This window comes from Robiginitalea aurantiaca, from assembly GCF_030380815.1.
Taxonomy (GTDB): domain Bacteria; phylum Bacteroidota; class Bacteroidia; order Flavobacteriales; family Flavobacteriaceae; genus Robiginitalea; species Robiginitalea aurantiaca.
The window spans coordinates 519,045-576,715 of the sequence record NZ_JAUDUY010000001.1 but is presented as its reverse complement, the minus strand read 5'-3'; the positions used below and the strand labels follow the sequence as shown (position 1 = coordinate 576,715).

Genomic DNA, 57,671 nt, shown 5'->3' with positions numbered 1-57,671 from the left:
GATCGAAAACGGGGCGACCCTTCAGATGGGGATTGGGAGCATCCCGAATGCCGTGCTGAAAAACCTCAGCGGGCACAAAAACCTGGGCGTACATACCGAAATGTTTTCCGATGGTTTGCTTCCGCTGATTAAACAAGGGGTTATTACAGGTTCCGAAAAGGAGATTAAAACCAATAAAATTGTAACCTGTTTTGCCGCTGGTTCTCAAGAGCTCTACGACTTTATCGATGACAATCCCCTGGTGCATTTTAAAGAAGCGGGGTATACGAATGATACTACCATCATCCGGCGTAATCCAAAGGTAACGGCTATTAACAGTGCCATTGAAATCGACCTTACCGGGCAGGTATGTGCAGACACTATAGGGACCTATCAATATTCAGGAGTCGGCGGACAGATGGATTTTATAAGGGGGGCCTCCCTTTCCCCGGGCGGAAAACCGATCATAGCCCTCACCTCCGTTACCAACAAGGGCATTTCCAAGATCACCCCATTGCTTAAGCCGGGCGCAGGGGTTACCACAACACGGGCACACGTACACTATGTAGCTACAGAATTCGGGGTGGTAAACCTCTTCGGGAAGAACCTTCAGGAACGCGCCCGGAAACTGATTTCAATCGCACACCCGGACCACAGGGAAGCCCTTGAAGCTGAGGCTCACAAGCGATTTGGATAACCCAAAATCGAAAAAAAAGGGGCTGCACCTGCAGCCCCTTTGTTACTCATTCGATGAATTTTCTACAATTTAAAGGTGATCACTGGAATCGGTGAGTGGTTGGCAATATCTTCTCCGATACTTCCCATAAAGAAATGGGAGATCCCTTTGCGCCCATGGGTTGGGATACCCACCAGATCGGCATGGTTACTTTCACAGTAATTCAACACGCCGCGTTCTACGCTATAATCGCAGTACTTGTCTACCTGAAGTCCCGTATTGGCAAGATCCTGGAACTTTGAAATCTGCTGATTCATATCCCCATCACTGAGGAAATTGTCCCCGGGAGTATTGATGTAGACCACTTTGAATTCGGCGCCTAATTTATCGGCAAACTCCTTTGCTTTTTTAAAGGCGGGCAGTGTTTCTTCTTTAAAATCGCAGGCAAAGACGAAAGTGTCGATCTTAAATCCAGGTCTTGGTTTTTTGACAACGATCACAGGAACATCTGAATTCCGAACCACGCGTTCGGCGTTGGAACCGATAAAGATTTCCTGAAGTCCGTCTGTTCCATGTGACCCCATAACGATCAGGTCTGCCTTATTGCTTTCAGCTACATCGTTAACTTCTGAAAAGACTTTGTAGTGCTTGATTACCGGGGTCACCTTGATGTCCTTCAAATAGTCTTTTTGCAAAAACTCCCCCAGTCGCTTTTCAGCTACTTTAAGTAAAAAAACCGTTTGTTCCGGATGATAGGCCTCGGAGGAGGAAATCATCGCGTAATTCAGTTCGAGCATATGCAGGACGATTATCTCCGAATCGTGTTTTTTAGCCAGCGAAGATGCTACTTCGAGGGCATACTCGGATTGTTGGGAGAAATCGACGGGTACGATAATTGTTTTCATGGTGTAGTGATTAGGGTTAAACGGTCATTGAAAATAACCTTGTTTCGGGTACTTTATTGTGCAAATGCAGGTCAAAGGCCATACAGATGTTGCGGATAAAGACCCTGCCGGGCTCCGTTACCTCAACGGTATCCGGCTTTAAGATGAGGAGCCCATCTGCTTCGGGCTCCGAAAGTCGCTCCCGGATTTCGGCAATGCGCTCCGCTGAAAGGCCTTTATCCCATCGGGTCTTAAAACGGCACATCAGATCCAGGATATGCCTGCGGACCAGCTGGTCTTCTTCAGAAAGCAGGTGTCCGCGAAACACCGGAATTATCCCTGAGGATACCAGATGTTCGTATTCTTCGATACTCTTTACATTCTGTGCAAATCCGTACCAGCTGTCACTGATACTCGAAACCCCAAGTCCAACCATCATCTGCGTTCGTGAAACCGTATATCCCATAAAATTACGATGCAACCCCCCATTGATCATAGACTGGTAAAGGCTATCCGTCTCCAGGGCATAGTGATCCATCCCAATTTCCTGATAGCCAGCAGCTCCCAAGATTTCCTTACCGAGTTCGTATTGCCGGCGCTTTTCATCGGGGGAGGGCAGGTCGGAATCCTGAAACCCGCGCTGTCCATTTCCCTTGAGCCAGGGAACATGTGCATAACTGTAAAAAGCCAGGCGATCGGGCCGTATCTCTGCGGTTTTTTGAAGGGTTTCTTCTACGTGTGAAGCCTTCTGAAAAGGGAGGCCATAGATAATATCATGGCCGACTGAAGTAAAACCTTCCTCCCTGGAAATTTTTGTGATTTCAGCCACCTGCTCATAGGTCTGAATCCTGTGAATCGCGCGCTGAACGGTCTCATTATAGTCCTGCACCCCATAGGACACCCTTCTGAAGCCCGCCTGATACAGTACCTTTAGGTGCTCCCGGGTTGTGTTTGCAGGATGGCCTTCAAAACTGTATTCCCATTCTTCGGGTCGCTCTGCGTACCTGAAGATACCTTCAAGAAGCATTTTGAGGTTTTCCGGGGAGAAAAAGGTAGGTGTGCCCCCGCCAAGGTGTAATTCCCGGATTACCGGCCTTTTGCCAAAGAGCTTCCGATAGAGTTCCCATTCTTTTAAAAGGGAACTGATATAGGGTACCTCCACGGAATGCCTGCGGGTAATCCGCTTATGACATCCGCAAAACGTACACATACTCTCACAAAAAGGCAGGTGAATATACAGGCTGATCCCCGTTTTCTCATTGCTTTCCGAAAAAGCCCGGACGACACTTTCCTTCCAGGCCTTTCCGGTGAAAGAGTCCACATCCCAGTACGGGACGGTAGGATAACTCGTATACCTCGGACCAGGCACGTTGTATTTGGCAACTAAATCACACATTCTAAAGCTGTTTCATACAAATCTAAAGCTAGGGCACCGGGCAGCACATGATAAAAATCAGTTTTGCCTCGCTACCACTTGTCCGTAATCCACTCATGTGGGGTGCGATTCATCCAACGTCCCCGGGTAAAATCGGGAAAGGCCTGAGAGGATCCGTTTTCCGCAATAGACAATTCTGAGAGGGGTGTTACGGCACTCCAGGCTGCTGCGTCATAGACATCTATTGGAGGGGCAACCTTTCTTTTTGCCGATTCCACAAAGGCGTGCAGTACAAAGAAATCCATTCCTCCATGGCCGGAACCCGAAGCGAACTCCCCGTACTTCTGCCAAAGCGGATGATCGTATTTATCCAGCCAGGGGCCGGCCTCGTCCCAGCGATGGGGCTCAGAGATCCCCTCGATGTACATGCGGCTTCCATCCACTTCCCAGAGACCCTTGGCCCCCTGTACCCGAAACCCCAGGGAATAGGGTCTGGGAAGGTTGCAGTCATGGGTGATGATGATGGTCTCTCCCCGGGCGGTCTCCAGGGTAGAAGTGATGACATCTCCCTGTTTGAATTTAAGGGCTGCGTTGGGGTGGTCCGCCCCTCCTTCTTTTACAATGTGATTGTGCAGTCCAACGGCCTTGGTGGCATTTGAGGTAAGGCTGACCAGGCGATTCCCCCGGTTGATATCTGCCATCACGGCCACGGGGCCAAGGCCATGGGTCGGATAGACATCGGCATTGCGATGCAGTGAATAGGCCGTCCTCCATTTGGCTTCTGAAGTGGCCTTATCACCGAACTCCACGCCTCCGCCATAGGGTTGCTTACCATTGTTGAATTTCACTTCCCGCAAATCGTGCTGATACCCGCATCTAAAATGGATGAGTTCCCCGAAAACCCCTTCCCGTACCATACGTAGTACGGCAAGAATATCCCGTCTATAGTTTACATTTTCGAGCAGCATCAGGTGTGTTCCGGTGGCTTCGTGCGTATTGACCAAATCCCAGCACTCCTCCATGGTGGTAGCCGCTGAGACCTCCAGACCCGCATACTTTCCGGCCTTCATGGCATCGACTGCCATGGGGGTATGCCAGTCCCAGGGGGTGGAGATGATCACCGCATCCACATTGCTTAACGCCAGCAGGTCCCTGTAGGAATACGGATGGTCACCAAAGGTCAATGCCTTCTCCTTTCCCGACTTTTCTAAAAGCCCGGTGCAAAGACGGATTCGTTCCGGGTCGGTATCGCAAAGGGCCGTAATTTCAACGTCCTCCCGCAGCAGTAAATTATTGAGATGGTTGGTTCCTCTAAGGCCTACACCAATAAGACCTACCCGCAATGGGGTTTCGGCCAATTCGCCGGAAAAGGCGTGATTCGTGAGGGGTAGCAGGCCCAGGGCAGAAGTCGTAAGGGCCATTTTCCCAAGGAAGGAGCGTCTGGATTGCATCAGCGTTAATTTTAGGGTTCATTCCGGATACGGAAGGTAGGAAATCCCATGCGGATCTCCGGTTTTCAATCTCAAAATAGTACTTTTATGGGCGCTAAAAAAACAGATATATGACTTTACTTCTGATGGCCGCTGGCCGGGGAAGCCGATATGGCAAACTCAAACAATTTGATGACATGGGGCCCAATGGTGAATTTCTAATGGAATTCAGTATTCACGATGCCATTACAAACGGCTTTGAGCACATTGTTGTCATCACCCAGAAAGACAATGTGGACTACCTCCGCGAGTACCTCAGTGAGCGACTGCCATCCGGGGTAAGCCTTGACGTACTGGCCCAGGAACTTACAGACCTGCCTGCCGGCAGCCAGTTTGCCGGGGAGCGACCTAAACCCTGGGGGACAGCCCATGCGGTATGGACCGCCAGAAATGTGATTTCCAACCCCTTTGCAGTGATCAATGCGGATGACTACTATGGGCAGGCCGCCTATTCACATGCAGCCGACTTCATAAAGAAAACAGATAGCGATGAAGCTTTTGGTATTGTAGCCTATACCCTGAAAGACACCCTCTCTCCTTACGGATCGGTCTCCAGAGGAGTGTGCAGTCAGGAAGGAAAATCACTTCTATCCGTGGACGAACGCCTTGAGATAGCCGAAAGTGATGGACAAATCAAGGATTCAGACAGTGGCCTGAATTTTAGCGGAGAGGAGTTGGTGAGTATGAATTTCTGGGTTTGCCAGCCTTCCATTTTCCCAAAAATAGAAGCGGATTTCAAAGCATTCCTCAATACACTTGAAGATCCCGCCAAAGGGGAAATCTACCTCCCGTTTGTCATACAGGACATGCTGAGGACCGGCTCTGCCCAGGTTGAGGTCATCCCTTCAGAAAGTAAATGGTTCGGGATAACCTATGCGGCTGACAAGGAGAAAGCGATGGCCGAACTGGCCCGTCTTTCGAGTGCTGGAAAATATCCTGCACCCCTCTGGAAAAACACCTAAGCCCTCCAAGATAATGGATGAATTTCAGCCCCTTCAAATACTACATCAATTTGGAGTTTCCGGGCCTGGGATTCGTCTGGAACGCCTCACACAGGGCCTGATCAACGATACTTTCCGGGTGCATAATCCAGAAGGGGACGCCCTTGTACTGCAACGGATAAACCGATCGGTCTTTCCGGATCCTGAAAGCCTGATGGACAACCTGGAACGGGTGCTACCGGCTCTTAAAGGTGCTGGTTATCGATCTCTTGAGCTCCTAAAATACTCAGAAGAAAGGCGCTTTTTAATTGATTCCGAAGGATCCCTTTGGCGTATTTTTTTATACATACCTCATTCAAAAAGTTATGAAAATCCCGCCAATCCAGAAATGGCGCGGGAAGCGGGCAGGATCGTAGCGACATTTCACAGGTTGGTATCGGAAATATCCCCGGATGACCTGCACACCACCCTCCCCGGATTTCACGATATCGAGAAGCGGTATGCACAGTTGCAAACTTCCCTTCAGGAAGCCGACGCTGATCGGCTCACAGAGGCCGATTCCCTGTTAAAACAGGCGGAATCCTTATATGCGTTTTGCAGACAGATTCCATTTGCAAACCTGCCTTTGCGGGTGTGTCACAACGATACGAAATTGAGCAATATCCTATTTGATACGCGCACCGGAAAGGCACTCTGCCTGATTGATCTCGATACCCTGATGCCCGGCAACCTGCTCTTCGACTTCGGGGATACTGCCAGGGGAATGTTGTTTCCGGAAACCAATAGCGGGATAATCCCTGCAAAAGGCAAGGCTGATCTTCAGCTATTTGAAAACTATTTGAAAGGATGGAAAGAAGGTGGGCTGGAAATGCAGCCCTTCGAGCTTCAATGGCTTTGCCATGGCGTGGTGCTTATGCCCGCCCTTCATGGAATTCGCGCACTTTCCGATTATTTGTCCGGAGATCGGTATTACAAGGTTGCCTACCCGAAACAAAACAGGGACAGGGCCGAACGGCTGCTCGGTACTGCCGATTCCGCACGCAGGACCCTGGACCAGATGCAGCAACGGGTACAAAACCTGCTGACCTGACTATTTAAATGCGCTGATACCGGTGATGTCCCAGCCTGTAATCAGAAGGTGAATGTCATGGGTTCCCTCATAGGTAATGACGGATTCCAGGTTCATCATGTGCCTCATTATCGGATATTCTCCGGTAATACCCATTCCGCCGAGGATCTGCCGGGCTTCCCGGGCAATTGAGATGGCCATATCCACATTATTGCGCTTCGCCATGGAAATCTGTGCGGTAGTTGCCCTGCCTTCATTCTTCAATTGTCCCAGACGGAAGGCGAGCAATTGCGCTTTGGTGATTTCCGTAACCATCTCCGCAAGCTTTTTCTGCTGCAGCTGTGTTCCTGCAATCGGTTTATCGAACTGAACGCGTTGTCCGGCGTACCGCAGGGCAGTATCGTAACAGTCCATGGCAGCACCAATTGCACCCCAGGCAATACCATACCGGGCTGAATCCAGGCATCCCAGCGGAGCACCCAGACCGCTCTTGCCCGGAAGCAGGTTCTCTTTGGGAACTTTGACGTTATCGAAAATCAATTCCCCCGTAGCCGAAGCTCTCAGGGACCATTTGTTATGGGTTTCCGGGGTTGAAAACCCTTCCATCCCACGCTCCACGATCAGGCCGTGGATTCGTCCTTCTTCATTCTTGGCCCAAACCACAGCAATGTCTGCAAAGGGGGCATTTGATATCCACAGTTTTGCCCCATTGAGCAGATAATGATCTCCTTTATCACTGAAATTGGTGGTCATTCCCCCGGGGTTGGACCCATGATCCGGCTCGGTAAGGCCAAAACATCCCATCATTTCACCACTTGCCAGGGATGGAAGGTATTTTTTTCGCTGTTCCTCGGTTCCGTATGCATAGATAGGGTACATGACCAATGAGGACTGTACGGAAGCTGTAGAGCGAACCCCACTGTCTCCCCGTTCGATTTCCTGCATGATGAGTCCATAGCTGATCTGATCCAACCCCGCTCCGCCGTACTCCGGTGGAATATAAGGTCCAAAAGCGCCGATTTCGGCAAGCCCACCGATTATTTGAGAAGGGAATTCCGCCTTCTGGGCATATTCCTCAATAATCGGAGAGACATCCCGCTTGACCCAGCTTCGGGCAGCGTCCCTTACAAGTTTGTGCTCCTCTGATAATAGGTCGTCGAGTAGATAATAATCCGGGGCTTCAAAAAGATCTGGTTTCATCCTGCATTGTTTGTGTCAAAGGTAGCTAAAGCCGCCAAAGAAACCAATACAGAAAGGTGGAATCCGATCTTGGAAAGGGAGGTTCCGCAATATGAAAATCCGGTTGTAATTCCAGGGAGAAAGACGCCTTCTAGACGGATTTACCTGCGGCAATCTCAGCGCACTTCGGCGCGCTCTCCGTTCCCCCGGAATTCTCAAAAGGGAAAATGCCTCCCTCATTTTCAGACGGATATGACTGATGTCTGCTATGCCTTACTGAGAAATTCGGCCAGAAGTGAATGAAAGTGATGAACGCCCTGTTCCCGGCTGGGTGAAAAACGCCCGGCCTGGTAATAATGTGAACGAATGCCCTTGTGGACTCCCTCCACTACCTCTTCATCTTCCATCTCTACCTTATCCAGACCAGAACCCGCCCCGAGATCCAATTTGGAAACATCGTACACATAGCTCTTAAAGGATACCTTGGTGCGGTTGGGACCCAGGGGTTGCACCAGGTTCATAGAAAGCCCCCAGGGGTAGAAATTGAACATGGTATTCGGGAAGACCCAGTAGTAGTAGGCCGCAACCTTTTTACCTGAATCCGGATGCCCCGGAGGGAGGTCGAAAACCATATCTGAATCTCCGGCATATCCGATTTGCAGGTTCATATGCTTATAAAGGACCGTTTCGTAGTCTCCATAGTCCAGGACGGCATTGAGATCGTCGTGTACAAAGGGAATGTGAAATCCTTCGAGGTAGTTGTCACAGTAAAGTGCCCAATGGGCATTGATATAATACTCCTTGTGGCGCGAAGGGTCTTCTATAAATTGCTCCATGGGCAAAAATCCAACCCGCTCCTTCATGGCATCGATGACTTCCTGAAAATCAAACTCCGGATTCATCCCTGCAAAGAGCAGGGGCCCCCATTTACGAAGGGGAAAGGCCGGCAAATTGTCGCAGGCTGTCGGGAAATTCTCCGTTTGGGAAAATTCGGGCATGTGTTCAAAAGCACCACTTAAATCGAAGCGGCGACCGTGATATCCGCAAATCAATTTCCGTGAGTTTCCGGCCGCTCCCACCACAAGGTTACCCCTGTGGGTACACACATTGCTCAAACAATGTAAATCCCCTGAGGCATCCCGGGTAAGGACCATGGGCTCATCGAGAAAACCCTCCAATAACACAAAAGGAACAACAGCACCCGCTGATTCCAGTCCTCTGTCATCCCCTATCCATTGCCAGGTCCTGTAAAAAACCCACTCCCGAAGGGCTTCGAAAACCTCCGGGTCCCTGTAAAAAGTTGCCGGCAGGGTGGCTGCCTTTCGGATATCCGGATTGATTGTAAAATTCATGGCCATGGCGTAGATTTATTTGTACATTTAAAAATATGCAATTCTTTTTGGTAAACCTGCTTTTTGATGGCCTCTGATTCCGGGAAGCAGACCCTGGGCATTTGGATGACCACTGCCCTGGTTATTGGAAACATGATTGGCGCAGGTATTTTTATGATGCCTGCAGCCCTTGCTGGTTTTGGGGGAATCAGTATTCTCGGATGGTTGGTTTCATCCGTCGGCGCGATCTTACTGGCCCGGGTTTTCAGTGCCCTGACTAAAATGATCCCAAAAAGCCATGGAGGGCCCTACGCTTTTGCAAGGGCCGGGTTCGGGGACTACATCGGTTTTCTGGTTGCCTGGGGATACTGGATTTCGATCTGGATCGCCAATGCTGCAATTACCATTGCGTTTGTCAGTGCGATGAGCGTTTTTTTTCCGATTTTCAAAACCGACCCACTTGTAGGGGTAGCCGTTTCCCTGGCGACAATCTGGGGCCTGACCTGGGTGAATTCCCGGGGGGTCAGGTCGAGCGGAAAACTTCAGGTCGTGACAACGATCCTCAAACTGGCACCCATTGTTATTATTATTATAGGGGGTTTCTTTTACTTTGACCCTTCCAATTTTGTCCCCTTTAATACCAGTGAGGGATCTTCTCTTGAAGCCATTGCCGCGACGGGGGCACTTACTTTCTTTTCTTTTCTAGGGGTTGAAAGCGCTACCGTACCCTCAGATAAAGTCCGCAATCCCAGGAAAACCATTCCAAGGGCCACCATGCTCGGCACCCTGATCACCACGGCGGTCTACGTATTGAGTACGGTTGTGATCATGGGGATGATCCCCTCCGCAGATCTCGCAGTTTCTGCTGCACCTTTTGCCGACGCCATGCGTATTATGAGTGGAGGTTTGGGAGAAGGTATTCTGGCTGCCGGTGTTGCCATTGCCTCCTTTGGCGCCCTGAACGGATGGATCTTTATTCAGAGTCAGATCGCGGAAGCCACAGCCGCAGACGGACTTTTTCCGGAGATATTCCGAAAAGAAAATCGTCATGGAGTCCCTTTTTGGGGTATGGCCATCGGAAGTTCCCTCAGTTGTGGCGTCGTTCTGATGAACTATACGGATGGCCTGGTGGAACAGTTTAGCTTTATGATCCTGCTCTCCACCTTCTGTACCCTGATTCCTTACCTGTTCGCATCGGCCTCATTTGTCGTCCTGTCCCTGCAAAATTCGAAGCGGAACCAATCCCTTGCCGGAATCTTTACACTGGGGAGCCTCACCTTTGCCTTTTCACTTTGGGCGATTTACGGAGCCGGGGAAGCCTCGGTTTTATGGGGATTTATACTTTTGATGCTCGGAACTCCCGTCTATGTCTATATGAAATGGAAAAACAACCCTGACGAATGAAACCAAAACTATTAACCGCGCAGTCCGAATACCTGCCTCTGGCTTCTGTTTTTATCAGACCCGTGGAACACGCCTTCCAAGATACCGCTACCCTGGATTCCTCCTGGGAAACCCTGAACTACCTCTCCAGGCCAGATTATGAAGTAGCATTGGCCCAGTACAGCCTATTTAAAAAAATCCTCGGGGCATCGGCTTCGGAAGTCCTGGATATGCCAAAAGGGGATGGCCTTTCTTTGGACTGTCTCTACTGCCGGGATGCCTCTATTGCGACGGATCACGGGATGATTCTATGTCGGATGGGGAAGCCAGCCCGAAGTATGGAACCTGCGGACCATAAAGCCTTTTTTCAAGCCCGTGGAATCCCTATTCTTGGAGCGATTGAAGCCCCGGGAACACTGGAAGGTGGAGATGTTGCCTGGCTGGACGAAGGCACCCTGGCCGTTGGCCACACCTATCGGACCAATATTTCGGGTATCGAGCAATTAAAGGCCCTCTTAAACCCCCTTGGGATAACTGTAATCACGGCTGAACTCCCGCATTTCAGAGGTCCCTCGGACGTGTTTCACCTGATGTCAATCCTCAGCCCGGTAGATCGCGACCTGGCGGTGGTCTACTCCCCGCTTATGCCCATTGCCTTTCGAAACATTTTACTCGAGCGCGGGTTTAAACTGGTCGAGGTTCCCGAAAATGAATACGACACCATGGGCTGCAACGTCCTTGCCCTTGGCCCGCGGAAATGTCTTATGGTTGAAGGAAATCCCCAGACCGAAGCAGCCCTGAGGGCGGCAGGGGCAGAAGTCATCACCTATGCCGGTAGTGAGATAAGCGTCAAAGGAGGTGGGGGGCCGACCTGTCTGACACGACCGTATTACCGAAGAGCCTGAATTACATCTTTAAATAAAATTCCCGGGTAAGTTCGGTGTATTCGGGCGTATACTGATGCCGCTCCAATTCAATGGTAAGTGTGTTTTCAATGCAGGGTTCCTCCTGACGGGAGAGTTCCAGGAGGATGCGCTTTACAGAGGCTTGCGGATTCCCTTTCACCCTTGTGCGCCTTCTGGGAAATAGACCGCGACGTTGCGCCTTCTTTAAAAAAGAAGCCTCCGCATTTACCGGGAGGATGAGCGCAAAACGACCTTCGGGTGCCAGGAGGCGGACGACCCCATCTATGAGTGTTTCAAATGGCAGGGCTGAGGCTTGTCTCGCCTGATCACGGGCGGGATTCCCACTACCAACCTGCTCCTGGAAGAAAGGTGGATTACTCACAATCAATGCATAGGGCTCTTCAATTTCAGAAGCGAATTCGGCAAACCCTGTATGGTAACAAAAAAGGCGGTCGGCCCAGGGGGAAGCTTCAAAATTTTCCACGCATTCTTCAAAGGCTTCAGCATCGGCCTCCACGGCATCTATGATTTCGGCCCCGGAGCGCTGGGCCAGCATCAGGGCAATAAGACCTGTGCCTGCCCCAATATCCAGAATGGCATCCGGGTTATGTTCAAGGGAAGCCCAGGCCCCAACAAGCACGCCGTCCGTTCCCACCTTCATGGCGCCGCGATCCTGGCGGATGCTGAATGCTTTAAAACGAAAATCAGGATTCATCAAGTGCTTTTTTACCGGTGGAATCAACACCGGAATCAGGAGTCAGGATTCCCCAAGGTACAGATCGATCAAACCTTCCGGAGTTTGGATATGAATAATGCGATCCTGACGGTCAACCTTTTTGATGAAATTGTCGTTCACCGGGATCAGCACTTCCTTTCCGTCCTTGTCTGCCATAAAAAGGGGTTGGGCTGCCTGGTCATTGACGCCTTTGATCTCTCCCACATCCCCGTGGTGTTGATCCACAAGCCGGAAACCAACCACCTCGTGATAGTAAAACTGGTTCCCGGTAAGTTCTGGCAGCAGTGCCAGAGGAAGGTAGAGCTGCGCACCCATCAGGCGCTCCGCAGCCTCTTCAGAGCTTACATCCTCCAGAGCAAGGCGCAGCAGGTTGGTCTTATGCAACTGGCATCTGCGAATAAAAAAAGGAATCAGATTGTTTCCGAGGGAAACAAAAACTGATTCCAGTTCTTCGTACTGTCCGGGGTCGTCTGAATCCAATTTGGCCAGCAATTCCCCTTTGAATCCATACTTGGAGACGATCTTACCTAAGTAAAAGCAGTCCTCCTTTTGCATGGGTTATCGGTACTATTTCTTTTCGGCCTCTTCCGCGTCAGGAGCTTTCTCCTCAGAAGTTTCAGCAGCAGCTTCGGGTGCTTTTTCTTCAGGAGCTTCAGTTGCAGCCTCTGGAGCTTTTTCTTCAGTAGCTTCAGCTGCTGGTTCAGCAGCAGTTTCTACTTCTGCAGCCTCAGGAGCCGCCTCTACAGCAGGAGTTGCTTCTGCTTCGGCCTCGGGAGCCGCTTCAGCTTCTGCTTCGGCTTGGGCCTCTGCTGTGGCCTGAGCGCGCTTCTCGCTTACTTCTTTCTCAGCTTCCAGCGCTTTCGCTCTGGCCGCTGCTTTTTCTTTCTCAAGTCCCTGAGACTTGTCAGCTACTTTCTTAGTCTTTTCTTCTAACCAGGCCTGGAATTTCTCCTCTGCCTGTTCCTCGGTAAGGGCTCCTTTACGAACACCTCCTTTAAGGTGGTGCTTCATTAGCACTCCTTTATAGGAGAGTATACGACGCGCCGTTTCTGTAGGCTGTGCCCCATGGTCCAACCAGGTCACTGAAGCATCGACATTCACGTCAATAGTGGCAGGATTTGTGTTGGGGTTGTAACTTCCGAGTTTTTCGAGGTAGCGACCATCCCTTTTGGAACGGACATCTGCGGCAACGATCCAGTAAATAGGTTTCCCTTTCTTACCGTGTCTCTGTAATCTGATTTTTACGGGCATATCACATTAATTTGTAGGGTTCCCGACCCTGGTTATTAATTCTGTTTAACGTTAGGGTAATGGCTTCACGCCCTTCCCTGCTTCTTTAAGCGGGTGCAAATATACGTTTCTTTCCCTATTGTTTATGCTGATTTTTAAAATTTTTGAAGGGTTTTTGCCCGACTTGACAGCCCAAAATTGTTAAAATAATACAAAAAAGTGTTAAATACTTGATTTTCAATATTTTATCTATTATCATATAAGGGAAGATACTGAGAGTCAGTTATCTACTATTAATTAAAAATGACGAGAGATTAATGAAGTACACAGAAAAGATTACCAATCGCCTAAATGATTTATTAGAAAAAACGTATGATGCTGAGAAAGGCTACAAACTTGCGGCTGATGAAGTTAAAGATCCCTACGTCAAAGAATTTCTAAACGATAAAGTAAAACAGCGCCGCGCTTTCGGGTTTGAACTGAAAGCTGAAATTATGGAGTACGGCCAGTTACCTGAAAAAGGAGGTAGTTTTAAAGGAGACTTGCACAGGGTATGGATGAGACTTAAACCCCTGATGGGATCTGACAAAACAGAGCAAATCCTCGAAGAAGTAGCACGCGGAGAGAACGCCAGCTTAGAAGAATACAACGACATTCTCAAAAGTTCAGAAACCCGTCTTCCACCCACCACAGAACGCCTGCTGATTCAACAGCGGGATGCCATCCAGGCCGCATTGAATACATCCAAAATGTACGAGGAACTGCACTCCTAAACAGTGGCAATGTTTGAAGAAAGACCCATTCACCCAGAATGGGTCTTTTTTTGGTTAATAACTCCTAAAAACTCCCTTTCCATAGCCGGCTACATTTCTATATTTTTAACCGCTCCAAATTTCTGAAAGCTGTCCATGTACCTAATTTTTGATACAGAAACCACTGGCCTCCCAAAACGTTGGGATGCCCCCATTAGCGATACCGAAAACTGGCCGCGATGTGTGCAGATCGCATGGCAGCTGCACGATGAGATGGGCGTGCTTTTGGAACATTACGACGCTCTGGTTAAGCCTGAGGGCTTTAACATCCCTTACGATGCAGAGCAAATCCATGGAATTTCGACTGATCTGGCAACAGAAGACGGAAAACCCCTTCAGGAAATACTGCAGGATTTTGAGTCGGTCCTTGCAAAAACGAAGTTTCTGGTCGGACAAAATGTAGGATTTGACATCAATGTGATGGGAGCTGAATTCTTTCGCAATTCAGGAGCAAATCCCCTGGAGTCGCTCCCCGTCCTGGATACCTGTACGGAGGATACCGCCACGCTCTGCCAACTCCCCGGAGGAAGGGGTGGGAAGTTCAAACTCCCGACGCTCACTGAACTCCACGCCCATCTTTTTGGGAAACCTTTCGATGAGGCCCACAATGCAAGTGCTGACGTGGAAGCCACTTCCCGTTGTTTTCTGGAACTCCTTAGAAGAAAATCCTTTAAAGTCGAAGTCCTGGATCAGGGACCCGACTACCTCCAGCGTTTCGGGCAGGCCAACCCAGATGTAATTGGTCCTTTCGGCTTAAAACACCGAAACCTGAAAAAGGCCTCCGAGGCCCTGGCGCGAAAAACGGCCGCTCCAGAATCAGGACTCAGCCAGGCTGAGATACGGGAAAATGAAGAAACCCTGGAGGAAGTGCCCTTTGCACACCTGCACAACCACTCTCAGTTTTCTGTATTGCAGTCCACCATTCAGATCAAAGATCTCGTTGCCGCCGCTACCCGGCTGGAAATGCCCGCCGTCGCCCTGACCGACCACGCCAATATGATGGGCGCCTTTCATTTTGTCAAAGAGGTCAATGCTTTTAACAAGAGTCTTGAAGCAGAGCCGGAAGAAACGCGCAGGGATCCGATCACCCCCATCCTCGGGTGTGAATTCTTTGTCTGCGAAGACCGCCACAATAAATCCGTGAAGGATTACGGCTACCAGATCGTAATGCTCGCCAAGAACAAAAACGGATATCACAACCTGGCGAAAATGTCATCCATCGCCTATACCGAAGGATTCTACTACGTCCCCAGGATCGACCGGGAGGTTGTCAAACAGTACAAGGATGACCTGATTGTGCTTACGGGAAACCTCTACGGAGAGGTGCCGTCTAAAATCCTCAACCAGGGCGAAAAGCAGGCTGAAGAAGCCCTGCTTTGGTGGAAAGAGACATTCGGAGACGATTTATATGTAGAGCTGATGCGCCACGGACAGGAAGATGAAGACCGGGCCAATACGACGCTTATCTCCCTGGCCAAAAAGCACGGAATCTCCCTTGTGGCCACCAACAACACCTACTACTGCGCGAAAGAAGACGCCGAGGCACACGACATATTGCTATGTGTAAAGGAAGGAGAAAAACAGGCCACCCCAGTGGGCAGGGGACGCGGTTATCGTTTCGGATTACCGAATCAGGAATACTACTTTAAGTCTCAGCAGGAGATGAAGGAGCTCTTCCGGGACCTCCCTGAAAGCATCGTTTCCATTCAGGAGATTATCGACAAGATTACCCCATTTGGGCTGGCCCGCGATGTATTGCTTCCAAATTTTGAAATCCCGGAGTCTTTTGCTGTGGCTGAAGATTTGGCAGATGGCGGAAAACGGGGTGAAAATGCCTACTTGAGACATTTAACCCTCAAAGGGGCTGAAAAACGGTATGGAGAAATCAACTCAGAGCTGCAGGAACGTCTGGATTTTGAGCTAAAAACCATCGAAAACTCAGGCTATCCGGGATATTTCCTGATTGTGGAGGACTTTATTCGCGAAGCGCGGAATATGGGGGTATCCGTAGGACCGGGAAGGGGTTCTGCCGCAGGATCTGTTGTGGCTTATTGCCTCGGGATTACGAACATCGACCCCTTAAAGTACGATTTACTCTTTGAGCGGTTCCTCAACCCGGACCGTGTCTCCATGCCGGATATCGACATCGACTTCGACGATGAAGGGCGCTCGCGGGTCATGGATTACGTCATCGATAAGTACGGCTCCAATCAGGTTGCCCAAATCATTACCTATGGCACCATGGCAGCCAAATCGTCTATCAGGGATACGGCTAGGGTTCTCGACCTGCCCCTCGGGGACGCAGATCGCATCGCCAAACTGATCCCGAACATGTCTAAGCTCGGTAAGATCTTTGGCAAGGAAAAGGCGGAGTTAAAAAAGAAGTTCCGGGCAGATGAATTCGAAAAAGTCAATGAACTGTTGGGTATTTCTGAAGGGGATGACCTGGAAGCACAGACGGTGAACATGGCACGGGTCCTGGAAGGCTCCCTTAGAAATACGGGAATTCACGCCTGTGGAGTGATTATAACCCCGGATGACATCACGAATTTTGTACCCGTTGCCACGGCCAAGGATTCGGACCTTTACGTCACCCAATTCGACAACTCTGTTGTTGAAAGTGCCGGGCTCCTGAAAATGGATTTTCTCGGGCTTAAGACGCTGACCCTGATTAAGGATACGGTTAAAATCGTTAAGGCACGACAGGGAATTGATCTGGTTCCCGATGATTTCCCGCTTGATGATGCCGAGACTTACGAACTTTTCCAGAGGGGTGAGACCATCGGTATTTTCCAGTACGAATCCCCCGGGATGCAGAAGTATCTCAAGGAGTTAAAACCCTCGGTGTTCGATGACCTGATTGCCATGAATGCGCTCTATCGGCCAGGACCTATGGAGTACATTCCCAGCTTTGTCCTGAGAAAACACGGGGAAGAAGAGATTACCTATGACCTTCCGGAGATGGAGGAGTACCTGAAAGAGACCTATGGAATTACGGTTTATCAGGAACAGGTGATGTTGCTTTCCCAAAAACTGGCTGGTTTTACCAAAGGCGAGGCTGACGTGCTTCGAAAGGCGATGGGGAAAAAGATTTTTGCCCTGCTTCAGAAATTAAAACCGCAGTTCCTTGACGGAGGCGAAGAACGGGGCCACCCAAGGGAAATCCTAGAGAAAATCTGGAAAGACTGGGAAGCTTTTGCCTCCTATGCCTTTAACAAGAGCCATTCCACCTGCTATGCGTACATCGCATATCAGACAGCTTACCTCAAAGCGCACTACCCTGCCGAATACATGGCGGCAGTGCTTTCGAATAACATGAACGACATCAAACAGGTGACCTTCTTTATGGAGGAATGCCGGCGGATGGGACTCGATGTACTCGGGCCGGATGTCAACGAATCCTTTTACAAATTTGCCGTAAACCGGGAAAATCAGATCCGATTTGGAATGGGAGCCATAAAAGGCGTAGGCCGCTCCGCTGTGGAAACCATCGTAGAGAATCGCAAAAAAGACGGTCCGTATCAATCGGTTTTTGACCTTACGAAGCGGCTAGACCTCAGGGCAGCAAACAAAAAGGCCTTTGAAAATCTCGTGCTGGCAGGTGGTCTGGACTCTTTGGGCAATGCCCACCGGGCTCAGTACTTTTCAGCAGGGAATGACGGGATTACTTTCCTGGAAAAGGTCATCCGTTTCGGTGCGAAATTCCAGGAAAGCGAAAACTCCGCCCAGGTAAGCCTGTTCGGAGGTGCCAGCGAGGTACAGATTGAAGAGCCTGAAATTCCACCTTGTGAGTCCTGGGGCACTCTTGAGACCCTTAAACGCGAGAAAGAAGTCGTCGGTATTTATATATCCGGACACCCTCTGGATGACTTTAAAACGGAGATAAATTCGTTTTGCAATGCAGACATCAGTTCCTTCCAGAATATGGAATCCTTTGTAAACCGGGAATTATCGGTGGCCGGAATTATCACCGATGTGCAGCACCGCATATCCCGTAATGGTAAGGGCTGGGCTGCCTTTACCCTCGAGGATTATTCGGACAGCTTCGAATTCCGGATTTTTGGGGAGGAGTACCTTAAGTTTCGCCACTTCCTTACCATCAATTCCTTTTTATACCTGAAGATCTTTGTGCGCGAAGGCTGGGTAAATCGGGATACCGGTAAGAAGGGAGATCCCAGGTTGCAATTCAACCAATGCCTGTTGCTACAGGATGTCATGGAGTCTTTTGCGAAAAAACTGACGATTCAGCTTGATATTGCAAAGTTGCACGAACAACGGATTCAACAATTGCAGGATACCCTGGGCGCTTTTAAAGGGAAACATCCTTTGAATTTTGTGGTCTATGAGATGGAAGAAGCGATCAAAGTAAACCTGAGTAGTCGCAAGCAGAAAGTGCAAATCAGCTCGGAGTTATTACACCAGCTCGCAGAACAGGAAATCCATTTTAAACTGAACTAGGTCCGGAAAGCCAACCGCCTAACGGTAAAGGCATTCAGTATAAGCACACTCAATAGGGGCATAGCGAAAATGAATGTCCACCCTGTAAGGAAGCAGGTATAGAATTGACTAAATTTGCAGTAATCTAAATTTTAACAAAATGGCTTTAGAAATAACAGATGCCTCATTCGAGGAAGTAGTCCTGAAAAGTGATAAACCTGTTGTAGTTGACTTTTGGGCAGCCTGGTGTGGTCCCTGCCGTATGGTAGGTCCGATCATCGAGGAGTTGAGCACAGAATACGACGGAAAAGCAGTTGTAGGAAAGGTTGACGTGGATGCCAACCAGCAATTCGCTGCTAAATTCGGAATACGCAACATCCCAACTGTCCTTGTATTTAAGGATGGGGAGATCGTAAATCGTCAGGTGGGCGTGAGTCCTAAGAAAGTATATGCAGACGCTATCGACGCGGTCCTGTAAAGTGAACCCAATCGCAATACAAACCCGGCTCTGGCCGGGTTTTTTTATACCTACCCCCGTGGGAGTTTCGTATCTTTAGGCCATGGATCTGCAATCGGAACTCTACAAAGCTTCCCTATTTGAAAACCTCCCCCTGCTCGTAAAACAGGTGGTGGAAGGGTATATCAGCGGCATTCATAAAAGCCCGTTTCACGGATATTCCGCTGAGTTTGCAGAGCATAAGATTTACAACACCGGGGAGAGCACCAAGCACATCGACTGGAAACTCTTCGCGCGCACAGATAAACTCTACACCAAGAAATACGAGGAGGAGACAAATCTGCGCTGCCACCTGATTCTGGATAGCTCATCCTCCATGTACTACCCGCCCGTGGCAAAGCCTGATCTGGATCACCTGAACAAAATCGGATTTGCGGTCCTGGCCGCCGGGGCACTGATGCAACTGCTCAAGAAGCAACGGGACTCGGCAGGATTGAGCATTTTCTCGGACAGTTATCAATTCTACGCCCCCGAAAAAGGGAGTGAAAGGCATTATTATATGCTGATGAATGCCCTGAATGAAATTGCCGTACAACCTGCAGAAAACAAGGGTACGGAGCTCTATACCTACCTCCACCTGATTGCCGAGAAACTCAAACGCCGGAGCCTTGTCGTACTTTTTTCAGACCTGTTTCAGAACCAGGTAGACGACGAGCGGCTCTTTGAGGCCCTGCGACATCTGAAGTACAATAAACACGAGGTGCTGCTCTTCCACCTAACCGACAAGCGAACCGAACTGGATTTCGCATTCGACAATACCCCGAGGCGCTTTACCGATGTGGAAACCGGAGCCCACATAGACCTCTACCCCGAACGTATAAAAGAGTCTTACCAGGAGGTTCTGGAGGCCTACCTGAAATCCCTGAAACTGATCTGTGCCAAATACGATATCAAATACGTCCCGGTAGACATCGCAGACCCATTTACCCGGGTGATGAATACGTTTCTGGTGGAACGCCAACGATTTGGATAAAGAACTTATCTAAATATGGGATTTTTGTTTGCCGGATTCAAATAGTGCCTTATATTTGCCCACGCTTTACTACAAAGCTGTAACAATTTCCTCAAACTAACTGTTGTTAGTACCCCAGGGTTGGAAAATTGGTCTGGTAGTTCAGTTGGTTAGAATACCTGCCTGTCACGCAGGGGGTCGCGGGTTCGAGTCCCGTCCAGACCGCAAACACTGGAAGCCTTCGCATAAAATGCGAGGGCTTTTTCATTTTAAGACCTATTTTTCGGATGTACACAATGATTTTGACCATAAATTAAAGACCTTTAGCGCAGACATCTCAGAAAAGGAAATACGCTTGGCTGCTTTTCTCAGAATGAACTTGACTACCAAAGAAATTGCAGCAACCCTAAATGTTTTACCTGCTAGTATTTTAAAGTCAAAATACCGTTTAAAGAAGAAACTTGGATTGGACAAGGAAACAGATTTGACCAGCTTCCTAAACTCCTTATGAAAATTACGATGGTCCTATCTATAGCAGGTTTATAGCCGGCTTGATCTGGCAACTACTACCCATTGTTGGCCTTTCATTATTCTGTTTCTTTTTTAAGAATATAGTAAGCACTTGGCCCCACCAATCGATACTCATTATTCTTAATAATTATGCTGGTATTGTCATCTATCCACGTATTGTTGCCAATGTAAACATCTAAGGTATCGGCCTTTTCGTCCCGTTCTGATTGGATGGTCAAACCATTCGAAATTGATTTCACCTCTATGGAAAATTCAGGGGCCCCTCTCACAGCACCTGTGTATTTTCCATCTAACATTTTAGTATCAAAATCCAACGCTACACTTTGGGGGGTAACCTTATCGAGTAACTTCCAGGTAATTTCATCTGCGAAGAAACTGGCGCCTTTGGGCCCCGTTGTATTTACCAGACAAATCAGGTATAAATCTTCCTCTGGATAATATCTAGTGTCGGTTAAGAAGCCATTTATACCGCCTCCATGCCCAATTCTTTGATTTCCAAAATCTGAATAGTTTACGAGCGCCTTTGCATATAATACATTGGAGCCATCTTTTAAATGACCTGGAGTAACAAGAGATTGATATAGGGTTTCAGATAATACGCTACCTTGATGTAAAGCTGTCATCCAGGTGAGTAAATCTTCAGTTGTACTACAAAGTGAACCCGCTGCATACGGCCATGTATGATTTAAGTATCCTTTTTGTTTAAGGCCTTCAGGAGTGAAGTCATAACCGTAAACTTTATTTTTCATGACTTCTGATGTTGAACAGTATGAAGTATTGTCCATACCTAAAGGTTCAAAGAATACCTCTTCTAAATACGATGCGTATGTCTGTCCGGTTACTTTTTCAATAATTAACCCCAGAAAAAAGTAAGCTGAATTATTATAAATCAAGGCCTCGCCTGGTTCGAACATAAAGTCTTTTGATTCTACCAATCGAACTAATGAATCTCTTGGTTGATCCTGAATTGATAAAACCCAAAATTCAGGAATCTCTGTATAACTTGGAATACCAGAAGTATGGTTAAGTAAATTATCAATTGTAACTGTTCGTCCTTTTGTATCAAAATCTAAATATTGTGTAAAGTCATCCTCTAGAGAGAGTTTATTGGTTTGAACTAATTTTAGAATCGCTGCTGCCGTAAACTGCTTGGTGACGGAACCAATTTCAAAAATCCCGCCGTTTGGTACAGGAGCAGAAAGCTCTAAACTTGCATAACCATATGATTTCTTTAGTAAGGTTTCCCCGTTTCGATGGACTAAAATTGCTGCACCCGCAATTTGCGAACTATCTACACTCGCCTGGAATAGTGAATCTGTAAATGACTCTAACGGTGTTGTCTTTGAAATCTCAGGTTTTTCTTGACAACTTGTCGCAAGAAGTACTATAGCAATTGGTACTAGTAAGTTTTTTATCATGATCAATCATTTTCGTAATTAAGGTTAACGTATGTATAAAGTGCGTAATGCACAATTAACCACTAAAAGTCTAAGATAGTCAATCGGCTTTCGGTATCCCATCTTCTATTTCCTTTACTTCTTCGTCCATACACTCCTCAAAAAAATCATATTCAGTTATGATCTTTTTGTTTCTTCGATAACGAATCTTGAAAATATTTCGTGGGATGGGTGATTTCGCCAATTTCCGCCGACCCTCCTTGCGAACTTCGTTTTTTTGGACTTGTATTTTTTTTGTATCCGTATTTTAAACGATTGATTTTTATGGGATTGACATAGGATTTTTAGGCTTTTGCGGATAACTTGAACTATTCCTAATTCCTAAAAAACCACACCTTGGATTCACTCAAAACCAACCGTAGAAAATGGCTTAAAACTTCTGCCCTGACCGTAGGGGGAATCGTAGCCGCTCCCTATTTGGGGTTTTCAAAAACACCTTCCGTTCCCTTAACCCTGGACAGCGATGGCAATGCCATTTACAATGCCTTCTTTAAGGAGTTTATTCCTGACAATTTAAGGGAGTTTCCTGTTTACAGTGCCAAATTAAACGCCAATGAAAATCCTTACGGGGCATCACCTATGGCCCTTGAAGCCCTTAAAAATTCGGCCTTTGGCAGTAACCGGTATGCCTGGAAGGAGCTCTACCAGCTCGTGGACAAGATTGCCGCGTTTGAAGAGGTTACTCCAGAGAATATCATGATGGGGCCTGGCTCTTCGGATCTGCTCGAAAAAACAGCTATGGTCCTCTTTATGAACGGTGGGAATGTCATCTCCGCAGATCCGGCATACATGTCACTGATTCGGGTGGCAGAGGCAGCAGGCGGTACCTGGAAACCCGTCCCTTTGAAAAAAGACTGGTCTCACGACCTCGAGGCCATGGAAAAAGCGATAGACTCCGAAACAAAATTGATCTATATCTGCAATCCGAATAATCCAACCGGAACCATTACCGATAGCGAAGCCCTCCTGGATTTCTGTTCCCGTGTTTCTGAAAAGGTTCCCGTTTTTATAGACGAAGCCTATTTGTGGTTCTTGGAAGATGGGGCCAGACAGAGTATGGTTTCCCTGGTAAAAGAAGGTAAAGATGTGATTGTCGCCCGAACGTTTTCTAAAATTCACGGGATGGCAGGCCTGCGGGTGGGATATGCCGTGGCTCAGGAAGACACCTTAAACAAACTTCAAAAAATAACACGGGCCGGAATGGGCATTACCCATCCCTCCGTATACGCAGCCATGGCTGCAATGGATGATACGGAGTTCTTACAAAAATCAAGAACCTTAAATGCCACTGCCCGGAATTATACCTTTAGCAGCCTGCAGGAAATAGGTTTCGAACCGGTACCCTCCCATACCAGTTTTATGATTTTTCCCATCGACATGGAGGGCAAAGAATTCCTGAATAAAATGACCCAGCAAAAAGTTGGGGTACGGGCCTTTCAGTTCCTGGATCAGAAGTGGTGTCGCGTCAGCATCGGAACCATGGACGAAATGCAGTTATTTATCCAAGCTATAAATAAGGTATTGGTCTAGGTGTATGCAGGCAGGTTTCGAAAAAACGCTGGTCTTCCTGGTCTTTATATTATTGGGGGTCTTGTTAAAAGCCAAGTTCAAATCCCCTTCGGAAGTCAATGGTATTAAGAAAATTATCTTAAATCTGGCATTGCCAGCGACAATCTTTATTGCCCTGCTGGGGATGGAGGTAAAAACAAACCTCTTGTTACTTCCACTGATGGCCCTGGCGTTTAACCTCGTTCTTTTTGCCACCATGCCCCTTTTACTTCCTTTGGTGGGGATTCTAAAAGACACATCATCCTACCGCACGGCCATGCTTTTATTACCCTCCCTGGCTCCGGGATTGTCGTGCTTTCCGTTTGTTCTGGAGTTTTTAGGGGAAACGTATCTGGCCAAAGCCGCCATGGCGGATTTAGGTAACAAGGTTTTTGTCCTGATTATACTTTACATGGTGGCTATGAGATGGTATTATGCCCGAAATCTCAATGCCAATACCGGAAGTAAAGCAAAAATTGCGTCCCTGCTCAAAACCCTGGTGACGGAACCCGTAAATTTGTTTATCGGGTTTGCACTTCTCCTTTTGTTCCTGGGGTATTCAATGGATTCCCTGCCTTTTGTCATCCGGAACAGTCTTTCAAAATTGAGTTTTATTATGACGCCTTTAGTGTTACTCTTTATCGGCCTGGCTATAAGAATCAAAAGGAAACAATTCTTCCAAATCTTTTCCCTTTTGGCCATACGGGCCGGTATGGTCTTTTTTCTGGTTGCCCTTTGGGTATCTTGGGTCCGGATACCCCTTCAGGAAGATCTCCTCCTGATGTTGTCTTTCGGCCTGAGTGCCTGTAGTTTCTGGCCCTTCGCTCACTTGTCCGTTGTTGAGGGCCTTGAAACAGAGAAAGAGACCAAAACCTTCAACAGCACCTACGCCATAGGTATCCTTGCCCTTTCTTTTCCTTTCTCCACCCTGCTGATATTAGGGGTACTTAACAGCGGGGCCTTATTCACTTCAAGCAGCAATATTTGGTTATCCTCTTTTTTGCTTTTTGGCATTGGAACCTTATTTCCCATGCTCAAAATAATGGTCAGGAAAGTGAAAAATCTCCGGATTACCAATCCCAAACTGGAATCCACAAAACCGGAGCAGGCCTGACGTCCTAGGCTCAATGCACCGACTTCCAAATAAAGTGAGGAAATCAATCCCTTCCTGAAAATGGGCAGTGGGCAGTGGCCGTAGGCAGAAAGGATTAGACTGCCATCTCGACTGGGGTAACCCCTGGAACTTTATCTTATGACATCAATTGTCAATCGGCTTTCAATATCGCATCTTCTATTTCCTTTACTGTTCCATCAATACCCACCAAATAGTTTTCATAAGCGCCCAAAAGGTCTTCATTTAATCGATAATTTGTCTTTAAAATTTTCCTGGGTATCGGCGATTTTGCCAGGGTTTCTAATACTGCCATGGCCGCTTCATCCTTTTGAATGCTGCCTAAACCCTCTGCATATATGAACTCATAGGTGTTCTCTTCGAAACGCCAGAAATCATCTGATTTAACAACCGAATCCTCATAATCGTCTTCTAAAGCTTTTATCAATGGAATCCAGTGGTCATAATAGGATTTAATACGTTTTACAACTTTTGCATGTTCTCCATATTGAGTGATCCCCGAATCCTTTAAGAGATCGAAGCCGCTCATACGCCAATGGGCATAATAACTGTAGACTTGCAGACTTTGTTCCAGGCTGTCACGGGTAAACCCGCTGTAATCCTCCTGACTTAAAAATGATTTTATTCTTTCATTATCTTCTTTCGCGTATCCCATAATCTCCTTTACGATTAGCGCATCTTCTTTCATATCAGATGCAATGCTCAGAAGGATATTCCTTAACTCCTGTTGGTCTTTTCGCACCTCATTCCAGGTATTGACCTGCAGGGCCAGCAGGATGCCGATCATGACAAGGACAATCTCCCCCAGGGCATAGCGGAAGTATTTCAGGGGTTTGTTCTGATCGGCCAGTTGTTTGCGGATTTTTCGAAAGAAGTTGATCATGAGAAGGTCGTTAGTTTTTCAGAAGGTACGACAATAGAATCCCCCTGAGGCACCTCACTCCGTTCGAAAAGCAATTCCTTCTTGAAAGTGGGCAGTGGGCAGTGGCAGTAGGCAGAAGGGTTAAGAATCCCTTCTCGGCTGATTTAACCCTTGTCCACTCCTCATACCAGAAGAATAGTCAGTCGACCACCCGTAGCACATCTTCTATTTCCTTTACTTCTTCGTCTATATACTCCCCAAACCAATCATATTGGGACATCATCTTTTTGTTATTTCGAAAACTAGTCTTTAAGATATTCCGTGGAATGGGTGATTTTAGAAGCCTGGTTAATGCCGTTAGGGCAGCCTCATCACTTTGTTGTGAGCGTAATTCGTTCCCTTTAATGAATTCATAGGTATTCTGTTCAAGAAGCCAGAACTGCTCGGACTCTTGTACAGATCGCCTAATGTCTTCTTCGTAACTCTTAATTTCTGGAATCAATAAATCATAATAGACTTTAATCTCTGTTACAGCGTCTGCATATCTTCCAAACTCCGTGATTCCAGAATCCCTCAACATGTAGTAACTATTCATCCGATAGTCAATAAGAATATACCATATTTCCAGGCTTTGTTCCAGGCTGTCACGGGTAAACCCGCTGTAATCCTCATGGTTTAGAAACGATTTAATTCTTTCATTATCTTCCTTGTGGGATTCACTTGCCCACTTCATGTTCTGAGCATCTACTTTCATATCTGCTGTGATACTCTGAAGGATGTTCTTTAACTCCTGTTGGTCTTTTCGCGCCTCATTCCAGTTGTTCACCTGAAGGGCAAGCAGGATACCGATCATTACAAGGACAATCTCCCCAAGGGCATAGCGGAAGTATTTCAGGGGTTTGTTCTGATCGGCCAGTTGTTTGCGAATTTTACGAAAGAAGTTGATCATGAGAAGTTGATTAGTTTTTCAGAAGGTACGACAATAGAATCCCCCCGGCGCACCTCCCTTCGCCAGAGGGTTAAGCGTAGCTTTTAAACTCCGTTCAATGAAAACAATTAAGCTCTTCAAAGGAATGGTTTTGAAAACCTACTAAAGACGGTTTGGTAGATTGATCCTCAGATCGCAACCTATAGCATAATTAGTCCAGTCAATACTACAACTGAGTGTACGAAATTCGGATAGGAATAAAGAATGGTTGCCGCTTAAGGATGCAAATAAGTTTGTAAAAATTCGTTTGCAGATACCCTTTACCTCCTTATTTGGCTCATAATATTTTTTTGGGCTCAACTACTATTTAACATCCTCAATCCTAAAAAACAAGAACACTTCATCAGGAATTTATCGGATACGTCGAATCTATTTGTAGCCTACTCAAACGTTTTCGTAAAATTGGATTTGTAAAACCTTTCTGATGAAAAATCAACAAAAAAGCTCAACCGATTTCATTATCTCTTTGGATAAGATTGGGATTCAAGATTTGCCCAAAGTCGGTGGCAAAAATGCCTCCCTGGGCGAAATGATCAAAAACCTAAGCGATAAAAGTATTAGGGTACCCAATGGGTTCGCCGTTACGGTAGATGCCTTCGATGCTTTTATCCAGGAAAACAAGTTAAAAGGAAAAATAGAAAAATCCCTTGCCGGCGTTGATGTATCAGACATTGTCAGTTTGAGAAAAACCGGTTCTGAAATACGCAAACAGATTTCGAATGGCAGGTTTCCGGTTTCTGTCGAAAAAGTGATTCTGAATTCGTATTATGAGCTATCGGAGCTCTATGGCCAGGATGCTACAGATATCGCAGTACGCTCTTCAGCCACGGCCGAGGACTTGCCAGATGCATCCTTTGCGGGTCAGCAGTCCACCTATCTCAATATACGGGGTGGAGAAATGCTCCTAACGGCCATTCGCAGTTGCTTTGCTTCCCTTTTTACGGACAGGGCGATCTCCTACCGTTCGTCCCGGGGATTTGATCATTTTTCGGTAAAGCTTTCTGTATGTGTTCAAAAAATGGTCAGATCCGATTTAGGGGCATCTGGGGTAGCCTTCTCCCTGGATACGGAAAGCGGTTTTAAGGATATTATTCTGATCAATGGGGCCTATGGACTTGGTGAACTGGTCGTTGGAGGAGAAATTGTACCCGATGAATTCCTGGTATTCAAACCCTGTCTGTCACAGGGTTTCAGTTCCATTATCGAGAAGAAAATTGGCAAAAAGTGCCACAAAATGGTTTATGGGAACAAACCTTTTGAAACTGTACGAAAAGTGAGGGTGGACAAAGAGCAGCAAAGGAATTTCTGTCTGGATGATATACAAATACTCAAGCTGGCAAAATGGGTTCAGGAAATCGAGGACCACTATTCTTCAGTGCATGGTAAATGGTGTCCTATGGATATTGAATGGGCGATTGATGGTCTGACCAACGAACTATATATCGTACAGGCAAGGCCCGAAACCATCCATTCCCAAAATCACAAAGACATTATCACCGAGTATGAAATCGCAGATAAAACTGTTTTAAATGACTTACTTATAGAAGGAGTTGCGGTTGGTGACAAGGTGGGCACCGGTGCCGTTCGCCGGATCTTCACCCTCGATGGCCGCGATGGAAGTTCGGATGAGACGGAATTCAAAGAAGGAGAAATTTTGGTGACTGAAATGACGGATCCCGATTGGGAACCGTTAATGAAAAAAGCCTCTGCGATCATAACAGAAAAGGGAGGAAGAACATGCCATGCCGCAATTGTAGCAAGGGAAATGGGGGTTCCTGCAGTAGTAGGCGCCGTAGGTGCGGGAAATTTAATGGAAGATGGCCAACAAGTAACGGTATCCTGCGCCGAAGGGAGTGTCGGCAAGGTGTATAAGGGTAAAATTGATTTCAAAAAGAAAGAAACTGCTTACTCCGATTTTCCATCGATTGAAACCCCTATAATGATGAACGTGGGTTCTCCCGAACTCGCATTCCAATATAGCAAGATTCCAAACTCGGGCGTCGGGCTTGCCAGACAGGAATTTATTATAAACAACCATATAAAAGTACACCCCCTGGCATTGTTGAAACACCGGGACCTGAAAGATCGGGCTCTATCCGAAACCATTTCTGATTTAATGGCAGGATACGCATCGGAGAAAGATTTTTATGTCAACAAACTTGCTCAGGGTGTGGCAAAAATCGCAGCTGCTTTCTACCCTAAAAAGGTGATTACCAGGCTCTCTGACTTTAAGTCCAATGAGTATTTCAACCTCTTGGGAGGCAAATATTTTGAACCCGATGAAGAAAATCCCATGATAGGTTGGCGGGGGGCTTCCAGATACTATTCCGAAGCATTTCGGGAGGCATTTAACTGGGAATGCCAGGCACTAAAAAAAGCCCGTGAAGAATTTGGATTGACCAATATTACCATCATGGTGCCGTTCTGCAGAACCCCTCAGGAGTTAGAAAAGGTTGTAACCATCATGGCCGAAAATGGCCTTATTCGTGGAAAGAATGGACTGGAAATTTACCTTATGGCCGAATTACCTTCGAACATCATTTTAGCCGATCAGTTCGCCCAAATGATTGACGGTTTCTCCATTGGATCCAATGATTTAACTCAACTTGCCCTGGGATTGGACAGGGATTCGAGTTTGGTCGCCCATCTTTACGATGAACGAAATGATGCCGTAAAGGGATTGATCAAAACCCTTTTGGCTACGGCAAAAAAACATGGTAAAAAAGTGGGGATCTGTGGGCAGGGTCCATCTGATTTCCCCGATTTTTCAGAGTTTTTGGTCAGTGAAGGCATCAATTCTGTTTCTGTAACCCCGGATTCTGTTCTGAAAACACTGAAGGTTATCCAAAAAGTGGAAGAGGCGAAAGTGCATGCGCAATTGGTATAAATCGGTAAATCCTACCGTTCGTCATTTTCTCAATGTCTGAGTGACATATTTTAATTAATTTAAGGAGCGAAATAAAGACTTATGAATTTATATTTCAATCCTAAAAAAGTATTTTACAATCTATTGATATTTATATTCATATTACTGATATGCAATATAATAGCAGTCGCCTTGAAAGTATTAGGCATTAATGGTGTTTTTAAGAATATTATTTATTTCTTCGATTTTGATCACGAAGGAAATTTACCCACATTTTATTCCTCTTTAGCCCTTCTTTCAAGTGGTCTTTTACTTTTTATCATTTCCTATTTTCATAAAACGAATAGGCTGGAGCACTTTCAATGGAAAGGGTTAGCTTTCATTTTTGTGTTTTTATCTATTGATGAAATTACAATGATTCATGAACAGCTATGGATGCCTACTCATAAACTATTTAATACTACAGGCCTACTCTACTATGCCTGGTACATTCCCTATGGTATCCTGTTATTAATTTTGCTTTTTATTTATTCCAAATTTTTGATGAGGTTACCGAAAAAAATAAGGTGGCTATTTATTTTATCCGGATTTGTTTTTGTTTTTGGAGCTATTGGAATCGAGTCAGTAAGTGGGTATTATGATGAGTTGCACGGTCAGGAAAACCTTGTCTTTTACATTATTTGCACAGTAGAAGAACTTTTTGAAATGGTTGGAGTGGCTATTTTTATTTATGCGCTTTTACTATACATTTCAGATACGATTGAGCATATAGATTTAAAAAGCACAGAATTGTTGAACTAACATATGTAGCATCTTCTTATATCTATCTTAGGTGTCCTAGTTGGAGCATAGAAAAACTGGTCTTTAGATCTTTGGAATTCTGAGTAGGATCTATGGTGACTTGGTTTTTACATTAGATATGGAATTTACTTTACCCTCTATGAATAACGAAATTGTCGGATATGGTTCATTTTTTCACGAGATTCCTTTGTCCGAAGTAGAGTCTTTACCAAAAATAGAATTTGATGCTGAGTACGAATTATTCTACTCGGGTCGCAATGCCATTAAGTATATCTTCTCCAGGATTGAAGCCTACAGGCCCATTGAAACAATCTGGATCCCCTATTATTATTGTCCTTTCGTAAAGGCATGGCTGGAGCACAACTTCAACAATATTGAGTACTACACTTTGGACTCTTTTGATCACGGAACCGAAATTAACTGGTCGGAATTCAGGAATGCCAATGATGTGCTTATTGTGAACAATTACTGGGGAATCAAAACAAGCCGCATTCCCGGTGGGCAAAGACCCGTAGTCATTGAAGATCATTCCCATGGCTGGCTTAGCAAAGGATGCCTGGAGAGTACGGCAGACTTCTGTATTGCGTCCCTGCGCAAAACCGTACCCCTGCCCTTAGGGGGGATCGCCTGGAAACCAAAATTGAGTGCCTCCGCAATTCCCCTTGGAGAAAATCGGAATGAAGTTGGAGTTGATGACAAAGGCATGGAACTTTGCTGGGAAACGCTTGCAGAGGCCATGCGCAGTAAAAGGCAATGCCGTAGTGTCTCTGAAAAAAGCGCGTACCTCAACCTGCATTCAAAAGGCGAGGCAATATTGCAAATTCATTTTGATGTATTACCTGTGGCCTCAGATAAGAAGGGGGTACTGGAAAATTACGCATTCAGGGATTATAATTCCGTAAAAGCAAAGAATTTCAAAATTCTGGCACCAAAAATAGATGAGAACTCCTTCTTCAAAATACTCCAAAATGGCAGCTATACCCCTTTTGGATTATTATTGGCTTTTAAAGATCGGGATGGCTTTCAGGAGTTAAAAAAATATCTGATATCCCATTCTATTTATCCGGCAGAACTTTGGCCGGATACCGTGAATTCCGGGGGCTATAAATACCTGATGAACATTCACATCGATCTGAGATATTCAGAAAATGACATGACTTATATTGCGGGTTGTATTAATTCCTGGATACAGCAGTACTCGCAGGTTCTCCATTAAAGGGTGCGCCAGATTCTTGTTTCCTTCCAAACAGCACCATTTCTTTAAGGTGATTGCCGGCGCTCTTATAAGTTAATTAAATAGCACACCCTAGAATATCGGCAGAGGAGTATAGAGGGGATTCCAACTAAATTCTTCATAACGCCCTTCAATGGCTATGGCTCCCATATGTTCGGCGTCTACTTCAAAACTCATCACGACAAAATCCGAAGCCTTACCGAGAATTCCGGATTCCAGTTCATGAAATCCATCTGTAGCAGGAATTTGAGCAAAATCGTCGTCGATTCCTTTTCCTGTGGCCTTTAGCACGGCCTCCTTTCGGGTCCAGAATTCGTAAAATTGTCTTTCTGTGTCTGCAGCAAAATCCAGTACCTGCCGCTCTTTTGGATTGAAAATTTTTACTTTGATATCCGAAAAATCAAATTCCCTGTTTACCCTTTCTACATCGACACCTACAGGTTTGTCGCCAATCGCTATCAGGGCGTATTGGCCGGAATGAGAGACATTAAAAAAAACATCAGGATGCGAGGACAGAACAGGCTTCTTATTATGGCCCGTATCGATTCGGATATCGGAAAGGTTGGTGCCGGTAGTTTTCGAAAGGGCCATTTTCAGAAAGGCCCGGCAAATGATAAACCGGTTTTTGTCTTTTAAAAAGTGATATCTATGAGCCCTCTGCAATTCGTCATCATCCAAAATGCCCAAAAACGTGGCAATTGCGCTGTAATACTTTTTTAATTCAACCTTAAATAAAAGGATTCCGGATCCCCCGTCTTGTTTCAGCTTCTTTTTGCCAGATTCTGTTATTTCGGTCGATTGACAAAACAGGCTACTCAATGCGATCAGAATTATAATTGTCCAGGACGTATTGAAGTTGCTTGGCAAACGCGTCGACATTTGGAGGAGCAAACATGTCGATATGATTTCCCGGGACCATGTGTTTGCGAATGCCTTTTCTTGCAATTTTTTTCCATCCTAGAAAATTGGAATCGTGCACAAAATTGATTTCTTCTGAGGACCTGAATATATCTAAAACGATATCCTGAGGTTCGATGGTATAACGATGTGTAGCCAGATTGTGCATTGAATCCATTTTATAAGAGCGATTGTGCTGCATTTCATGCTGCTTCTCCCTGCCTACTTTTAACCTTAAAAATACTCCCGAGACCGATTGGTAGGTCAATTGAATTCTGCGTTTAAAATTCTTCTTACTGCTGAACATATTCAAAATCATAAAGAAGATCTTTCCAATCAGATAGAGTAAGGAGACAATCTTTTTCATTAATGGATTCCTGAAGTAGTACATCGGGAATACATAGGCATCAAACATTGACAGGTTTTTGACCTGTTTACCCTGGGCCCTTAATTGTCGTGACATTTCATAGGCGACAATACCTCCCATTGAAAATCCGGCAAGGGCATAGGGTCCCTCAGGATGCGCCGCTTGAATTTCAGAAATGTAATGTGCGGCCATTTCTTCAATGGTATCAAAGGGTTCCGAAACTCCGTCCAACCCTTTGGGTTGTAATGCATATACCGGTTGCTCAACGTCCAAAAGTTTCGCCAAATCGTTAAAAATAAAGACGTTGTGATGAGCCCCGTGGACAATATACAAAGGCACCTTCGTGCCTTTCGGTTTTAAGGGTACGAGGGAATCCCAGGTGACGAACGCACTGTCCATGTAGGCAGCCAGCTTTTTAACTGAAGGATTTTCAAGCAGGGCCACCAGGGGTAATCTATTCCCGGTCTCTTTCTCAAGTTGGGTCATTACCCTAACCGCAATTAATGAATGCCCTCCAAGCTCAAAAAAGTCACCATTGACATCGATTGGATCAATTTTCAAGTGCTCCTGCCATATGGCGGCAATGATTTTTTCAGATATCGTCTCGGGATTTTCAAATGCTGCTTTTTCTAATTTTTTCCCGTAAAGACTTTGCAGGGCCTTACGGTCAATTTTGCCATTAAGTGTTGTTGGAAACGCCTCTACAAAAATGAATTGTTGTGGCACCATATGGGCAGGCAATTGTTGGCTAAGGATATCCTTATATCCTTTGACCTGATCGGAATCCGGACTTCCCAAGCCCGTTGGAATCAGGTTGGCAACCAATCTGCCCTCATTAAAAATCACCACAGAAGATTGTACTCCTTCCAGTGCATCAAGGGCTTGCTCTATTTCACCCAGCTCAATGCGGTGTCCCCTTATTTTTACCTGTTGATCAATCCGGCCAAGGCACTGGACTTCTCCGGAAGGTAGCAGTTTGGCCAAATCCCCGGTTCGATAAAGAACATTGCCAACTTCCGGACTAAAAGGGTTTGCAATAAACTTTTCCGCGGTCAGCACCGGTCTTTTCCAATATCCCGTGGCAACACCATCCCCGGCAATACAAAGCTCTCCGATTTTACCTGGTTCCACCAACTGGGTGTACTCATTGACAATATAAAGCTGGGTGTTTGCAATAGGACGACCTACGGTAATTAAATCGTCTGACTTCAAAACCTGTTTGACCGCAGACCAAATGGTGGTTTCTGTAGGTCCGTACATATTCCATAGCTCCTCTACCCTTTCCAATATGCTTTTGGCCAAAGACATCGGTAGTGCTTCTCCCCCACAGAGTGCTTTGATAGGCAATGGTTTTTGCCACCCGGCATCCAGCAGCATTTGCCACGTGGTAGGAGTCGCTTGCATCACGGTTATTTCCTCCTCCTTCATTACATCCATTAAGAGTCGGCTATCTCTGGAGTTCTCTTCACTTGTCAATACCACCGTGGCCCCTTTTAAGAGTGGCATAAACAATTCAAGGCCAGCAATATCAAAGGAAATGGTCGTTATTGAAAGTAACCTGTCGGTTTCTTCAATACCCGGTTCCCGTTGCATGCTATGCAAGAAATTGACCAGGTTCCCATGGGTGACGGGAACCCCCTTTGGCTTACCGGTTGAACCAGAGGTGTATAATATATATGCTAACTCCTTATTGTCAACTTTGACAGGCGGTGGAGTATCGGGATATTTTGGAAGGTCGGGTAAAATATCCTCTATCAGCAAAGACCTGGCTTCAGATTCAATGGATGATGCCACCTTTCTGGAGGTAATTAAATTCGCAGCCCCTGAATCCTCCAACATGAATTCCAAACGCCTGGCAGGGTAATCAGGATCCAAAGGAAGATATGCGGCACCACATTTCATTATGGCGATAAGCGTTTGGACAAGTTCTATCGACCGGGGCAACAAAACTGCCACATAATCACCAGTACCAACGCCCTGCGAAGCGAGGTAATTCGCCAGTTGATTTGCACTTTTTTCAAGCTTTACATAAGAAAGCGCATCATTCCCAAATTTCAACGCCTGATTTTGGGGAGTTTTAAGTGCCTGTGCTGCAAGAAGTTCATGCAAGGGAAGTTGGGGATAATCAGCACCGGTGTTGTTCAAAACTTCGTAGGCCGAGGTGTCTACTTTGATTAAATCCCCAATAGCCCTTCCCGGATCAGCCACAATACCCTGTAAGACTTCTTTAAAAGAAGTCATCATTTGGGCGATAGTCGTGGGTTTAAAAAGGGAACTGTTGTAGGACCACTCCAAAATAAACGCATCTTCCCGTCCCGTGGCATTTAAAAAAAGTTCAAAGGTCTCAAAAGCCCTGGGATTGCTCTTCAGCTCAAAGTCCAGACCGTCAAAAGCAACGGCGCTGTCCATTCCCATATCTATGTTGAATGTAACCGGCACCAGGGGAACTCTGGAAGGATCTCTTGAAATGGGGAGCTTCTGAAGCAATTGCCCGAAACTAAACTGCTGATGCTCATAGGCATCAAAAATTGCAGACTTTCTATTTTGCAAATATTCCGTAAACGGGGTATCGGGATATATCCTGGTGCGCAAAGGAAGTAAATTCACGCAATGCCCAACCAATTGGGTCATTCCCGTAAGGGATTGGCCGGCCGCTGGCAAACCCAATACCAAATCCTGTTGTCCGGTAATTCGATTCAGAAAAACCTCAAATGCCGCCATCAAGGTGACCACAAGGCTCGCGCCGGACTTTATACCCACTTTTTTCAAATCGGCTATCAGGTCACTTTCAACTTCAAAATCCAATCGATGGCTTTTAAAAGTCCGAACCTGGGGTCGCGGGAAATCTGTTGGAAGGCTTACTTCGGGTACTGATTCTTTATATTGATTAAGCCAAAATTTTTCAGTTTTAATAAATTCCGGACTGCTAATAAACGCTAGCTCGGCATCAGCATAGGATCCAAAAGTATCGTGTTGGGGAAAAACAGGAGATTCTCCTGAAAGAGAAGCGGAATAGATTTTTCCCAATTCCTCCAGAATTATTCCCATAGACCACCCGTCGCATATGATATGATGTGCAGTGATTACCAGATGGTGTTCCTGCCCGGAAAGCTTGAGCAACCCTATCTTGAGCAACGGCCCTTTTATCAGGTCAAAAACGTTATTGGCATCCTTGGACAAATACTCTTTAACCGCAGTTTCCTGATCCCCCGTATTTAGATCAGAGAGGTCCTGAAAGGCGAAATCTGCAGGGAGTTCTTCAAACACCGTCATAAAGCGTCCATCGGCGCTAAAGGTGGCACGGAGGGCATCATGGCGCAGGATAAGTCTATCAATGGCATCCTCAAGGACCTCCCTGTTTAGGTCTCCTTTTAAAACAAGGGAAATCGACTCGTTGTACGCCCTGTTGGCATCTTTTCCACCAAACATACAGGCCGTCCATATTTCGGACTGAGCTTGAACAATGGGAATAACCTTTTCAATGACGGGACCCGTAAATGGGTTGAAAGTTATTACATCTTGCATAGCAGATTTAGTTGCTGTATAAATAGATTTTATCAGGCCTGCCGAACCTTATTTTTCGTTCTTCGCAATACACCTCCCGCTACGGAAAGATAGGCACCTACCATTTTAGCAACAGCAGCATTGGTTTTATTGTCCACTTTTGTTGTTACCTCCATTTTAAACCTCTCCCAATTAGAGGTATTTAAAGAATCTAATGCAACGGAAATTGTTACCGTTAAAGATTTAGCAGTATGCCACCAACCATTCGGAATGAAAAGTGTTTCTCCGGGACCTACTGTGAAGGTAATAGGAGTAATATTAGCGCAAAGAGGGTACTTTTCCAGATCTACATTCTTAATATCCGGCACTTCAGAAACCCATGAATTATTTTCTTTAGGGTATACATAAGGGGTCTGATCTGGTGGAATTACAGTAAATTCCTTTACCCCGTACAACTGCGTTATAAAGGCATGCAAGCCTAAATAATCGTAATGCACATATGGAAATTGTCCTCCCGGGCTGCCGAGGAATATTTCATATGTGTCGGCATTTCCTAATAGGGGTTCCACCATTGGATTATGGCACCAATCTGGCTTTGCATACATAAATCTTGGTGATATGTCAGGTATCAATTCCGGATAATCCCTGTCAATTTGAAGTTTACAGGGATAAGGCGCCGGATTATCCATAGTAGATTCTTCCATTATCTCAATAAAATCTTTGAGGTTATACTCCTGACCTTGCACCTCTACTTTTCGATTGCCATATTCGGACTTAAAAAATTCCGGGGTAAATTTTTCTTTTGCGGTCCATTCCTTACAGGCATCTCCAATGACCACAGGGTAATCACCAAACAGGTGATCCTTTGCAAATTCCTCATAGGACATACCGTATTTCTTCTCAACGGATAGTACGCCATTGTTAACTAATTCAACAACCTTGGTAGCCATAAAATGTTTTTTAAAGTTTAATTTTTGTGAAGGACCCATTCTTCCCTTTATCCTTTATAAACCAGGCAGGGTTACCCGCTTCATCAATTCCCAAACGCGCGCCCGGTACAGGCGGTTCATTTAAAGCTTTAACTGTTGAGATTCCATTTGAAATTGGATCAGCATTAACTTCATCTGATTTCAAAATGGATGCCGCCATTAGTTCTTCAATGCTGCCCATAAACGCATTTTTGAGTCTACTTATGTCTTCTGCATTAAAAGAAGTGGTCATAAAACATGGGAAACCATCCCAGATATGAATACCCTTTTCCCTGAGTAAAACAAAAAGCAATTCGGAATACGGAATATCCTCAAGGAATTTCAATCGCCACAAAGACCCAAAATAGCAAATTTCCATGGGCAACTTACGCTTTTTAAACTCGGCATTGAGGTCATTGGCATAGTTCTCGGTTAGGGTATTAAGTTGGTTTTGCAGGGCGTCCCCTTTCTCCCGCATACGCAGTAATGACGCTTTCGCAGCTGCGAGTGCCAATGGGTGTCTTACAAAAGTACCTGCAAAATAGGTGACACCCTTTTCAGGATAAGACTGGTCCCCGAATCGCCAGAATCCACCGTCCAAAGCGTCCATATAATCACTGTCACCTGTAATAGCTCCAATGGAAATACCTCCACCGATTACCTTACCGTAAGTGGCTACATCTGCCTTGATATCAAACAGGGCTTGCGCCCCTCCAGGGTGCATTCTGAAACCGGTAATAACTTCATCGAAGATGAGCACCGTTTCAGAGGCTTTTGTTATCGCTCGAACCTCTCTCAGGAATTCAACAGGGCGAAACTCAGGTCTCCGGCTTTGGACGGGTTCAACAAGAACGGCGGCCAGTTCATGAGCTCTTTCTCTGATTATTCGAAGACTTTCATCGGTTCCGTACTCCAGTACCAGAACGTTCTGAACGGAATCAGATAGAATGCCTGCCGCGGCAGGAAAAGTCTTTAATTTTTTAGATCCCCTGACCAACGCCTCATCATTGATACCGTGGTATGCGCCTTTAAAAGATACTATCAATGAGCGACCCGTAACGGTTCGGGCAATCCGGACAGCTCCCAGGACCGCCTCGGAACCTGTATTACACAGGGCAGCCCGTTCATGGCCGGTAAACTCGCAAAGCAGCTCGCACACCTCCCCGGCCATAGGATGCTGTGGACCCACTTCGTACCCCTGTTCTATCTGGGCATGCAAAACCTCTTTTATGAAATCAGGTTGGTGTCCAAACAAACACGATCCGAATCCATTTAAGGCATCTATATATTCATTGCCATCCAAATCCCAAAGTCGGTTACCAGCGGATTTTTCTATAACAATAGGATAAACCAATTCTTTTGTCCCCGGCTTAAAACCGGTCACAACCCTCGGATCGGCCATGTGGGCACGATGTTTTTGAGCATATTCCTTGCTCAGGGCTGTTTTGGTGTTATACCGCCGAACCAGCTCCTGCAGAAACGCTTCATGCTCTGATTCCACTACTTTGGTTTGCCTTTCAATTCTGGGAGAAGCCCCAAATGGCTTTTTCAGTTCTGCCTTTTCTTCTTCAGTCAATGAATCTTCATTTACATCAACGGTTGAGTTTTTCCCTAAATCTGAGTTGTCATTTGTACCTACTGCTGGTGAAGGCATTGCTCCTTCATTCGGGGGGATCACATTTCCAGTCTGCACTGGCCCATTGCTCTGCAACAGGTTAATCTGTTGACCTAATAGCTGTAGTTGCTGGGCAATAAGACCCAGAGCTGAATGATCATAATTGGCATTCAGTGGCTGTTGGGGCATTTGCACGGGGTTCGCAAAGCCTGGATTTCCGGTAACAGGTGTGCGTACAGGAGCAGGACTACTTTCAGGCTCAGGAGCAAAGCGCTCCTCAGGAAGGGTTTTGTCCAGATAACTGGCCAAAAGCTCAGGACTGTTTAAGTCATCACTCAACTGCCGAAACGTAATGGCTGTTTCAAATTCTTTTTTACAAGTGGTCGCCATTTGGGTAAGCACCAAAGAATCTAGCCCGAGTTCCAGAAAGCTATATTGTGAATCTCCTGATTCTATCTCTATTCCTGAAATCTCTGAAATTATATCTGAAATTTTTTGTAGGATAATGTCTTTTCTCATAATCGAATTCATTTGAAGGGCCTTAACTGCATCAGGCTGTTCCTGCCCAAGGGCAATTTCTGAAGTTGCATTGGGAATTGACTCGTAAACTTTTGTAGAAGAATTTGCGCCTGCAAGGTTAAGTTCCGGAGGATCGATCCAGCAGGTCTTCCGGTTAAAAACGTAGGAAGGAAGCATAACTTTCTGCCTGGACTGACCCTTATAAAATGCATTCCAATCCGGTTCTATACCTTTTAGCCACAACTGGCCCAGTCCCGTCAGTACGGTATGATAGGCATTTTCACCTGCTTTCGGAACTGTTAAACTTGTAATTGGCACCAGGGATTTCCCACCTTTCTTCTGCCTGGCCAGAGTCGATAGGGCACGACCGGGTCCGACTTCCAGCAAAGTGACACTTTCATCTAAATCAATGATGGTATCCAAAGCGTCTGAAAAGCGAACAGCTTCGCGTAAATGATCTGTCCAGTACCTCGGGTCAGTGGCTTCCTCCTGACTGAGAAACTTACCCGTTACTGTTGAAATAATAGGTAACTGAGGAGGGCTTAAAGCAATTTTTTTAACCTCATTTTCAAACACTTCCAATATAGGCTCCATCATTGTAGAATGAAAGGCATGGCTCGTGGCAAGCAACATGTTGGCAATCCCCCCTGCCTTTAAATCCTGGGCAAACTGCTCGATTTCTTCATCTGGCCCGGATACCACGCATAAGTTATCCGAATTAATGGCAGCCATGGACAAGCCCTCAGGTAGTAGATCAAAAATGTCTTCTGCAGAGGCCCTTACCGAGAGCATGCTGCCGCCGGGAAGCTCGCTGACGAGTTTCCCCCTCAGGGTTATTAACTTCAGTGCATCGGGAAGTGTGAAAACTCCTGCCAGATGTGCAGCGACAAACTCACCGATACTATGGCCACATACAAAGGTGGGCTCAATGGACCAACTGTACCACAATTGTGCAAGGGCATACTCAATAATAAATAATGCTGGCTGGGTATATCGGGTGTCTTTTAATTTGTTCTCAGCTTCGGGCGAAGGGGTATCCGGAAAAATCACTTCTCTGATATCCATTTTGAATCCTTCCATAATAAGGGCAGCACACCTGTCTACAGCCTCTCTGAAAACAATTTCCTTTTCGTACAGCTCTCTTCCCATTTGCAGAAACTGGGAGCCCTGACCTGGAAAAAGGAATCCCAGTTCACTGGAAATCTGCCTCAGTGTACCGGAGTTTATTTGCTTACTTGCTTCAGCCAGTAATTCTTCTTGAGCTCCAGTGAGGCTGGAGGCAACCAAAAAACGCTTCTGGTTAAAAACATCCCTTGTCAATGAAAGTGAATAAGCAATATCTGCCAAAGGCGTTCCGTTTACTCCGGTCAGGTAATTCCCTAGGGCTTTTTGGTATCCCTCAAGACTGTTTTGAGATTTGGCAGACCATGTCAGGAGTTGTACAGGTCGCCCTTGATCTGTTTGCCTGACCTTATTTTCATATTCTTCAACCACTATATGGACATTGGTGCCCCCAACCCCAAATGAACTAATGCCTGCTTTTCGCTTTGTTTCAGAGTCCCATGGTCTGAGGATATTGTTCACAAAGAATGGCTTGTTGTCAAAATCGATCAGTGGATTGGGTCTTGAATAGCCAAGTGAAGGCGGGATTTGACGGTGCCGAAACGCGAGAACGGTTTTAATAAAACCGGCTACCCCTGCTGCCGAGGTCAGATGTCCCATATTACTCTTAATGGAACCAATGGCACAGAAATTATTTTTAGTTTGTTCGCCAAAGGCCATTTCAAGCCCCTCAATCTCGATGGGATCGCCTACAGGGGTTGCAGTACCATGGGCTTCTATATAACTAATTTCAGATGGGGAAACATCAGCATCCTCCATGGCCATACGGATCGCATCAGCCTGGCCCTTTACACTGGGAGCCGTAAAACTTCCCTTATCACCCCCATCATTATTGATGCCTACACCTTTGATGAGCCCATAGATAGTATCGCCATCCGCTTCAGCCTGTTCGAGATTTTTTAGTAAAACCACTCCGGCGCCATCACTGAAAAGTGTACCGCTGCCATCAGCATCAAAAGGTTTGCAATGCCCATCCTTGCTTTTTATGGATCCTTCCTGGTATAGGTGACCACTGTTCATCGGGGAAGTAACACTTGCTGCGCCCGCCAAAGCAATATCGCACTGCCCATTTCTCAATGCCTCCGTAGCCTCAGCAATGGCCAGTAATGAGGTGGAACAAGCCGAATGAACACTTACAGCCGGCCCCTTGAGATTCAGGTGGTATGAGGTCCGGGTGGCTATATAGTCCTTTTCATTAACCGTATTTGCCTGGAATTCACCGACTTTTTCAATTACATCTGTGTTAGGTAGTACGTTATTTATATAATACGTATTGAGTCCACAACCTGCATAAACACCTACACGGCCTTTGTAATGTCTGGGCAAATAACCACTCTGTTCCAGTACCTCCCAGGAGATTTCCATAAAAAGCCTTTGCTGAGGGTCCATAACCGATGCGACCATTGGATTTAACCCGAAAAAGCTGGCGTCAAATTCTTTTGCGGAAGGCAGAATTCCCCGAGCTCCGACATAAAGTGGGTCATTGCGCAAGGTTTCTGGAATAGCCTTGTCCAATTCCTCTTTTGAGAAAAATGAAATGGTTTCCTTGCCTTCTTTCAATACATTCCATAATTCCCCAATTGTACTGGCACCGGGAAATCTTCCGGCCATTCCAATAATAGCGACATCTCTGTTGGAATTAGAAACTTTACCTTTTTTAAGGCGTACTTCAGGTTCTGATGGCTTCGCAGGTGTCAGGTAATCCGATATTCCGGCTATGTTTGGAAACTGGTAGAGTTTGGTTACAGGCAACGTATAGTTGAACTCCTTTAACAGGAGGGCCACCACTTTTTGAGCCAGTAAGGAAGTGCCCCCTAATTCAAAAAAGTTATCGTCAATACCGATTTCAGGAATTTGCAGAATATCGATCCAGGTTTTAGCTATGTTCTTTTGAATTTTCGTAACTGGTTTTCTCAATGGTGGGAATGAACCAGGCCTTTCAAATTGAGGTGCCGGCAACTTCTTCCTGTCAATTTTACCACTTGACGTTTTACGAAATCCCTCTACCCGCATATAATATGAAGGGACCATATAATCCGGGAGCAACATTGAAACCTTCTGACGAATACCGGCAATATCGAAGTCCTTCTTACTGGACTCCATATATGCAACCAGTTGGGTTTGCCCTCCTAAATGGTTTGAAGCTACTACTACCGTCTGCCGAATCCCCTCCAATGAGTTGATGGCCAATTCTACTTCCGCAAGTTCTATTCTATGTCCGCTAATCTTGACCTGATCGTCCCTGCGCCCGAGAAATTCAATAGTTCCATCCGCCAGATACTTCGCAACATCTCCCGTCCTGTATATGCGAATCTTTCCTTTATCAGGAGACTTCCAGTGGATAAATTTTTCATCTGTCAACACCTTGTTATTTAGGTACCCATGGGCTAAACAGCGTCCTGCAATACAAAGTTCCCCCGCATTTCCCTCGGGCAACAGATTCAGATTTTCATCAAGGATATAGACAGAGGTATTGGTTATAGGTTTACCAATCGTAGGTAACGCTGGCCATTCGGAAGGTTGACCCTCCAATTTGAGTTCTGTTACCACATGGCATTCCGTTGGTCCATATTGATTGAAGAGGACGCAGTCATTTAATCTTGAGAAAAAGTGACGCACCTGAGAAGTGACTTTCAGTTGTTCCCCGGCGGTCATTACTTCTTTCAACGCCGTAGGGTATGTTTCGGTGCTCAAGGCTGCTTCAGCTAAGGCTTGTAGCGCCACGAAGGGCAAAAACAGCCTATTGACCTCCTGCTCTTTTAAAAAGTTTAAAAGGGCAGCCATATCAAGCCTTAGTACCTCATCTATCAGCACGAGTGTACCCCCTGTGCTCAATGTGGAAAAAATCTCCTGAAAGGAGACATCAAAACTCAAAGGTGCAAATTGCAGTGTCCTTGTCCCTTCATGACAATTAGAGTTGTTGTTCTGCCAGTTAATGAGATTTACCGTCGCTTCCTCACCCATGCATACCCCTTTAGGTTCGCCCGTGGACCCTGAGGTATAGAGAATGTAGGTAATCAAATCCTTCTTTTTCAATTCCGTGGACTCAATACTATGTGGCTGACTGGATTCCTTTACGGACAAGGGTTTCAGGCCCGCTGAGGCGACATTATGCGCATCTTGTTCCGTAGTCAGGCAAAAAGAAAGTTGTGAATTATCAATTATACTTTGAAGTCTTTTCTCGGGATATCCAAAATCAATTGGAAGATAGGTTTTGCCTGCTTTCAACACTCCAAGCACAAAGATAATTTGCTCGATGGACCGAGTAGTCGGGATGCCTATAAAATCCTCATCCCCGGCACTGCTTAAAACCGCATTGCAAACCTTTAATGCCTCATGTTCTGTCTGCTTGTAAGTTAATTCAGCATCTTGACTTACAATACAGCGTTCATCAGGAAATAATCTTGCCGCTCTTTCAAAAAGGAGATAGAGTTGATTTGGCTTACTCATTTTTCTTGCAGTTTTATTGAAAATTGGCCGAGCTTCCTAAATGGTAGCGTCAGTACTATAGCCCAGTTGTCTTACCACTTCCTTTTTTTTCGATTGACCACTTTATTTCTTCAAAATGAAAATGACGGGAATAGGGTTCTGGTCGTGTGTTTAAAATTTTAATAATGAGCCAGTTAAATTTCGGAAAAAATTTAACCAGGATACACAAAAATAGATAAGATGTTTCTTTTATCGTACGAGTGCATTGTGCCATTATGTATTTTCAACACATTCTGCCATATATTCAGATAATTCATTAGCCCTTAATCAAATATGGATGTTTTACAGAATACCAGAGTCCAAAAATGGAATTGGGCAACTCCCGCAATCCTGATTAGGGCAATCCATCACCATTGTGTTAAAAGGGGGATTTCACTAGTCACTCAGGAAAAGATTACCGGTTTCTCTTGCTGCGATATTTTGGGAAAAACCCTGTGCTTGCTGAATCCAGCGTTATTTCAGAGATTGGAATTTCCGGTAATGCCATGCCGACCAACTCCCTGTAAACTTCTAAATTCACTATTTTTCGCCCGCTTAAGAAGCTTGGATCCTCATCGAAGCGAAAAAACTTTTTCTTGTATTGATACAGGCTATCATGCTCCTTTAGCCCGCCTCCAATCACGTAATACTTGAATCCGTTCAAATACATCCAATTTATCGCTTCCATCTTCAGGAAATCATTCGGCCTGAGCTTAAAAAATTCCCCCAGGGTCCCGCCAAAATAGGAAAATACCGTGTCCTCGGATATCAGAAATAACTCGGTCGAGATGGCTCTGCCGTCCTTATAAACCATCCCGATAGTGCAACCATCGGAATTATTCTTAACAAATTCCTGAAAATAGGCCAGGTCGTGATAAAACGATTCGGCTGCGTCATTGCGATCCATCGTACTGATATAGATTTCGTAGAATTCTGAAACCTGTTTAGGAGATATGCTTCCATGAAACATAGAGAACCTGAGGTTGTTCTTGTAGGCGTTTCGAACCTTGTTTTTTGTTTTTGACTGGAGGTTATCCCATATTACCTCTTTTTCCCGTATGACCCCCCGAACATTGTACAGGGTATGGGCAACACTTCCGGAATAACAAAGATGGTTCCCCTGAAAATGAAAGCGAATAAATTCTGAGACTATATTATTATCGCGGTACCAATCATCTGCCAACCTCCAGAATGCAGTGGCAACCTTTTCCTCTATAGCCTCTTTAAATATTGGCCCGGCGTATCCCCAGGGACTTATAACATCAAAATATGCTGTTCTCTGATTGCCAATACTGATCCGCCTTTTATAAAAAGGCATTAACACCAAAGGCTCCTCATTGACGCTATATACAAAATACATCAATTGGGAATCCTCGAGGATTCCTACATTTATTAATTCATACCGAAGATAGGGCCAGTTATTGCCTACGGCTTTAAGGATATCCTTGTATTGATCGACAGCTTCTGAAGAGGAAATTTCATAAACATTTAATTCCTCCATTTTTAGTGATTCAATTTGCTTCTGCTTAAACATTAAAACCGCACATTATTAAAAATTACAGCTGTAAAGACTCCCTCTATGGGTAAGTAAACTTATGGGTTCCTAATTGCTCTTTGGAAAGGAACTCATCGGACTTGTCCCTCTTATTATAAGGCAATAATCTTTGCTGTTTCAGTGGTCAAGGTCCAAAAACAAACTACTTTGGAAGACAATAATGAACGTAAACAATTGAGAAAAGCACACAAACCCTTAAAAACTCCTCATACCTTTAGATAGGAGCTTAGGTCCAGTTTGTTTCCTCTCCCATTTTATCACAAAATAATGGTTAATCCTTTATCGGTCAACTCAGCCACGCTTTGGCTTCAAAAATAAAAACAAATCATTCTCGAATAGAAATAAAATTGTCGAATAGCTTAAATTGTCACTTAATTACACTATTTGTGGACTGAATTATTAAGAATCGGTTTGAGTAGCCTATACGAATTCATAGCCTTCCACTTATATATTGGAGCTATACCCGCATTGACTACATCAGATGTTTCTTGATCAAAACACCAGCACCCCTTTGAATATGAAGAACAGATTAAAAAGTCTTCTAATTAGAAGCCTCACGGCAACCTTAGGAAATTTCCTTGTGTTCATTCAACCTAAAAAGGCACGTGAACTTGCCAAAAACAGAATCACTCTGGTTCATAAGAATAAAAAGCATATGAGCATCGCCGAAAGGTTAATGCGGGCCGCACTTGTAAGAAAGCTGGAAAAAATAGACGATTACAATACTATAGCAGAATCGAATCGCGATTTTTGGATCAATAATGCCACCGAATTATTTGAAGAAACAGAAGACGGATTTGAAACTAATTTCTTGCCAAAAAGTACGTTTATTTTCGATTTACTTAAAAATGAAATAGCTGACCAAACTGAATCATTTGACACTCTTGTAGAAATAGGAACAGGAAATGGAAATACGCTAAACTATCTCAGTTCAGCATTTCCTGCTCTTAAACGGCTTATCGGCATCGATCTAAGCCCTGACCAGATTGAAATTAACAAACGGAAATTCAAAGGTAATAATAGGCTTGAGTTTGTTGCTGAAGATGCCATGGAATGGGTTAAAGAACACGGTCATGGAAATACTATATTCTTCTCAAATGAGTCTTTAGAGTATTTTCTCGAAACCCAGTTACAAGGGTTCTTAAACGAAGTCAACCAATTGGGCAAAATCATCTTTATAACTATTGAGCCTAACGGTCATTATCATGACTTATCAACAACTCCCCATTCGCAACTTTACGGAAATGAGCCCTCTTTTTCGCATAACTATCCCTTGCTATTTAAAAACGCTGGCTTTAAATTATGGCATTTCTCTCAAAAACCCTGGATAGGGGGATTTGATATGCAAACTTTTGTGGGTGCCAAAAATTTCTAAATCAAGGTACTTTCTGGAATCACAAAAGCAGCAGGTTTCCGCACTTAAAGCTTCCAGCCTACTGTTCCCTTAGCAGCCGCATCAATTCCTCGGCTGCCACCTGCCCTTTTAGTTTGAGAAAATCCCTGGGGGTATCATCCCCCAATTCAAAGACAATGGCAGGCATTTCGTGGTTTACGAAGAAATATGTGCGGGAAACCATCGTGGGGTCCAATTGTGCTGAGGCACTGATATTCGTTTTTTTCTGGGGCAGCCTCTGGCTTATGGCCTGTATCCAATCAAACACAATTTTCCCTTTATCCCCTGTGGCCACCGTGTCAAGTGGATAGTAAATATCATCCCAGGTGGAGTGAAAGTCCACTCCAAAAACGAAGTCGTAGTCGGCGTCTTTTGTCCTCAGGAAATCACGGACGCTCCGTGTTTCAGGCTGATTGAAATTCTGCCAGTCGCGGTTCAGGTCAATACCCCCCATATTGTGTCTCCAATGCCCGTTGTCCACACCGTCCGGATTCATAAGAGGCGCCACAAATACCGCATGGCTGTTCCTGAACTCCCTGGCCTCGGGCGAATCCCCTGAGAGTGTTTCAATAAAGGACTTCATCGCCAGAAAACCCGTAACTTCTGGCGGATGTTGCCGGGCAATGACCATCAGAGCCTTCTTCGCTTTCCCATTCTCTTTGATCTCCATTAAATGGAGCGGTCTGTTTTCCCTGGTAAAGCCGATAGGATCCGAACTGATATAGGATTTTTGGCTGAGGGAATCGATCCATGATTTTACCCTGGAAGAAGTATAAAGTTCCTGTGCGGCGACAATTATGGGCTCCGTAGTTACCGCAAGGGTAATATCAGCAGATTCGGGCGCAGCCTTAATCCCGAATTCACCCTCGCCCGGATTTATTGCCTTAAAAAAGAGGCTGTCCAAAGGTTTAAAGTTTACCCCGTCACTACTGATTTTCGGATAATACCTGCTACGGGAATTTTGATAACTCAGTCGAACCGTAATTTCCCTGGGGGCAGTCGTCCAAACCTTAAAGGCATACCAGGGGCTGACATTTATAGGCGTGTTCTCTGCAGTTATCCAGACCGTATAATGATCATTGCCGTCATAGGCTACCCCGTTGAGGCGTCCGCCATCAAAATCATTGGTAAAAAAAGTAGTGCTGTCATTAAATGCCCATATCCCCTTCCATTGTCTCTGAACAGGACGATCCACTGTGGGCACGATCGAATTTGGGCCCTGGCCCTGATATCCGGAGGTTGCCGGGGCTTGATCTTCTTCCAGTGCCTTCTCAGTATTCTTGCACGAAACCAGGGTCACTGCAAGCAGGGCCAGTACCATTTTGAAAAAATAATTTCCCATTGTATTTAGATCTGTCGCCTGAGGGTTCTTAGAACGAACTTCTGGCGCTTCCTTTGTAACTAAATCCATAGACAGGGGTTTCCGATAGCTCTGTGAGGTGAAGATAAAAAAAGTTGCCTGCCCCGCACTTTCAAAGGGCAAAATACCCGTAGCGCGATGGTCTAAAATCACAACTCGTTTCCAGGGTGAGATGGTCGCTACCAGCGAAATGGTTTTATACCAATCCCAAATTCTACCCAATCTGCCGCAAATCCTATGGTCTTAAGCCCTACCTGGGCATAGGCCCATTTGTTCAGGTCATATCGAATAGCAGGTCTGAGAAAAAGGGCGTCCTTTCCCAATTTCTCTGTAATATAGGTACCCCCGTGGACCAGGGTAGTGATCCTCCAGAACATAAAGTCATATCCAGCGTGGATTCCTATAAGGCTGTTCTTCCCATTCCCTTCAGGGTACGTTTCCTTTAGGCTATTGTCCACAAAATAATCCAGGCCTGCGGAAACGCTGTGCATGTTATTGAATTTATGCTGATAATCCAGCACGAGCGAAAAGGTACCATAGCGGGTATCGGTACCGGCTCCCTCCTCTGTCTGTACCGTGCCAAGGGCAGTATAAAGGTTCACACTCTGGTTTTCTGGGACCTTTTCGTTGGGTTTTTTGGTTGAGCGAAGGTACCGGCTCTGAAGTTTATCCTGCGGGTAGCCTTCACGGTCCACCCGGTGCTGGTCAGCATTGTAATGGTAGCGCATCCCTACATTGATTCCGAACATATTTAGCCCCCAGTTTGGGGTAAAACTGCGTCCATTGCTGAAATGGGAGAAATCAAGGCCATAAGTGATATCCATTTCCGGGGTCCATTGGTAAGCCCAACCAAAATTCAGGTTAAAATATACTGCCATCCGGGCTCCAATGGCATCATTAAGCGGATTATTTTCAGGATCAAAAGGTTCCAGGTTGTAGGTAAGGCCCAAAGAAGGTTCAATGTTGAATTGATTCCTTCTGGAGGGCTTGCTTATCGGGAAATTTATAAATCCAAACAAGGCATTGGGATTTCCAAAGACATCTGGGTCTCCCAAAAACCCGGCATACGCCCCCACCCCATATGAGGGATAACCATATTTACCCCAAATATCTTCATCCCGGCTCTGCCAGGCAAAACGGACCTCCAATGCACCATAACCCGATTCCAATTTGGAGGTAAGAGTTTCGCCACCATACATGTGGCCACCGGTGTGGCCGCGTACTTCAAGGGTTCTAAAGCGCCCCTGGTTATCAGATTCAGTTCCGGTTTTGGTATACAGGGGATTTTGAGCAAACAAACCAATTGCCGCGCAAAATGTCAGGGCGAACAGAAGTCCCTTTTTCATAAATTATCCTTTAAGGTAAGCGAATGTAGGCCATTTTAAGCACTCCCTTTTATGATCTTTATCACTTATCGTGGTAATGTCCAGAATTGTATTGGTCTGTGGAAGAAGCAGAGGATACCCATAATAGAAATGTTTCTCAACTTATATTGTCCCTTTTTTAAGGTCAACCTTCAAAATCACAAAACCAGAATCCCCTGCCCGACACTGTGATATCGAGGAATGTTCAGCGAATTCAGTTACGAAAATATGTGTAATGAGCATTTGCACAGGATCTGGCATGTAACGTACTCCCGAACCAAAACCTCAAATCCCTATCTTCGGGTCAACGCCCATCATAGCATAATACCTCCCCTATGATAAGATCAGAAAAAATTAAAATAGAAGATCTGGAATTCGACTATCGCGTCTGTGGAGACAAACAGAACGAACTGGTCGTCTTTCTCCATGGGTTTCCGGAAACCTCCATTATGTGGGCCGAACTCATGCCTGAAATCGCGGCCCTCGGTTTCTATTGCATAGCCCCGGACATGAGGGGTTACAGCAAAAACGCCTGTCCTAAAGGGGTGAAAAACTACACCATTACCAGGATTGGGGATGACATCCTGAGTATCGCCGAGCGTTTAAGAGGCGATAAATTTCACCTGGTAGGCCATGACTGGGGCGCTGCCATTGGATGGGACATCACTTATCGCCATCCCGAAAGAATCCTCAGTTGGACATCTCTGTCCATACCCCACAGCAGGGCCTTTGGAAAAGCCCTGAAAGAGGACAAAGCCCAAAAAAAGATGAGTCGGTACATCGGGTTTTTTTTACTCCCCGTACTCCCTGAGATCATCATCCGAAGGAATGATTTTAAGGCATTCCGGAAATTATGGAAACGCAGCCCTCCCGAAGTCCAGGAAAATTATTTGTCAGTATTCAGAAGAAAGCAATCGCTGACAGCCGCCTTAAATTACTACAGGGCCAATATCCGAAAAGGCCGCAAGCCAATTGGGGACGTTCAAACACCTACCCTATTTGTATGGGGAAACAGAGATTTCGCTATCGGGGCATTCGGGGCCAGAATGACCGAAAACTATGTAAAAGGCGATTATACGTATTTAGAGGTAGACGGGGGGCACTGGCTGGTTCAGTCCAATTTTAGTGAAGTAAAAGACGCCATCAGCCAACACTTGTCAAAATACAGAACCCTGCCGGATAGATCTTAAATACCAATGGGCATAAAATTAAATACCTTTAAAACATACCTTAAAACAGTGAAAAGCTTTTGAGCTCCATGATTCTCCTTTCCTCATTTTTGGACTGCATTTGGCAGAGAAAGTTCAGAAAAACGGGCAAAAGGTGACTGTATTTCTATATATCCATGGGGATAAACTCATGAAACCGGGTGCCTATACCCTGGTATTCCACGAGGAAAACCCGCCATTGTTACTCAAAGACGGGATGGCAGACGGGTGTAATGTTAGGGTTTGTCCGCACTGCATGATGGCGCACAAGGTAGAAGCCGAGGGTCTCCGTGATGGAATTCAGGTCATGGATAATGACCTATTGATTGAGAAAATCAGAAAAAATCCGACGGTCTTTACTTACTGAGTCCCGGAGTGTTTCGGGCAATTCTCGCAAGCGCACTTCTCCCCATCACAAGTGCACTCGCCATCGGCGTGCATTTTACAGGTCATAGCCGTTTCTTTGGAAACCGGCTTTAGATCCATTTTACATACCGGACATGTACCCGGCTCGCCATAGGTCTTGCCATCCTCACAATCCATTGGACATTGGTAGTGGGCTTCAGCCATTAATTGGCTTTCGGTATCCCCGGTCTGGACTTCCGTTTCTGTGGACTTCGTCTCTGCCTTCTTTTCCTCTTTGCAGGAGGTGGCTGTGAAAAGCAATGTTAAAAAAACAACTAGCAGGCTTTTGAAAATTTTCATGGAAAATGTCTTTTGTTCAAATTTATATGTAAAAAGTGAAAGAAGTGTGTTGTAATTATCTTATTTCACCGGCCACCTATTCTGAGGGAACGGTCTTGTAACTTCCGAGCATTCTTTCCAATTGATCTTCCTTTAGAAAGAAGCCACCCATAGACCCGTTTTCGTAATAAATTGTGACTTTCATTGGCTGGCCTACCCTGCCCGGTCGGGAGGTAAGAATCAAGCCTTCCCCCACACTTAAACGCTGTTTCACCGTTGTATAACCATCCTTGAAGACATGATACAGGTAATTTAATTCCATCTCAGAGGCGTAGAAGTCCAGGGATTTGATCTTATCCCGGGAATGGAGCTCATCCTTATACCATAATTTGTAGTACCCTGGTTTATCCGATATCCGAATAAATTCCAAATAGGGTAAAGAAATTTGCGGGTCCCCCGAGGAGCCCACAATAACCCGATGTTCCTTTTTTACTTCCCCGATTTGACCAAAAGTCTGGGAGGTCAGAAAAAGCAGGAGAACAACAAGCAGGAGTTGTAGTCCCTTTTTATTCCATGTCCGTTTTGTGGTCATTCCTTCTCCATATTTACTGTTCTGATCAGCGTACCCCTCGCTACCCTTTAACCCCAACGATTTCCTGTCTGTTAGCGCGATGCGTCCTGCAAAACAGATCCCGGATCCTGGGAAATAAGCTCCCCAGCTAAGGCAGTTTCCCGCCCGATTATGGGCTGAGGCTATCCCTTAAAACAACCTCAACTGGAAATAGAGGGAGATTAAAATAGGGTTTCCTGACTAATAATTAAAGAAATTCAATGCTTTTTAGGAAATCTGCGACTTTAGCCTAAGGCCTTCAATCGCTTCTCAAATCGATAGGTTAAGGCTTTTGGAATGTCCTGTTATTTGAGTAAGATCGCACTCAAATAGGTTGTCAGGAGGTGATTGCGATTTTCAGGCACACTGCATAACTTGGGTATGCGGGGCGGGGGCGACCCCCCAAGCGTCCCCCAATCCGACTCAATGCTCAACCGAAATCCCGGCAGCGGCGAATACCCTGTATATAAACTGAATTTCAGCCTCGTCGACCTTTCCGTCGGCATTCGCTGCCTCGGTCATGCTCCGCATCAAAAATGCTTTCTTCTGCTCGGACATTACCCTGATAACCGAAATGGCTTGTATCGCTTCTACTTCCCTGGCCTGAAGAATCTGCTCTGTATCAAATTCCAAAACCTCCGCCAACTTACTCAGATAATCCAGTTCACCGATATGGAGTATGTCATCCATTCGAATTACTTCATCAACCGCCTTCAAAATGGCGAGTTTCTCAATTGCATTAAATTCCATAGCAGCAGAAATTTCGTTTATGATTCTTACGATTTAAAGGATCGCTCATTCGGAAAACCAAGGCAAAAGGTACTAATTAATTCCATTGTAAGCGCACTTCCTTTAAGGTCTTTAAGTTCATCCGGATTCAGGAATCAAGCCAAATTACATTAATAATACTTATGTTTTAAATTAAAAACATAAATAAAAATATATGAATAATTCATTCGATATTTGCTCCGTAAACCACAAATTAATCCTATGAATTACAACACTCAGACTACTGAAAGGCCGAAAGTGAAAGGCGCTACTAACTCCGATGCAAAAACCGCAATTACGGTTTCCTATGGGGATGGGATCGGTCCGGAGATCATGGAAGCCACCCTGCGTATTCTGGATGCGGCTGGAGCCCGCCTTGACATCGATACCATTGAGGTAGGCGAGAAGGTCTATAAATCAGGCGTGACTACAGGAATCTCAGATGCTGCCTGGGATGCCGTACGCAAAAACAAAATCTTCTTCAAAGGCCCCATCACCACGCCTCAGGGAGGCGGGTATAAAAGTCTGAATGTCACCCTTAGAAAAACCCTGGGCCTGTATGCCAATGTACGGCCCTGCAATAGTTACTACCCTTTTGTGGATACGCGTCATCCGGACATGGATGTTGTGATTATCAGGGAAAATGAAGAGGACCTCTACGCGGGAATCGAGCACAGGCAAACCGATGAGGTGGTACAGTGCCTAAAATTAATCACACGCCCGGGATGTGAGCGAATCATCCGTTATGCCTTTGAATATGCGATGAGTCAGGGACGTAAAAAAGTGACCTGTATGACCAAGGATAACATAATGAAACAAACCGATGGCCTCTTCCACAAGGTGTTTCGTGAGATTGCCCCCGAATATCCGCAGATCCAAAGCGAGCATCTTATCGTCGATATCGGGACTGCCCTGGTGGCGGATTCTCCTGAGCGTTTTGACGTAGTTGTGATGCCAAACCTTTACGGAGATATCGTCTCTGATGTTACCAGCCAGATTTCAGGCTCCGTGGGCCTTGGAGGCTCAGCCAATATCGGAAGTAGCTGTGCCATGTTCGAAGCCATCCACGGATCTGCTCCGGACATTGCAGGCCAGGACATCGCCAATCCTTCGGGTCTTATCCAGGCTTCTGTGATGTTGTTAAAACACATCGGGCAACCTGAAATTGCCGAAAAAGTTCAGAATGCCTGGCTCAAAACACTCGAACAGGGCATTCACACTACAGACATTTATCGCAAGAGTCAAAGTAAGGAGCGAGTGGGCACCAGAGCTTTTGCCGATGCCGTTATCGCCAATTTGGGCAAAAATCCCGAATTCATGAGTCCTGCAAATTACAACGGCTTTAAAGCTATTTCCCTTCCGGAATACAAGAGAAAGGCCACCTCTAAAAAGGAACTCAAAGGGGTGGATGTATTTGTTGACTGGAGAGGAAAAGATCCGGACGATCTGGCGGCAAAACTTCAGGTAATTGAGAACCCGGCCCTCAAGTTATCAATGATAACCAATCGCGGGGTCAAAGTCTGGCCGAATGGTTTTGACGAAACCTTCTGCACGGATCACTGGCGTTGTCGTTTCAGCGCTTCAGAGGGTGTACAGGCTCGAAAAGAAGATATTATCGAGGTCCTTCAAAAAGCTGTTATATCAAATGTCGATATTATCAAAACTGAAAACCTCTATGAATTCGATGGCGTTCGCGGGTATTCCCTCGGGCAGGGGCAGTAAGTGTGGCTCCAATCACCCTCGAAAAACACCTCCCATGCCCGGGAGGTGTTTTTAGTTATCCATGTATCATCCCTGTACTGTAGAGCCAGATAAAAACAGAAAGCAAAAGAAAAGCGAATGCCGGCAAGGCCTTTTTGATCGGATCTTTTACTTTCAAATGCATCCAAATAGCCCCCGTCATAAGGAATCCCATGGCCGCTGAGGCCGGGATGGCCAGCATCGGATACCAGATAGAAACGATGAGTCCGATGGCAGAAAGCACCTTTAGGACGCCAATCATGTACATCATGGTTTCAGAAAGGCCGTATACTTTGAACTCCTCTTTCATGGTCAGGGCGTCCCCACCCCTCCATTGGGTTCCCCGGTTAGCTCTGAAGAACCAGACGTTGACGATACTTACAAAAAGAATGATTTTTGCCGCAGTTACGAAATCTTCCATGACCAGAAGTTTTCACTTAAGATAAGGATAAAAATGGATTTTTTAAGGGATTCGGTTTTTCTGTATTATGCCGGCGGATTGTACCTTTAATAAAATCCTGGAATGAATTCAGATCAGAACGTACTTGGAAAACCCCTTAAAGCATGTTGCCTGGCTCCCCTAACCGGTTTCTACAGGGATGGGCTGTGCCGGACAGGTCCTTCCGATACAGGGACACATGTGGTTTGTGCTGTAATGACAGCAGAATTCCTGAAGTTTACAGCCCGTAGGGGCAATGATTTAAGTACCCCAATCCCATATTATAATTTCCCCGGGCTTAAGCCTGGGGACCGATGGTGTCTTTGTGTCAGCAGATGGCGGGAGGCCTATAATGAAGGTTTTGCCCCTCCCGTGATCCTGGAGGGAACGCATATAAAAGCACTCAAAACAGTGCCCTTTGAATGGCTTTTGGAGTACAAGTATACCGAGGCTTCCGAGAATTCATAATTTCAATCCGAATGCCAGATCCCCTGCATCGCCAATCCCGGGTATAATGTACCCTTTTGGACTCAGCGTATCGTCTATAGCTGCAATCCACAGATGGGTTTGCTCAGGAAATACCTCCGAGACATGAGCGACCCCTTTCTTGGAACCTATAACGGAGAGGATGTGTATCTGGGCTGGCTCCCCATGGGCCCTCAGGGCCTTCAGTACATTTTCCAGGGTCTTGCCCGTGGCCAGCATGGGATCCGTCAAAACCAGTGTTTTCCCGTTGAGGTCAGGGGCTGCCAGGTATTTTACAACTACCTCAAAATCATCACCCCCTTTTGGATGGTGGCGGTATGCTGAAATAAACGCATTTTCGGCCCGGTCAAAATAATTGAGAAGACCCTGATGTAAAGGAAGTCCGGCCCGGAGGACTGAACAAAGGACAAGAGGGGAAACCGGGACCGGCATCGTGGTAGTTCCCAGGGGTGTTTGCACGGTACGCGTCTGGTAATCCAGGGTTTTACTTAGCTCATAGCACAGGACCTCTCCTACGCGTTCAATATTGCGCCGAAAGCGCATGGGGTCTTTCTGAATATCGGTATCCCGGATCTCGGAAATAAACTGATTCAATATTGAATCGTCCGTTGACAAATCGTGTGTTAGCATTGGATTGAGATGTTATGGGCTTATTCTAAACACTGAATTTCATATGTGACAGAGTTACCTCTGAGTCAACAGTTCTGAATGAAAATCTCAAATCTCATCGAAATCAATGCCGATGCGTCTGAAGATTCTGTAAATGATTTTAAGCTCATCCTCCCCTACCCGGCCATCTGAGTTTGCAGCTTCATTGAGCATGATCGCCAGGGCTTCTTTCTTCGCCATAGGCATAGCTTCCAGAATACCCATGGCCTCTTCAACCTCGACCTTACGGGCCTCTCTAAAGAGTTCTGCGCTGAATCCGACGACGTTGGAGAGCTGGGAGACAAAAATGGCCTCGCCTTCATAAACATTGTCATCAGCCAGAATCACCTGATCGATTGCTTTGAGAATCCCGAGCTTCTCAGCTAAATTGAACTCCACGGTTGGTTGGTTTTTCTTGGTTGGGCATGCATTACGGCGCCTTCAAAGGCACTTCTTTTGCCTGAAAAGAAGCTCTTAAGGTGCCTTATAAATTCTCAAAATCGACCCCGCCAAGGGTAAAAATGTTGTGGATTGTCCTGAGTTCTTCTTCCTGAACCCGTCCATCCGCATTAGCCGCCTGATTCAACATCATGGCGAGCACTTCTTTTTTCGAATCCGGCATGCCTTTGATAATCTCAATAGCTGCATCCAGGGTCATATTACGGGCCTGATCAAACAGGGCGCGATCAAACTTGACGACTTTTGAAAGCTGGGCAAGAAAAAAAGACTCCCCCTCATAAATCTTATCGTCTGTTCGAATGACCTGATCAATGGCCTTAATGACCCCTAATTTTTCCTGTTGGTTAAACTCCATGACCGTTACATTTTGGTTTGTTGCACGTTACCTCTTAAAGAAATGGTCCCGGAGGGAAGACACCCCTTTCCAGAAGTATGCGGTATCTCATACTCGATATTAATCAAAATAAACACATGGTACAAGGACCTGGGTCAGTTATTCCTTAAAAATACTCCTTGGGGTTTCGGGAACCCTCCTGCTTTTGTACTTTGGAATCCAAGAATCGGAAGATATGTCGAATGTCACAGCTGAAAACCAACGTGTCCGTATAGCCGCTCCTGGTAGAATTAACCTTATCGGGGAGCACACAGACTACAACGATGGTTATGTGCTCCCTGCGGCCATAGGTCAGCATATGGAATTTGAGATTGAGAAAAACGGGGACCAGGCGCTTTGCCGGATCTCGAGCGAGGCCCTTCAAAAAACCATGCAGGCAAATTTAAATCACCTTAAACCCGGGGAGGGGTGGGAAAACTATATTCTGGGCGTTCTCAGCGAAATTTCAAAATACTCCGGGAAACTCAGAGGATTCGATGCCAACTTCAGATCTGATATCCCACAGGGCTCCGGGCTAAGTTCTTCTGCCGCATTGGAATGCGGGATGGCTTATGGCCTCAATGCGCTTTTTGAGCTCGGACTCCCATCTCTGGATCTCATTCGTCTTTCACAAGAGGCGGAGCACCGGTTCGTCGGAACCCAGTGTGGTATTATGGACCAGTTTGCCTGTGTAATGGGCCGGAAAAACCAGTTTATACTGCTGGATTGCCGAAACCTGGAATACCGGTATATTCCAGCTGCCCTTGGCGCGTATAGCCTGCTTCTGATCAGCAGCGGGGTTAAACATT

General features: G+C 45.8%; 45 protein-coding genes and 1 tRNA gene (2 of these 46 cut by a window edge). 21 read left to right on the top strand and 25 right to left on the bottom strand.

What is annotated here, in order from left to right; translation table 11 throughout:
* Positions 1-676, top strand: the 3' portion of a protein-coding gene (locus tag QU605_RS02530) for an acetyl-CoA hydrolase/transferase family protein (RefSeq protein ID WP_289723686.1). 590 nt of this gene lie to the left of the window's left edge; only the last 676 of its 1,266 coding nucleotides appear in the window; the start codon falls outside the window, past its left edge; the stop codon is at positions 674-676.
* A gap of 62 nt (positions 677-738) precedes the next feature.
* Here the strand turns inward: QU605_RS02530 and QU605_RS02525 are convergent, their stop codons facing one another.
* The 3 genes from QU605_RS02525 to QU605_RS02515 form a co-directional block, all read right to left on the bottom strand.
* On the bottom strand, positions 739-1,560 hold the full coding sequence (locus QU605_RS02525; protein WP_289723685.1) for a universal stress protein: 822 nt from the start codon (positions 1,558-1,560) through the stop codon (positions 739-741).
* A gap of 16 nt (positions 1,561-1,576) precedes the next feature.
* The gene (gene hemN, locus QU605_RS02520) at positions 1,577-2,935 is read right to left on the bottom strand and encodes an oxygen-independent coproporphyrinogen III oxidase (protein WP_289723684.1); all 1,359 of its coding nucleotides are present in this window, start codon (positions 2,933-2,935) and stop codon (positions 1,577-1,579) included.
* A gap of 71 nt (positions 2,936-3,006) precedes the next feature.
* Entirely contained in the window at positions 3,007-4,365 is a 1,359-nt protein-coding gene (locus QU605_RS02515; protein WP_289723683.1) for a Gfo/Idh/MocA family protein, read from the bottom strand.
* A gap of 110 nt (positions 4,366-4,475) precedes the next feature.
* On the opposite strand from QU605_RS02515, the gene QU605_RS02510 reads away from it, so the two are divergent.
* On the top strand, positions 4,476-5,366 hold the full coding sequence (locus QU605_RS02510) for a nucleotidyltransferase family protein (RefSeq protein ID WP_289723682.1): 891 nt from the start codon (positions 4,476-4,478) through the stop codon (positions 5,364-5,366).
* A gap of 13 nt (positions 5,367-5,379) precedes the next feature.
* Positions 5,380-6,435 carry a phosphotransferase enzyme family protein gene (locus tag QU605_RS02505; RefSeq protein WP_289723681.1) on the top strand — a complete coding sequence of 352 codons (1,056 nt, stop codon included), beginning with the start codon at positions 5,380-5,382 and terminating at the stop codon, positions 6,433-6,435.
* On the opposite strand, the gene QU605_RS02500 is transcribed toward QU605_RS02505, so the two are convergent.
* Complete coding sequence (locus QU605_RS02500) at positions 6,436-7,614, bottom strand: acyl-CoA dehydrogenase family protein (protein WP_289723680.1); 1,179 nt, start codon at positions 7,612-7,614, stop codon at positions 6,436-6,438.
* A 245-nt stretch (positions 7,615-7,859) separates the two neighbouring features.
* Complete coding sequence (locus QU605_RS02495; protein ID WP_289723679.1) at positions 7,860-8,945, bottom strand: aromatic ring-hydroxylating oxygenase subunit alpha; 1,086 nt, start codon at positions 8,943-8,945, stop codon at positions 7,860-7,862.
* A gap of 66 nt (positions 8,946-9,011) precedes the next feature.
* Between QU605_RS02495 and QU605_RS02490 the strand changes: the two genes are divergently transcribed.
* Positions 9,012-10,328, top strand: coding sequence for an amino acid permease (locus QU605_RS02490; protein WP_289723678.1), 1,317 nt, complete (start codon positions 9,012-9,014; stop codon positions 10,326-10,328).
* Positions 10,325-11,212, top strand: coding sequence for a dimethylarginine dimethylaminohydrolase family protein (locus QU605_RS02485; RefSeq protein ID WP_289723677.1), 888 nt, complete (start codon positions 10,325-10,327; stop codon positions 11,210-11,212). Before QU605_RS02490 ends, QU605_RS02485 begins: the two co-directional genes overlap by 4 nt.
* A 1-nt stretch (position 11,213) precedes the next feature.
* Here QU605_RS02485 and QU605_RS02480 read toward each other — a convergent pair whose 3' ends face one another.
* Genes QU605_RS02480 through QU605_RS02470 form a run of 3 tightly spaced genes read right to left on the bottom strand, consistent with a single transcriptional unit; the run spans position 11,214 to position 13,199 of the window.
* Positions 11,214-11,927: a tRNA1(Val) (adenine(37)-N6)-methyltransferase gene (locus QU605_RS02480; RefSeq protein ID WP_289723676.1), complete on the bottom strand. Its 714-nt coding sequence runs from the start codon at positions 11,925-11,927 to the stop codon at positions 11,214-11,216.
* 42 nt (positions 11,928-11,969) lie between these two features.
* Positions 11,970-12,503: a ribosome maturation factor RimM gene (gene rimM, locus QU605_RS02475; protein WP_289723675.1), complete on the bottom strand. Its 534-nt coding sequence runs from the start codon at positions 12,501-12,503 to the stop codon at positions 11,970-11,972.
* A gap of 12 nt (positions 12,504-12,515) precedes the next feature.
* Complete coding sequence (locus QU605_RS02470) at positions 12,516-13,199, bottom strand: 30S ribosomal protein S16 (protein ID WP_289723674.1); 684 nt, start codon at positions 13,197-13,199, stop codon at positions 12,516-12,518.
* 296 nt (positions 13,200-13,495) lie between these two features.
* Between QU605_RS02470 and QU605_RS02465 the strand changes: the two genes are divergently transcribed.
* The 5 genes from QU605_RS02465 to QU605_RS02445 all read left to right on the top strand — a co-directional run bounded on the left by QU605_RS02465 (position 13,496) and on the right by QU605_RS02445 (position 20,121).
* Positions 13,496-13,951 (top strand): ferritin-like domain-containing protein, encoded by a 456-nt coding sequence (locus tag QU605_RS02465; RefSeq protein WP_289723673.1) that lies wholly within the window; start codon positions 13,496-13,498, stop codon positions 13,949-13,951.
* Between the two features lie 135 nt (positions 13,952-14,086).
* A complete protein-coding gene (gene dnaE / locus QU605_RS02460; protein ID WP_289723672.1) occupies positions 14,087-18,448 on the top strand; it encodes a DNA polymerase III subunit alpha in 4,362 nt (1,453 codons plus the stop codon).
* A 139-nt stretch (positions 18,449-18,587) separates the two neighbouring features.
* Positions 18,588-18,905 carry a thioredoxin gene (trxA, locus tag QU605_RS02455; RefSeq protein ID WP_289723671.1) on the top strand — a complete coding sequence of 106 codons (318 nt, stop codon included), beginning with the start codon at positions 18,588-18,590 and terminating at the stop codon, positions 18,903-18,905.
* 82 nt (positions 18,906-18,987) lie between these two features.
* Positions 18,988-19,917 carry a DUF58 domain-containing protein gene (locus QU605_RS02450; RefSeq protein ID WP_289723670.1) on the top strand — a complete coding sequence of 310 codons (930 nt, stop codon included), beginning with the start codon at positions 18,988-18,990 and terminating at the stop codon, positions 19,915-19,917.
* A 130-nt stretch (positions 19,918-20,047) separates the two neighbouring features.
* A tRNA-Asp gene (locus QU605_RS02445) sits at positions 20,048-20,121 on the top strand.
* A 362-nt stretch (positions 20,122-20,483) separates the two neighbouring features.
* Here the strand turns inward: QU605_RS02445 and QU605_RS02440 are convergent.
* Positions 20,484-21,845, bottom strand: a complete 1,362-nt coding sequence (locus QU605_RS02440) for a serine hydrolase domain-containing protein (RefSeq protein ID WP_289723669.1) — start codon at positions 21,843-21,845, stop codon at positions 20,484-20,486.
* Between the two features lie 375 nt (positions 21,846-22,220).
* On the opposite strand from QU605_RS02440, the gene QU605_RS02435 reads away from it, so the two are divergent.
* Together QU605_RS02435 and QU605_RS02430 are read left to right on the top strand one after the other, a co-directional pair.
* Complete coding sequence (locus QU605_RS02435) at positions 22,221-23,414, top strand: pyridoxal phosphate-dependent aminotransferase (RefSeq protein ID WP_289723668.1); 1,194 nt, start codon at positions 22,221-22,223, stop codon at positions 23,412-23,414.
* A 4-nt stretch (positions 23,415-23,418) separates the two neighbouring features.
* Positions 23,419-24,546 carry an AEC family transporter gene (locus tag QU605_RS02430; RefSeq protein ID WP_289723667.1) on the top strand — a complete coding sequence of 376 codons (1,128 nt, stop codon included), beginning with the start codon at positions 23,419-23,421 and terminating at the stop codon, positions 24,544-24,546.
* Positions 24,547-24,697: 151 nt separating this feature from the next.
* Here QU605_RS02430 and QU605_RS02425 read toward each other — a convergent pair whose 3' ends face one another.
* Together QU605_RS02425 and QU605_RS02420 are read right to left on the bottom strand one after the other, a co-directional pair.
* Positions 24,698-25,447, bottom strand: coding sequence for a DUF6090 family protein (locus tag QU605_RS02425; RefSeq protein ID WP_289723666.1), 750 nt, complete (start codon positions 25,445-25,447; stop codon positions 24,698-24,700).
* A gap of 178 nt (positions 25,448-25,625) precedes the next feature.
* Positions 25,626-26,375: a DUF6090 family protein gene (locus QU605_RS02420; protein WP_289723665.1), complete on the bottom strand. Its 750-nt coding sequence runs from the start codon at positions 26,373-26,375 to the stop codon at positions 25,626-25,628.
* A 463-nt stretch (positions 26,376-26,838) separates the two neighbouring features.
* On the opposite strand from QU605_RS02420, the gene ppsA reads away from it, so the two are divergent.
* The 3 genes from ppsA (at position 26,839) to QU605_RS02405 (ending at position 31,297) form a co-directional block, all read left to right on the top strand.
* Positions 26,839-29,301, top strand: coding sequence for a phosphoenolpyruvate synthase (gene ppsA / locus QU605_RS02415; protein WP_289723664.1), 2,463 nt, complete (start codon positions 26,839-26,841; stop codon positions 29,299-29,301).
* A 171-nt stretch (positions 29,302-29,472) separates the two neighbouring features.
* Positions 29,473-30,081, top strand: a complete 609-nt coding sequence (locus tag QU605_RS02410) for a DUF8692 domain-containing protein (protein ID WP_289723663.1) — start codon at positions 29,473-29,475, stop codon at positions 30,079-30,081.
* Positions 30,082-30,220: 139 nt separating this feature from the next.
* Positions 30,221-31,297 carry a hypothetical protein gene (locus QU605_RS02405; RefSeq protein WP_289723662.1) on the top strand — a complete coding sequence of 359 codons (1,077 nt, stop codon included), beginning with the start codon at positions 30,221-30,223 and terminating at the stop codon, positions 31,295-31,297.
* A 90-nt stretch (positions 31,298-31,387) separates the two neighbouring features.
* On the opposite strand, the gene QU605_RS02400 is transcribed toward QU605_RS02405, so the two are convergent.
* From QU605_RS02400 to QU605_RS02380, 5 genes are all read right to left on the bottom strand, one after another.
* Positions 31,388-32,134 (bottom strand): 4'-phosphopantetheinyl transferase family protein, encoded by a 747-nt coding sequence (locus tag QU605_RS02400; RefSeq protein ID WP_289723661.1) that lies wholly within the window; start codon positions 32,132-32,134, stop codon positions 31,388-31,390.
* A complete protein-coding gene (locus tag QU605_RS02395) occupies positions 32,127-36,104 on the bottom strand; it encodes a non-ribosomal peptide synthetase (protein ID WP_289723660.1) in 3,978 nt (1,325 codons plus the stop codon). The genes QU605_RS02400 and QU605_RS02395 overlap by 8 nt, the downstream gene beginning before the upstream one ends.
* A 32-nt stretch (positions 36,105-36,136) precedes the next feature.
* Positions 36,137-37,033, bottom strand: coding sequence for a cupin-like domain-containing protein (locus QU605_RS02390; RefSeq protein WP_289723659.1), 897 nt, complete (start codon positions 37,031-37,033; stop codon positions 36,137-36,139).
* Positions 37,034-37,043: 10 nt separating this feature from the next.
* Positions 37,044-43,757, bottom strand: a complete 6,714-nt coding sequence (locus QU605_RS02385; protein WP_289723658.1) for a polyketide synthase — start codon at positions 43,755-43,757, stop codon at positions 37,044-37,046.
* A 433-nt stretch (positions 43,758-44,190) separates the two neighbouring features.
* Positions 44,191-45,276, bottom strand: a complete 1,086-nt coding sequence (locus tag QU605_RS02380) for a GNAT family N-acetyltransferase (protein WP_289723657.1) — start codon at positions 45,274-45,276, stop codon at positions 44,191-44,193.
* Between the two features lie 535 nt (positions 45,277-45,811).
* On the opposite strand from QU605_RS02380, the gene QU605_RS02375 reads away from it, so the two are divergent.
* On the top strand, positions 45,812-46,705 hold the full coding sequence (locus tag QU605_RS02375) for a class I SAM-dependent methyltransferase (protein ID WP_289723656.1): 894 nt from the start codon (positions 45,812-45,814) through the stop codon (positions 46,703-46,705).
* 58 nt (positions 46,706-46,763) lie between these two features.
* On the opposite strand, the gene QU605_RS02370 is transcribed toward QU605_RS02375, so the two are convergent.
* Both QU605_RS02370 and QU605_RS02365 read right to left on the bottom strand, forming a co-directional pair.
* Positions 46,764-48,134 (bottom strand): M14 family metallopeptidase, encoded by a 1,371-nt coding sequence (locus tag QU605_RS02370; protein ID WP_289723655.1) that lies wholly within the window; start codon positions 48,132-48,134, stop codon positions 46,764-46,766.
* A 128-nt stretch (positions 48,135-48,262) separates the two neighbouring features.
* The gene (locus QU605_RS02365) at positions 48,263-49,429 is read right to left on the bottom strand and encodes an acyloxyacyl hydrolase (protein ID WP_289723654.1); all 1,167 of its coding nucleotides are present in this window, start codon (positions 49,427-49,429) and stop codon (positions 48,263-48,265) included.
* A gap of 353 nt (positions 49,430-49,782) precedes the next feature.
* On the opposite strand from QU605_RS02365, the gene QU605_RS02360 reads away from it, so the two are divergent.
* Positions 49,783-50,637 carry an alpha/beta fold hydrolase gene (locus QU605_RS02360; RefSeq protein ID WP_289723653.1) on the top strand — a complete coding sequence of 285 codons (855 nt, stop codon included), beginning with the start codon at positions 49,783-49,785 and terminating at the stop codon, positions 50,635-50,637.
* A 133-nt stretch (positions 50,638-50,770) separates the two neighbouring features.
* Complete coding sequence (locus tag QU605_RS02355; RefSeq protein WP_434967910.1) at positions 50,771-51,022, top strand: hypothetical protein; 252 nt, start codon at positions 50,771-50,773, stop codon at positions 51,020-51,022.
* Here QU605_RS02355 and QU605_RS02350 read toward each other — a convergent pair.
* The 3 genes from QU605_RS02350 to QU605_RS02340 all read right to left on the bottom strand — a co-directional run bounded on the left by QU605_RS02350 (position 51,016) and on the right by QU605_RS02340 (position 52,699).
* Complete coding sequence (locus QU605_RS02350) at positions 51,016-51,360, bottom strand: heavy metal-binding domain-containing protein (RefSeq protein WP_289723651.1); 345 nt, start codon at positions 51,358-51,360, stop codon at positions 51,016-51,018. The genes QU605_RS02355 and QU605_RS02350 overlap by 7 nt on opposite strands.
* 76 nt (positions 51,361-51,436) lie before the next feature.
* A complete protein-coding gene (locus QU605_RS02345; protein ID WP_289723650.1) occupies positions 51,437-51,931 on the bottom strand; it encodes a hypothetical protein in 495 nt (164 codons plus the stop codon).
* Between the two features lie 441 nt (positions 51,932-52,372).
* Positions 52,373-52,699, bottom strand: a complete 327-nt coding sequence (locus QU605_RS02340) for a DUF533 domain-containing protein (protein ID WP_289723649.1) — start codon at positions 52,697-52,699, stop codon at positions 52,373-52,375.
* Between the two features lie 240 nt (positions 52,700-52,939).
* Between QU605_RS02340 and QU605_RS02335 the strand changes: the two genes are divergently transcribed.
* The gene (locus tag QU605_RS02335) at positions 52,940-54,439 is read left to right on the top strand and encodes an NADP-dependent isocitrate dehydrogenase (RefSeq protein ID WP_289723648.1); all 1,500 of its coding nucleotides are present in this window, start codon (positions 52,940-52,942) and stop codon (positions 54,437-54,439) included.
* Between the two features lie 55 nt (positions 54,440-54,494).
* Here the strand turns inward: QU605_RS02335 and QU605_RS02330 are convergent, their stop codons facing one another.
* Complete coding sequence (locus QU605_RS02330; protein WP_289723647.1) at positions 54,495-54,878, bottom strand: DoxX family protein; 384 nt, start codon at positions 54,876-54,878, stop codon at positions 54,495-54,497.
* A 102-nt stretch (positions 54,879-54,980) separates the two neighbouring features.
* On the opposite strand from QU605_RS02330, the gene QU605_RS02325 reads away from it, so the two are divergent.
* The gene (locus QU605_RS02325) at positions 54,981-55,364 is read left to right on the top strand and encodes a DUF2237 family protein (RefSeq protein ID WP_289723646.1); all 384 of its coding nucleotides are present in this window, start codon (positions 54,981-54,983) and stop codon (positions 55,362-55,364) included.
* On the opposite strand, the gene upp is transcribed toward QU605_RS02325, so the two are convergent.
* The 3 genes from upp to QU605_RS02310 form a co-directional block, all read right to left on the bottom strand.
* Positions 55,359-56,012, bottom strand: coding sequence for a uracil phosphoribosyltransferase (gene upp / locus QU605_RS02320; RefSeq protein ID WP_289723645.1), 654 nt, complete (start codon positions 56,010-56,012; stop codon positions 55,359-55,361). The two genes, QU605_RS02325 and upp, sit on opposite strands and share 6 nt — an antisense overlap.
* An 87-nt stretch (positions 56,013-56,099) precedes the next feature.
* Positions 56,100-56,429 carry a TerB family tellurite resistance protein gene (locus QU605_RS02315; RefSeq protein ID WP_289723644.1) on the bottom strand — a complete coding sequence of 110 codons (330 nt, stop codon included), beginning with the start codon at positions 56,427-56,429 and terminating at the stop codon, positions 56,100-56,102.
* A gap of 85 nt (positions 56,430-56,514) precedes the next feature.
* Positions 56,515-56,844, bottom strand: a complete 330-nt coding sequence (locus QU605_RS02310) for a TerB family tellurite resistance protein (protein ID WP_289723643.1) — start codon at positions 56,842-56,844, stop codon at positions 56,515-56,517.
* Between the two features lie 214 nt (positions 56,845-57,058).
* On the opposite strand from QU605_RS02310, the gene galK reads away from it, so the two are divergent.
* Positions 57,059-57,671 carry the 5' portion of a galactokinase gene (gene galK, locus QU605_RS02305; protein ID WP_289723642.1) on the top strand. The gene runs 512 nt beyond the window's last position, so the window shows 613 of its 1,125 coding nt (coding positions 1-613); its start codon is at positions 57,059-57,061; the stop codon falls past the right edge of the window.

Bases quoted from the DNA above. Each gene is read 5' to 3' on its own strand.
- QU605_RS02525 (WP_289723685.1), bottom strand. From the start codon at position 1,560: ATGAAAACAATTATCGTACCCGTCGATTTCTCCCAACAATCCGAGTAT.
- hemN (WP_289723684.1), bottom strand. From the start codon at position 2,935: ATGTGTGATTTAGTTGCCAAATACAACGTGCCTGGTCCGAGGTATACG.
- QU605_RS02515 (WP_289723683.1), bottom strand. From the start codon at position 4,365: ATGCAATCCAGACGCTCCTTCCTTGGGAAAATGGCCCTTACGACTTCT.
- QU605_RS02510 (WP_289723682.1), top strand. From the start codon at position 4,476: ATGACTTTACTTCTGATGGCCGCTGGCCGGGGAAGCCGATATGGCAAA.
- QU605_RS02505 (WP_289723681.1), top strand. From the start codon at position 5,380: ATGGATGAATTTCAGCCCCTTCAAATACTACATCAATTTGGAGTTTCC.
- QU605_RS02500 (WP_289723680.1), bottom strand. From the start codon at position 7,614: ATGAAACCAGATCTTTTTGAAGCCCCGGATTATTATCTACTCGACGAC.
- QU605_RS02495 (WP_289723679.1), bottom strand. From the start codon at position 8,945: ATGAATTTTACAATCAATCCGGATATCCGAAAGGCAGCCACCCTGCCG.
- QU605_RS02490 (WP_289723678.1), top strand. From the start codon at position 9,012: ATGGCCTCTGATTCCGGGAAGCAGACCCTGGGCATTTGGATGACCACT.
- QU605_RS02485 (WP_289723677.1), top strand. From the start codon at position 10,325: ATGAAACCAAAACTATTAACCGCGCAGTCCGAATACCTGCCTCTGGCT.
- QU605_RS02480 (WP_289723676.1), bottom strand. From the start codon at position 11,927: ATGAATCCTGATTTTCGTTTTAAAGCATTCAGCATCCGCCAGGATCGC.
- rimM (WP_289723675.1), bottom strand. From the start codon at position 12,503: ATGCAAAAGGAGGACTGCTTTTACTTAGGTAAGATCGTCTCCAAGTAT.
- QU605_RS02470 (WP_289723674.1), bottom strand. From the start codon at position 13,199: ATGCCCGTAAAAATCAGATTACAGAGACACGGTAAGAAAGGGAAACCT.
- QU605_RS02465 (WP_289723673.1), top strand. From the start codon at position 13,496: ATGAAGTACACAGAAAAGATTACCAATCGCCTAAATGATTTATTAGAA.
- dnaE (WP_289723672.1), top strand. From the start codon at position 14,087: ATGTACCTAATTTTTGATACAGAAACCACTGGCCTCCCAAAACGTTGG.
- trxA (WP_289723671.1), top strand. From the start codon at position 18,588: ATGGCTTTAGAAATAACAGATGCCTCATTCGAGGAAGTAGTCCTGAAA.
- QU605_RS02450 (WP_289723670.1), top strand. From the start codon at position 18,988: ATGGATCTGCAATCGGAACTCTACAAAGCTTCCCTATTTGAAAACCTC.
- QU605_RS02440 (WP_289723669.1), bottom strand. From the start codon at position 21,845: ATGATAAAAAACTTACTAGTACCAATTGCTATAGTACTTCTTGCGACA.
- QU605_RS02430 (WP_289723667.1), top strand. From the start codon at position 23,419: ATGCAGGCAGGTTTCGAAAAAACGCTGGTCTTCCTGGTCTTTATATTA.
- QU605_RS02425 (WP_289723666.1), bottom strand. From the start codon at position 25,447: ATGATCAACTTCTTTCGAAAAATCCGCAAACAACTGGCCGATCAGAAC.
- QU605_RS02420 (WP_289723665.1), bottom strand. From the start codon at position 26,375: ATGATCAACTTCTTTCGTAAAATTCGCAAACAACTGGCCGATCAGAAC.
- ppsA (WP_289723664.1), top strand. From the start codon at position 26,839: ATGAAAAATCAACAAAAAAGCTCAACCGATTTCATTATCTCTTTGGAT.
- QU605_RS02405 (WP_289723662.1), top strand. From the start codon at position 30,221: ATGAATAACGAAATTGTCGGATATGGTTCATTTTTTCACGAGATTCCT.
- QU605_RS02395 (WP_289723660.1), bottom strand. From the start codon at position 36,104: ATGCAAGATGTAATAACTTTCAACCCATTTACGGGTCCCGTCATTGAA.
- QU605_RS02390 (WP_289723659.1), bottom strand. From the start codon at position 37,033: ATGGCTACCAAGGTTGTTGAATTAGTTAACAATGGCGTACTATCCGTT.
- QU605_RS02385 (WP_289723658.1), bottom strand. From the start codon at position 43,757: ATGAGTAAGCCAAATCAACTCTATCTCCTTTTTGAAAGAGCGGCAAGA.
- QU605_RS02380 (WP_289723657.1), bottom strand. From the start codon at position 45,276: ATGGAGGAATTAAATGTTTATGAAATTTCCTCTTCAGAAGCTGTCGAT.
- QU605_RS02375 (WP_289723656.1), top strand. From the start codon at position 45,812: ATGTTTCTTGATCAAAACACCAGCACCCCTTTGAATATGAAGAACAGA.
- QU605_RS02370 (WP_289723655.1), bottom strand. From the start codon at position 48,134: ATGGATTTAGTTACAAAGGAAGCGCCAGAAGTTCGTTCTAAGAACCCT.
- QU605_RS02365 (WP_289723654.1), bottom strand. From the start codon at position 49,429: ATGAAAAAGGGACTTCTGTTCGCCCTGACATTTTGCGCGGCAATTGGT.
- QU605_RS02360 (WP_289723653.1), top strand. From the start codon at position 49,783: ATGATAAGATCAGAAAAAATTAAAATAGAAGATCTGGAATTCGACTAT.
- QU605_RS02350 (WP_289723651.1), bottom strand. From the start codon at position 51,360: ATGAAAATTTTCAAAAGCCTGCTAGTTGTTTTTTTAACATTGCTTTTC.
- QU605_RS02345 (WP_289723650.1), bottom strand. From the start codon at position 51,931: ATGACCACAAAACGGACATGGAATAAAAAGGGACTACAACTCCTGCTT.
- QU605_RS02340 (WP_289723649.1), bottom strand. From the start codon at position 52,699: ATGGAATTTAATGCAATTGAGAAACTCGCCATTTTGAAGGCGGTTGAT.
- QU605_RS02335 (WP_289723648.1), top strand. From the start codon at position 52,940: ATGAATTACAACACTCAGACTACTGAAAGGCCGAAAGTGAAAGGCGCT.
- QU605_RS02330 (WP_289723647.1), bottom strand. From the start codon at position 54,878: ATGGAAGATTTCGTAACTGCGGCAAAAATCATTCTTTTTGTAAGTATC.
- QU605_RS02325 (WP_289723646.1), top strand. From the start codon at position 54,981: ATGAATTCAGATCAGAACGTACTTGGAAAACCCCTTAAAGCATGTTGC.
- upp (WP_289723645.1), bottom strand. From the start codon at position 56,012: ATGCTAACACACGATTTGTCAACGGACGATTCAATATTGAATCAGTTT.
- QU605_RS02310 (WP_289723643.1), bottom strand. From the start codon at position 56,844: ATGGAGTTTAACCAACAGGAAAAATTAGGGGTCATTAAGGCCATTGAT.